Annotated in this window: 35 protein-coding genes (1 of these 35 only partly in view); 12 read left to right on the top strand and 23 right to left on the bottom strand. The window is 71.7% G+C overall.

Annotated features, from left to right (window positions below):
* Positions 1–129 precede the first annotated feature (129 nt).
* The 5 genes from WME96_RS29820 to WME96_RS29800 all read right to left on the bottom strand — a co-directional run bounded on the left by WME96_RS29820 (position 130) and on the right by WME96_RS29800 (position 7,065).
* Entirely contained in the window at positions 130–3,372 is a 3,243-nt protein-coding gene (locus tag WME96_RS29820; protein ID WP_437284985.1) for a CARDB domain-containing protein, read from the bottom strand.
* 218 nt (positions 3,373–3,590) lie between these two features.
* On the bottom strand, positions 3,591–3,986 hold the full coding sequence (locus WME96_RS29815) for a type II toxin-antitoxin system VapC family toxin (protein ID WP_437284984.1): 396 nt from the start codon (positions 3,984–3,986) through the stop codon (positions 3,591–3,593).
* On the bottom strand, positions 3,983–4,228 hold the full coding sequence (locus WME96_RS29810; RefSeq protein ID WP_437292377.1) for a type II toxin-antitoxin system prevent-host-death family antitoxin: 246 nt from the start codon (positions 4,226–4,228) through the stop codon (positions 3,983–3,985). Before WME96_RS29810 ends, WME96_RS29815 begins: the two co-directional genes overlap by 4 nt.
* A gap of 139 nt (positions 4,229–4,367) precedes the next feature.
* Positions 4,368–5,207: an ABC transporter ATP-binding protein gene (locus WME96_RS29805; RefSeq protein WP_437284983.1), complete on the bottom strand. Its 840-nt coding sequence runs from the start codon at positions 5,205–5,207 to the stop codon at positions 4,368–4,370.
* A gap of 79 nt (positions 5,208–5,286) precedes the next feature.
* Positions 5,287–7,065 (bottom strand): SUMF1/EgtB/PvdO family nonheme iron enzyme, encoded by a 1,779-nt coding sequence (locus WME96_RS29800; protein ID WP_437284982.1) that lies wholly within the window; start codon positions 7,063–7,065, stop codon positions 5,287–5,289.
* Positions 7,066–7,291: 226 nt separating this feature from the next.
* Between WME96_RS29800 and WME96_RS29795 the strand changes: the two genes are divergently transcribed.
* Both WME96_RS29795 and WME96_RS29790 read left to right on the top strand, forming a co-directional pair.
* The gene (locus tag WME96_RS29795) at positions 7,292–8,077 is read left to right on the top strand and encodes an aldo/keto reductase (protein ID WP_437284981.1); all 786 of its coding nucleotides are present in this window, start codon (positions 7,292–7,294) and stop codon (positions 8,075–8,077) included.
* 68 nt (positions 8,078–8,145) lie between these two features.
* Entirely contained in the window at positions 8,146–9,093 is a 948-nt protein-coding gene (locus tag WME96_RS29790) for an NAD(P)-dependent oxidoreductase (protein WP_437284980.1), read from the top strand.
* 135 nt (positions 9,094–9,228) lie between these two features.
* On the opposite strand, the gene WME96_RS29785 is transcribed toward WME96_RS29790, so the two are convergent.
* On the bottom strand, positions 9,229–9,774 hold the full coding sequence (locus tag WME96_RS29785) for a hypothetical protein (protein ID WP_437284979.1): 546 nt from the start codon (positions 9,772–9,774) through the stop codon (positions 9,229–9,231).
* A 17-nt stretch (positions 9,775–9,791) separates the two neighbouring features.
* Between WME96_RS29785 and WME96_RS29780 the strand changes: the two genes are divergently transcribed.
* The gene (locus WME96_RS29780) at positions 9,792–10,313 is read left to right on the top strand and encodes an FG-GAP repeat domain-containing protein (RefSeq protein ID WP_437284978.1); all 522 of its coding nucleotides are present in this window, start codon (positions 9,792–9,794) and stop codon (positions 10,311–10,313) included.
* Between the two features lie 268 nt (positions 10,314–10,581).
* On the top strand, positions 10,582–12,474 hold the full coding sequence (locus WME96_RS29775) for an FG-GAP-like repeat-containing protein (protein ID WP_437284977.1): 1,893 nt from the start codon (positions 10,582–10,584) through the stop codon (positions 12,472–12,474).
* Positions 12,475–12,671: 197 nt separating this feature from the next.
* Here WME96_RS29775 and WME96_RS29770 read toward each other — a convergent pair whose 3' ends face one another.
* From WME96_RS29770 to WME96_RS29730, 9 genes are all read right to left on the bottom strand, one after another.
* Positions 12,672–13,157, bottom strand: coding sequence for a hypothetical protein (locus WME96_RS29770; RefSeq protein WP_437284976.1), 486 nt, complete (start codon positions 13,155–13,157; stop codon positions 12,672–12,674).
* A gap of 184 nt (positions 13,158–13,341) precedes the next feature.
* Positions 13,342–13,542: a hypothetical protein gene (locus WME96_RS29765; protein WP_437284975.1), complete on the bottom strand. Its 201-nt coding sequence runs from the start codon at positions 13,540–13,542 to the stop codon at positions 13,342–13,344.
* Positions 13,543–13,927: 385 nt separating this feature from the next.
* Positions 13,928–15,244, bottom strand: a complete 1,317-nt coding sequence (locus tag WME96_RS29760) for an MFS transporter (RefSeq protein ID WP_437284974.1) — start codon at positions 15,242–15,244, stop codon at positions 13,928–13,930.
* A 336-nt stretch (positions 15,245–15,580) separates the two neighbouring features.
* Complete coding sequence (locus WME96_RS29755; RefSeq protein WP_437284973.1) at positions 15,581–16,357, bottom strand: hypothetical protein; 777 nt, start codon at positions 16,355–16,357, stop codon at positions 15,581–15,583.
* Positions 16,358–16,490: 133 nt separating this feature from the next.
* Positions 16,491–17,786, bottom strand: a complete 1,296-nt coding sequence (locus WME96_RS29750; RefSeq protein ID WP_437284972.1) for a hypothetical protein — start codon at positions 17,784–17,786, stop codon at positions 16,491–16,493.
* Between the two features lie 303 nt (positions 17,787–18,089).
* The gene (locus tag WME96_RS29745) at positions 18,090–20,063 is read right to left on the bottom strand and encodes a hypothetical protein (protein WP_437284971.1); all 1,974 of its coding nucleotides are present in this window, start codon (positions 20,061–20,063) and stop codon (positions 18,090–18,092) included.
* A gap of 185 nt (positions 20,064–20,248) precedes the next feature.
* Positions 20,249–23,068: a cation-translocating P-type ATPase gene (locus tag WME96_RS29740; protein ID WP_437284970.1), complete on the bottom strand. Its 2,820-nt coding sequence runs from the start codon at positions 23,066–23,068 to the stop codon at positions 20,249–20,251.
* Positions 23,069–23,081: 13 nt separating this feature from the next.
* A complete protein-coding gene (locus WME96_RS29735; protein ID WP_433927490.1) occupies positions 23,082–23,915 on the bottom strand; it encodes a PspA/IM30 family protein in 834 nt (277 codons plus the stop codon).
* 53 nt (positions 23,916–23,968) lie between these two features.
* Positions 23,969–24,358 carry a hypothetical protein gene (locus WME96_RS29730; protein WP_061607083.1) on the bottom strand — a complete coding sequence of 130 codons (390 nt, stop codon included), beginning with the start codon at positions 24,356–24,358 and terminating at the stop codon, positions 23,969–23,971.
* 274 nt (positions 24,359–24,632) lie between these two features.
* Here WME96_RS29730 and WME96_RS29725 point away from each other — a divergent pair, with 274 nt between their 5' ends.
* Together WME96_RS29725 and WME96_RS29720 are read left to right on the top strand one after the other, a co-directional pair.
* The gene (locus WME96_RS29725; RefSeq protein ID WP_437284969.1) at positions 24,633–26,087 is read left to right on the top strand and encodes a protein kinase domain-containing protein; all 1,455 of its coding nucleotides are present in this window, start codon (positions 24,633–24,635) and stop codon (positions 26,085–26,087) included.
* Between the two features lies 1 nt (position 26,088).
* Positions 26,089–27,486 carry a sigma 54-interacting transcriptional regulator gene (locus WME96_RS29720; protein WP_437284968.1) on the top strand — a complete coding sequence of 466 codons (1,398 nt, stop codon included), beginning with the start codon at positions 26,089–26,091 and terminating at the stop codon, positions 27,484–27,486.
* A gap of 217 nt (positions 27,487–27,703) precedes the next feature.
* Here WME96_RS29720 and WME96_RS29715 read toward each other — a convergent pair whose 3' ends face one another.
* On the bottom strand, positions 27,704–29,518 hold the full coding sequence (locus WME96_RS29715; RefSeq protein WP_437284967.1) for a monovalent cation:proton antiporter-2 (CPA2) family protein: 1,815 nt from the start codon (positions 29,516–29,518) through the stop codon (positions 27,704–27,706).
* Positions 29,519–29,652: 134 nt separating this feature from the next.
* Between WME96_RS29715 and WME96_RS29710 the strand changes: the two genes are divergently transcribed.
* The 3 genes from WME96_RS29710 (at position 29,653) to WME96_RS29700 (ending at position 34,964) form a co-directional block, all read left to right on the top strand.
* Positions 29,653–31,059: a B12-binding domain-containing radical SAM protein gene (locus WME96_RS29710; RefSeq protein ID WP_437284966.1), complete on the top strand. Its 1,407-nt coding sequence runs from the start codon at positions 29,653–29,655 to the stop codon at positions 31,057–31,059.
* A gap of 360 nt (positions 31,060–31,419) precedes the next feature.
* Positions 31,420–32,970, top strand: a complete 1,551-nt coding sequence (locus WME96_RS29705; protein ID WP_437284965.1) for a hypothetical protein — start codon at positions 31,420–31,422, stop codon at positions 32,968–32,970.
* 410 nt (positions 32,971–33,380) lie between these two features.
* Positions 33,381–34,964 carry a hypothetical protein gene (locus WME96_RS29700; RefSeq protein WP_437284964.1) on the top strand — a complete coding sequence of 528 codons (1,584 nt, stop codon included), beginning with the start codon at positions 33,381–33,383 and terminating at the stop codon, positions 34,962–34,964.
* A gap of 43 nt (positions 34,965–35,007) precedes the next feature.
* On the opposite strand, the gene WME96_RS29695 is transcribed toward WME96_RS29700, so the two are convergent.
* Entirely contained in the window at positions 35,008–35,541 is a 534-nt protein-coding gene (locus tag WME96_RS29695; RefSeq protein WP_437284963.1) for a hypothetical protein, read from the bottom strand.
* A gap of 490 nt (positions 35,542–36,031) precedes the next feature.
* Between WME96_RS29695 and WME96_RS29690 the strand changes: the two genes are divergently transcribed.
* Positions 36,032–40,894: a hypothetical protein gene (locus WME96_RS29690; RefSeq protein ID WP_437284962.1), complete on the top strand. Its 4,863-nt coding sequence runs from the start codon at positions 36,032–36,034 to the stop codon at positions 40,892–40,894.
* A gap of 577 nt (positions 40,895–41,471) precedes the next feature.
* Positions 41,472–42,545, top strand: a complete 1,074-nt coding sequence (locus tag WME96_RS29685) for a serine/threonine-protein kinase (RefSeq protein ID WP_437284961.1) — start codon at positions 41,472–41,474, stop codon at positions 42,543–42,545.
* Between the two features lie 357 nt (positions 42,546–42,902).
* Here the strand turns inward: WME96_RS29685 and WME96_RS29680 are convergent, their stop codons facing one another.
* The 3 genes from WME96_RS29680 to WME96_RS29670 form a co-directional block, all read right to left on the bottom strand.
* Positions 42,903–44,138: a glycosyltransferase gene (locus tag WME96_RS29680; protein WP_437284960.1), complete on the bottom strand. Its 1,236-nt coding sequence runs from the start codon at positions 44,136–44,138 to the stop codon at positions 42,903–42,905.
* A 917-nt stretch (positions 44,139–45,055) separates the two neighbouring features.
* Complete coding sequence (locus WME96_RS29675; RefSeq protein ID WP_437284959.1) at positions 45,056–48,166, bottom strand: collagen-like protein; 3,111 nt, start codon at positions 48,164–48,166, stop codon at positions 45,056–45,058.
* A 1,071-nt stretch (positions 48,167–49,237) separates the two neighbouring features.
* A complete protein-coding gene (locus WME96_RS29670; RefSeq protein WP_437284958.1) occupies positions 49,238–50,560 on the bottom strand; it encodes a ferritin-like domain-containing protein in 1,323 nt (440 codons plus the stop codon).
* Positions 50,561–50,780: 220 nt separating this feature from the next.
* Here WME96_RS29670 and WME96_RS29665 point away from each other — a divergent pair, with 220 nt between their 5' ends.
* Positions 50,781–51,338 carry a GNAT family N-acetyltransferase gene (locus tag WME96_RS29665; protein ID WP_437284957.1) on the top strand — a complete coding sequence of 186 codons (558 nt, stop codon included), beginning with the start codon at positions 50,781–50,783 and terminating at the stop codon, positions 51,336–51,338.
* Here the strand turns inward: WME96_RS29665 and WME96_RS29660 are convergent.
* The 3 genes from WME96_RS29660 to WME96_RS29650 all read right to left on the bottom strand — a co-directional run.
* Positions 51,320–52,996 carry a trypsin-like serine peptidase gene (locus WME96_RS29660; RefSeq protein ID WP_437284956.1) on the bottom strand — a complete coding sequence of 559 codons (1,677 nt, stop codon included), beginning with the start codon at positions 52,994–52,996 and terminating at the stop codon, positions 51,320–51,322. The two genes, WME96_RS29665 and WME96_RS29660, sit on opposite strands and share 19 nt — an antisense overlap.
* Before the next feature lie 147 nt (positions 52,997–53,143).
* Positions 53,144–54,433: a PQQ-dependent sugar dehydrogenase gene (locus WME96_RS29655; RefSeq protein ID WP_437284955.1), complete on the bottom strand. Its 1,290-nt coding sequence runs from the start codon at positions 54,431–54,433 to the stop codon at positions 53,144–53,146.
* A gap of 221 nt (positions 54,434–54,654) precedes the next feature.
* On the bottom strand, positions 54,655–57,671 hold the 3' portion of the coding sequence (locus WME96_RS29650) for an AAA family ATPase (protein WP_437284954.1). 2,944 nt of this gene lie beyond the right edge of the window; only the last 3,017 of its 5,961 coding nucleotides appear in the window; its start codon lies beyond the right edge, outside the window; its stop codon occupies positions 54,655–54,657.

Genomic DNA, 57,671 nt, shown 5'->3' with positions numbered 1-57,671 from the left:
GGCGCGGCGGCGGCCGGAGCGGCGCGGCGGCGACGGCGGCAGAGGCGGCGCGGCGGACAGACATAGCACCGGCGCTCGCGACGAGCGCCGGCCTTCGTGCGCGGCGGCGGCGTCAGGGCCGCCGGCGCGTCACTGGATGGGCTGGCACTGGACCTTGTCCGAGGCGGCGTCCCTGTTGTTCCCGTCGTTGCACTCGTCGATCGCGCCGTCCGGGTCGACGACGCCGTAGATCAGGATCGAGAGGTTCCACGGGAACTCGCCGATGGTGGGGGTGAGGTCCACGCTCTCTCCCGGCGCGATCGGCCCCGCGACGACCTCCTCGTGGAGCGCCGTCCCGCCCTGGCCCGGGTCGCCGGCGTAGTAGCGGACGCGCACGTCGCTGGCCGGCGCGGAGCCCGCGTTGAGGATCTTCGTCGGGACGTCGACCTGCTGCATCTGGCACTTCGCGTCGGTCACCCGGCCGATCTCGATCTGGAGATCGGGCAGCGCGCTGCCGGCGTCGAGCGGCAGCGTGAGCTCGTTGTTGCCCTCCTCGCACTCGCGCTCGATGCCGCTCTCGTCGACGACCGCGCGCACGCGGGCGGGGAGCGTCCCCTGCGGGTTGTTCGTGGCGCTGTAGCTCACCGTGAGGAGCAGCGAGCTGTGCGGCTCGATGCTGGTCTGGAGGACCGCCTGGAGCGGGGCGAGCTCCGCGTCGTAGAGCGGCTCGGCGACGGCCGGGGAGTCCCACTCGCCGTAGAAGCCGATGACGACGCCGGGGCCCACGCGGAGGTCGCCGAGGTTGTCGACGCGCACGGTGATGTCGACGTTCTCGGTGAGCTCGCCGCAGGCGGCGTCGGGCGACGAGACCTGGATGCCGCTGAGCGAGAGGTCCGGCGCGATCCCGTACGACCGCGGGTTCGAGCGGTAGGTGTTGTAGGCGCGGCCGCCGTACGTCTTCCAGCTCTCGGGCTCGCGCACGGGGATGCCGCCGCTCTCGAGCACGTTCGTCACGTGGTAGCTGTGCTGGTTCCAGATGCGGCGGGCGGAGACCCAGAGGTCGTTCTGCGCGCCCCAGACCTCGAGGCCGTTGTTGTAGTCGACGCCCGCCGAGCAGTTGGTGGACTCGTTCGAGGTGGCGAACACGATCTCCGCGTTGCCGTCGTTGTCGACGTCGGCGACGATCGGGTACTCGGACCGGGTGCGGCTCGGGGAGTGCTCCTTGAACAGGACGCCGGCGGTCACGCCGTCATAGATGCGGAAGTAGCACTCGTCGTTGTAGATGACCTCGGCGGCCCCGTCGCCGTTGAAGTCGAACACGCTCGATCCGGTGGCGCGGCTGGAGTCGTCCTCGGTCTCGCGCTGCCAGCCGTTGTGGTAGCAGACGCAGGTGCGCGCCTGCTGGTTGCACGTCACGGCGCCCGGGGCGCCGCAGTCCTCGTCGGTCTCGCACGGCTGCCCGTTCGGCGTGCGCGGGGGGTTGGGCAACCCCGTGCCGGCGTCGTTGATCGGGTTAGGCCACGCGGGGCACTCCGCGGTGGGCTCCTGGAGGTCGAGCATCACGTAGCGCAGGCCGAACGCCGTGCCGATCTCGGGGAAGCCGTCGCCGTCGAAGTCGTCCACGTTCGGCGCACCGCCGTCGCGCGTGGCGCCCAGGCCCATCACCGTGTGGCGCAGGATCGTGCCGTCCTGCCCGTCGAGCACGTAGAAGTACCCGTCGTTGAACAGGATCACCTCCGGCTCCTCGTCGAGCGGGTTGTTCGGGCCGGGCGGGGCGGCCTTGTTGCCCCCGAGGACGTCGGCCACCGCGCAGAACCCGTCGCGTCGGGCGTCCGGGATCGGCGTCGGGCCGGTCAGGTTGACGGCCTGCCCGTCCCAGGCCACGAGGAGCTCCCCGTTGCAGAACGCCGTCGCCTCCGGGTCGTCGTAGGGGGGCGCGCACTCGGCCCTCCTCGTCACGCCAGAGGGCGGGCGGGGGAGGGCGTACGCGGTGCTGCCCGCGACGATCTCCAGCCGGTGGTCGTCCCTGAGGTTCGCGATGCACGTGATGGGGCCGAGCCGGTTCGCCGGGTTATTGGGATTCCCCTGGATTCCCTGCGTCAGCTTGCCCTTGAACTGGTCGACGATCGAGAGCACGCGGGTCTCTGCGTCGACGTGGAGCGTGAACACGTTCGCCCCGACAACGATCTCCGGCAGCCCCTCGCCGTCGATGTTGGCGATCGACGGCGCCGGCTCGTTGTACCCGGTCCAGAGGTTGTTCGCGAGGAGCCGGGTCTCGCCCGTGTTGCTGAAGATCTGGAGCCCGGAGGTCTCGGTGATCGCGACGATCTCCGGCGCGCCGTCGTTGTCGAGATCGCCGACGGCCAGCGAGGCGGTCGGCAGGAGCGTCGCGTCGCCGCAGCGGTAGGCCACGTCGAGGGGGTCGCCCTCCTTCCAGAGCTGCGCGCCGAGCACCGCGAAGTAGTTGCGCCCCTTGTCGGGGCCGCCGCCGTGGATCGCGCGGAGGACGCCGCTGTTGCCGTACGTCGAGCCGCAGAAGGTCGTGAAGATGATCTCGGGGAAGTCGAGCTCGTTGATGCGCCCGTCGCCGTTGTCGTCGTCGAGGTTGGCGACGAGCGGCGTCATGACGTTCTGCGCCGAGGTCGGGAACGGGCTGTCGACGGCGCTCGAATTGGCGCGGTTCTGCCCGCCCCACCGGATCTCCATCTGCGGCAGGACGTTCGCGAACGGCTCCGGTTCCAGCAGGCACGTGGGCGCGTCGCCGGTGCCGGTGCAGGAGCCGACCTCGCACGAGGCGTAGGTGGGGCAGTCCCAGTCGTCCTCGCAGGGGCAGTTGGCGCTGCCCATGCCGTCGTCGGTGCACGTGCTCTCGTAGTAGGCCTCTCCGCCGCACGTGAAGAGCTCGCGCGTGGCGCTGCCGTTCGACAGGCACTGGAGGAGGCTGTCGCCGTCGCAGGTGCGCTCGCCGGCGGTGCAGGCGTCGGCGACGCAGATGGTGCCGTTGCAATACCTGTCGGTGGGACACTGGAGATCGCTGCGGCAGCCGATATCGACGCAGATGGCGCCCCCTTCTGCGGTCGTCTGGCACTCCTCGGTGGGGCCGCACGAGAGGTCGTCGCAGGTGTTGTCGACGCAGGTGGCCTGTCCGTCCTGCAGCTCACAGCGCTGGTCCGGCCGGCAGTCGACGCCCTCACAGCCGTTCTCGCCGCCCGCGCCGCCCGAGCCGACCGTCGTGCCGACGAACACCCCGGTGCTCTCGCTGGTGCTGCCGCCGCCCCCGCCGCCGCCGCCCTCGCCTGGGGGCGTCACGATCTCCGGGTTGCTGCAGGCCGCTGCAGCGAGCAGCAACGAAGGAAGCGCGAGGGGAAGCAACCGCCGGGGGCGCATGGGCATGAGGCGATTGTACGGGCGCGCTGTCGCCATGGAAGCGCGTTCGCGCGCGGCTTCGTGCGCGGAGTGGGAGCTCTGCGCACGATGGGCGTCGCGCGCGGCGGAGGTCAGCGGCGCGGGGGTGGGGGGGCTGCGCGGGACGGGCGCGGCGGGCAGGGGACGGGCTCAGCGGGCGCGCGGCAACGACGGCTCGATCTGCCTGCGATGGATTCGCGGCTCCATCACGACCCGGCCCAGAGCAATGTGGCGCCGTAGCGGGTGAGGAGCTCGTCCACCGTGACGAGCGCCGCGCCCTCGCACAGCGCCTGTGCCACCAGGAGACGATCGAACGGATCTCGGTGATGGTACGGCAACGCCGCGGACGAGATCGCGTGGCGGGCGGTCATCGGAAGCTCGAACGCACCGAGCGCGGCGATCGCCCGCGGGACGAGCAACTCGGGGCTCTCGGGCAGTGGAAGCTTCCCGATCGCGTGCTTGACCGAGATCTCCCAGGCGCTGGCAGCGGAGATCAGGATGATGTTGTGGGGATCCTCCACAGCTTGACGCGCCGCCGCTGCGAGGCGCTCAGGCGTGAGCACTGCCCAGAGCCACACGTGAGTGTCGAGGAGCAGCTTCACGTCTCCCCGTCTCCCTCGAAGGCGCGTAGCATGTCCTCGGGCAAGGGGGCGTCGAAGTCGTCGGGGACCTCGAACAGTCCTCGGAGCGCCCCGAGCTTGCGCGCCGGCGGTGTGGGCCCACGCGGGGCCGACTCCTCCTCGAGGATGATCACCTCGACGTTCTTGCCCACGAGGGCGGAGAGCTCCGGGATGTGGAGGGTCTCGGAGGTGACCTGCGTGTGAATCCGGATCGCGTTGGCCATGGTAGACACGCCGGGAGTCTAGCGCAGGTGAGGAATCCCGCGGCCACGGCGATCCAGGGGCGAGGAGGAGGTCTACCGGGAGGCTCCCTGCTGCGCCTCCCCCTCCGCGCCTCCCCCTCCGCGCCTCCCCCTCCGCGCCTCACGCCCCGCCGCTCTCCAGCGCCTCCTGCAGCGCGCGCACCTCGCGCGCGAACGCCGGCTCGGTGCGCAGCGCGGCGGTTCGCTCGTCCGGCAGCGCCAGCGTGCGGTCGGCGACGATGCGCGCCGGCCGCGGGGACAGCACGACGGCGCGCTCGGCGAGGTAGGCGGCCTCGGTGATCGAGTGGGTCACGAAGAGCACGGTCATGCCGAGCTCGGCCCACAGGGCGCGGAGCTGATCGTCGAGCCGGCTCCGGGTGAGCTCGTCGAGCGCGGCGAACGGCTCGTCGAGCAGGAGCAGCCGCGGGCGCGTGATCATCGCGCGGGCGAGCGACACGCGCATGCGCATGCCGCCGGAGAGCTCGGCCGGATAGCGCCCGCCCGCGTCGTCGAGGCCGACCTGGAGGAGCGCGGCCCGCGCCGCGGCGTGGCGCTCCTCGAGCGGCGCTCCGGCGAGCTCGAGCGGCAAGGCGGCGTTCTCGAGGACGCTCCGCCAGGGCAGGAGGTGCGCGTCCTGGAACACGTACGCAATCGGCGCGCGCGCGCGCGCGCGCTCGCCCGCGCCGCCCGGCCCCTCCTCGGCCTCGACGACCGCGGCGCCGGCGTCGGCGCGATCCAGCCCGGCGACGAGGCGCAGCAACGTCGATTTGCCGCACCCGGACGGCCCGAGCAGCGCGACGAACGCGCCCGGCGCGATGTCGAGGTCGATGCCGTCGAGCGCGACGACGCCGCCGGCGGCGCCGCCGCCCTGCGCGCGGCCCGCGTCGTCGAGCACGGGGAAGACGCGCCGGATGCCGTTCAGCCGCACGCGGACGCCGCCGCTCGCCGTGGCCTTCTTCATCTGCGCCGGCCGTTCTATCCGCGCCGCCCCGGGTTGGCCAGGCGTTCGTGAGCCGCGGGCGCCGCGCCGCCGGCGCCGGTCAGCTCGACGACGCCGTGCGCACGCAGCGGAAGCCGCCGTCGGCGAAGCGGTAGTGCGCCTCGAAGCTCGTGCGCGCCCAGGTGCGGAGCGACTGCGCGCCGTACATCCATGAGCCGCCGCGCATCACGAGCAGCGGCCGGTCCGGAGGCCGGGTGTTGCGCGGGTTGTGGGTCGGACCGTCCGCGTAGAAGTGCGGATCGTCGTAGTCCTCGCACCACTCCCAGACGTTCCCGGCGAGGTCCAGGATGCCGTAGGGCGACGCGCCCGCCGGCAGCGAGCCGACAGGCACCGTCCCGCCCTCGCGGTTGTCGTGGTTCGCGCGCGTCAGCCCCGGCTCGGCGCGCCCCCAGGGGTACTTGCGTCCGTCGGTGCCGCGCGCGGCCTTCTCCCACTCGGCCTCGGTCGGCAGGCGCTTGCCGGCCCAGTTGGCGTAGGCCCGCGCGTCGTCCCACGACACGTACACCACCGGGTGGTCCTCGAGGCCCGCGGGGATCTCGCCCCGCCTGAAATGGGAGAGGAACCGGCTCGCGTCGGCGTCGTCGGGGCGATACCCGGTCACGTCGACGAACGCCTTGAACTGCCGGTTCGTGACCGGCGTGCGATCCATGTAGAAGGCGTCGACATGGACCCTCCTGCGCTGCTGCCCGCTCAGGAACGGCCCGCCGGGGACGAGGATCATCTGCTCGCCGGTCTTCTCGCGGACCGTCGGCGCGAGCTCGCGCGCGTCGGACGTGGGCCGCGCCGGGGAGGGCGAGAACGCCGCGAGCGCCTCGTCGAGCCGCGCCCGGAACTCCGCGCACGAGGCCGGCCTCCCGGCCGGATCCTTCGCGAGCGCGTCCAGGATGAGCCGGTCGAGGGCAGGGGGGATGTCGGGGCGGAGCGACGAGGGGGGCGCCGGCGGATCGGCGACGTGGGCCATCATCACCGCGAAGTGGTTGGGGCTGTCGAACGGCACCTGCCCCGTCGACAGCTTGTAGAGCGTCACGCCGAGAGAGTAGATGTCCGAGCGCGGGTCCGCGGCGTGAGGGCTCTTCACCTGCTCGGGCGACATGTAACAGCACGTCCCGAGGAACGCGCCGCTCAGGGTGTAGGTCGTCCCCTCGAGGATCTTGGCGATGCCGAAGTCGACGATCTTGGGCATCAGCCCGTCCTTGCCGGTCGTGACGAGGATGTTGTCGGGCTTGAGATCGCGGTGGATGATGCCCATCCGGTGCCCCTCATCCATGGCGTCGAGGACCCCGCCGAACAGGGCGCGGATCTCCTGGAACGGGATGCGCCCGCGCCACCGCTCGAGGTGCCGCACCAGCGTCGACCCCTCGACGTACTCCATGACGATCGCGAGCAGGTGATCGCGCTCGACGAAGTCGTAGACGGAGACGACGTGCTCGTGGCTCCAGGAGCGGAGCACCCGGGCTTCCCGCGCGAACCGCCGCCGGATCTCCGGGTTGCCGCAGAGGTTCGAGTGCAGGCATTTGACGGCCACGACGCGCTCGCGCGCGCGGTCGTGGGCGCGGTAGACGACGCCCATGCCGCCCTCGCCCAGCGTCGACTCGATGCGGTAGACGCTGATCTCCGTGCCGGGCAAGAGCCGCACGGGCGGCAGCGGCAGCGAGGGCGGCGGCTGCCCCCCGGCGCCGAGCTGCGTCGCGGGGAACGCCGTCGGCGCGTAGCCGGGGCCAGGGTCGGTGACGAGCTGGCCGCACGAGGGGCAAAAGCGGGCGTTCTCCGGGAGCGGAGCGCTGCAGCCGGCGCACCGGGGAGAGGCGTCCTGGCCCATCGGTCGCCGGGGAGTCTCGCACAGGTCGGGGCGGCCGTGGGCGGCGAATGTGCGGCGCGCCCGCCGGCCGGCGAGCGCGCCGGCGTCGCGATCCTGCGCGGCGGGCGCGGCGCTCCTGGGCGGTGGGCGCGGCTCCTGCGCGGGCGCCGCGCGTCGCTCGATGTGCTCTCCCGGCGCGCTCTACCGCGAGTACGATGACATCGACCGAGGTGGTAGGATCCGGCGCATGGACGACTGGCTCCACCGCGCGCCGACCGCGCTCCGCGGCAAACGCGTCTTCCGGATGGGCCTCGCGGCGAACTACGGCATCGACGAGGACGGCGTGCGCGCGGCGATGGATCGCGGCGTCAACCTCTTCCTCTGGACGATGCGGGCCGGCGGGCTCGGCAACCCGCTGCGCGAGGCGCTGAAGCAGCGCCGCGATCGCGTGGCGGTGGTCGGCTTCGCGCAGGCCGGCTGGTTCGGCTGGGGCGTGCGCAGGGGGGCGGAGAAGCTCCTGAAGGAGCTCGGGACCGATCACCTCGACGTGTACCTGCTCGGCTGGCTCGGCGTCGGCTCCGCGTGGACGAGCGCGACGGAGCGCGAGCTGGTCCACCTGCGCGAGAGCGGCAAGGTGCGCGCGCTCGGCGTGAGCATCCACGACCGCGCGCGGGCGGGCGGCCTCGCGGCGTCCTCGCCGCTCGACCTGCTCATGATCCGCTACAACGCGGCGCACCCCGGGGCGGAGCGGGACATCTTTCCGCACGTGCAGGGCGGCAAGCCGAGCGTCCTCGCCTACACGGCGACGGCGTGGCGGCGCCTCCTGAAGAAGCCGAAGGGCTGGGACGGACCGGCGATGACGGCGGGCGACTGCTATCGATTCCAGCTCTCGAATCCGCACGTGGATCTCGCGCTCACGGGGCCGAAGAGCCGCGCCGAGGTGGAGGCGAACCTCGACGCGCTCGCGAAGGGGCCGCTCACCGCGGACGAGGAGGCGTGGATGCGCGATTTCGGGCGGGCGGTGCACGGATGAGCGATGCACAGAGGAGCGATGCACGGACGAGCGGGGCGTCGATGGGCCGGATGGTCGTCGCATGCACGATGACGTTCCCTGAGGAGGCCGAGCGCCTCCTCGCCGCGGGCGTCGCGCCGCACGAGCTCGCGCTGCCCGGCGCGCGCTCCGCGGAGAACCTCGCCGTGGTCGGGCGGGATCCGGTGGTGCGGGGCGCCGACGTGGTCTTCGGCCAGCCGCACCCGGACGACGTGTGCGCGGCCCCGCGCCTGCGCTGGGTGCACCTCAGCACCGCGGGCTACACCCGTTATGACGTGGAGGCCGTGCGCGCCGCGCTCGCCGCCCGCGGCGCCGCCCTCACGACGAGCAGCGCCGTCTACGCCGACCCCTGCGCGGAGCACGCCCTGGCGTTCCTGCTGGCAGCGTCGCGGCGTCTACCCGAGTGCCTGGAGAACCAGCTCGGCGCGCGCGGCTGGCCCGACGCGCCGGTGCGGTCGCGGAGCGCGCTGCTCCGCGGCCGGCGGGTGCTCCTCCTCGGCTTCGGCGCCATCGGCCGCCGGCTCGCCGAGCTGCTCGCCCCGTTCGAGGTGGAGCTCTGCATCCTGCGCGCCCGCCCCCGCGGCGACGAGCCCGGCCGCGTCGTCGCCCCGGAGGCGCTCGGCGACGCGTTCGCGTGGGCGGACCACGTGGTCTCGAGCCTGCCTGCGGCCGCGGGCACGCGCGGCCTCGTCTCGCGCGCGCTGCTCGCGCGGATGCGCCCGGACGCGTGGTTCTTCAACGTCGGCCGGGGCGCCACCGTCGACCAGGCGGCGCTGCTCGAGGCGCTGGAGGCGCGCCGGCTCGGGGGCGCGTACCTCGACGTGACGGACCCCGAGCCGCTGCCGCCGGAACACCCGCTGTGGCGCGCGCCGGGCTGCTACGTCACCCCGCACACGGCCGGCGGGCGGCGCGAGGAGCCGTTGGCGCAGGTGGAGCATTTTCTGGCGAACCTGCGGCGGTTCGAGCGGGGCGAGCCGCTTTTGGACCGCGTCATCTGAGGCCGCGGCGCGGACGCGCTCGCGAAGGTGCGGCGCACGGCGAACCGCAGAGAAACATGCTCTTTCAACCCAGGGCAGGTTCCGCGGTTGGCGCGTGACGTCTCCGACGTGTTCGGAGTTCCTTCCTCCGTGCGATCACTGGGTGAGCACGAGGCTGTCGACCAGGCCCGTGGTGTTGCTGACGGGCGTGCCGAGCAGGCACCCGACGACGCTGCCGAGATAGCTGATCCCGGATGTGACCTTGGTGGCAGAGTCTCCGGCGTGGCGACCGGCGGTGACCGTCCCGGAGAAGATGGCGGTCTGGCCGACGACGGTGGGGGCTGACCAGCCGATGGTGCTGGTGCCGCCGGTGGCGTCGTTCCAGGTGACCGTCTCGGTCTCCGGTGGTCCCGCGGTGACGGGCACGCAGCCGAGGGACAGCGAGAGGGAGGCGGCGCCGGTGGCGCTGGGGCCGATCGCGCAGGTGTCGTAGTCGAAGGCTTCGGTCACCGTGACAGTCTGCGGGGTGACGGTGACCGCCGGGCTGAAGGATCGGTCGAAGGATCCCAGGCATTGAACGTCGATGACCGCTGCGCGCGCGGGCGCGGCGAGGGTGAAGCACACCGCGGCTGCGGAGGCCATGAGGGTGGCGGCGGTGAGCTGGGCGATTCGCAGCGTGTTGATCTTCCGGTTGCGGAGCATGGGTCATCCCTCCTGTGGTGACGAGCCCCGGCACCGCACGCCTGTCGATCCTCATCAACCAGGGCAACGGCACGTTCGCCGCGCCGGTCGCCTACACCAACTCCGCCAGTGGCCAGACGGCGGGCATCGCCTTTGGCGACGCCGACGGCGACGGCAAGCTCGACATCCTCTCGAACGGCGCGGCCGGCCGGTTCCTCTTCTTCTTCAAAGGGAACGGCAACGGCACGGTCGCGAGCGGCGTCGCGTCCACCGCCTCGCCCACCGCGAGCGCCAACTCGGCGCTGGGGGTCGTCGCCAGCGACTTCAACGGCGACGGCAAGCTCGACGCCTACATCCTGGTCACCTCCTCCTCGGGCGGCGTCCGCCCGATGACCGGCAACGGCAACGGGACCTTCGTCTCGGGCCCGGTCGTCCCGACCGGCACCTCGCCCGGCGCCAACGCCATCGCCGCCGCGGACCTCGATGCCGATGGGTACGACGATCTCATCCTGACCAACTGGGGATCCGGCGCCCTCACCGTGATCCCCAACGGTCTCTGACCCCACTTCTCGCCCTTTTTCATTTACGTGGCTCGCCTGGTTGAAGCATCCTGCGTGAGCTGAAAGTTCTCCATCGACGGCGGATCGTACGCAGTCGTTCCGCACGATGAGGGGCGCGCTCTGCAGCTGAGGCATTCACGCAGCAGCAGCAGTAGCAGCGGAGCGCGCCTGGACCCGGGGGCTTGGACGACCTGACATTTCTCCAACCAGCGCAGGCTCGACATCGCGCGGCACCCCCCGGCTTCAACAAGAAAGCAGAGGACGACCCATGAGCCATCGCAAGAGCTCTCTTTTCAGCTGTCTGGCGATCCTGGCATTCTCCAGCCTGCTGTTCGTGAGCTGCACCAGCGCTGGCCCCTCCGTGGCCGACGGCGATGACGACGAGCACGCCTGCCAGAGCGGCACGTGCACTGATGTGAACGAGTGCGCCCTGGGCACCGACAACTGCGACGCGAACGCGGCGTGCACCAACACGCCGGGCGCCTTCACCTGCGCTTGCAACGCGGGGTACGAGGGCGACGGTGTGACGTGTACCGATGTCGACGAGTGCGCCCTGGGTACCGACGACTGCGACACGAACGCTACGTGCACCGATACGCCGGGCTCCTTCACCTGCGCTTGCAACGCGGGGTACGAGGGGGACGGTGTGACGTGTACCGATGTGAACGAGTGCGCCGGAAGCCCGTGCCAGAACGGCGGGGCCTGCGCCGACGGCATCAACAGCCACACCTGCGCGTGCCTGCCCGGCTACACCGGCACCAACTGCGAGACCGACATCGACGAGTGCGCCGGAAGCCCGTGCCAGAACGGCGGGGCCTGCACCGACGGCATCGACAGCTACACCTGCGCGTGCTTGCCCACCTACGAGGGGACCAATTGCGAGGCGTGCGAAGGCAGCCTCGCGGACTGCAACGGGCTCACGTCCGACGGCTGCGAGGTGAACCTCCAGAGCGACGCCTCCCACTGCAACACCTGCAACCTCGCGTGCGCGGCGGGGCAAATCTGCTCGAACGGCGGCTGCCAGGATCCGCCCTCCGGTCAGGTCCCCGGCACGCCGATCGATTCCTCCGTTCCCCACGGCCCGCTGGCCCCGGCGGTCGCCGATGTGAACGGCGACGGCAAGCTCGACATCCTGTTGGCCAACGCCGAATCCGGTTCGTCGACGACCCCATCCGGGTCGCTCTCCGTGTTTCACGGCAACGGCGACGCGACCGTCCAGCCGGAGCTCTACACAACGGGCGCCCCGCTCTCCAGCAACGCGGTCGTGGCGGTGGACGTGGACGGCGACGGATGGCTCGACGCCGTCACCGTCGACGGCCAGACCGACCTGCCCACCAGCGACGGGAGCATCAGCGTCTACAGAAATCGGGGCCCGAGCGCGCCCGGAACCTTCGACACGCCGACGAGCTTCACCACCGGCACCCCGGGCTCCATCCACCTCTGCGCCGGGGACTTCGACAACGATGGGGCGGCTGACATCGCCACCACCAGCGTGGCCCTGAACCAGGTCAGCGTGATCATGGGCACCGCCGGGGGCAGCTTCGGCGCGCCCACCCTCATCTCCATCGCGAGCACCGGCGGCGTGCAGTCGAGCATCGCCTGCCGCGATCTGAACGGCGACGGCTTCTCCGATCTCGTGGTGACGAGCCCCGCTTCCGCGCGTCTCTCGATCCTCATCAACCAGGGCAACGGCTCGTTCGCCGCGCCGGTCGCCTACACCAACGCCGTCAACGGCCAGACGGCGGGCATCGCCTTCGGCGACGCCGACGGCGATGGCACGCTCGACATCCTCTCGAACGGCGCGGCCGGCCGGTACCTCTTCTTCTTCAAAGGGAACGGCGACGGCACGGTCGCGATCGGCCTTCAGTCCGCCGCCGGGTCCAGCGCGATCGCCAACTCGGCGCTGGGGGTCGTGGCCAGCGACTTCAACGGCGACGGCAAGCTCGACGCCTACATCCTGGTCACCACCTCCTCGGGCGGCGTCCGCCCGATGACCGGCAACGGCAACGGGACCTTCGCCTCGGGCCCGGTCGTCCCGACCGGCACCTCGCCCGGCCCCAACGCCATCGCCGTCGCGGACCTGGATGGCGACGGGTATGACGATCTCGTCCTGACCAACAGGGAATCCGGCACCCTCACCGTGATCCCCAACGGACTCTGACCTGCCTTTTCGCCCTCGCGCTGCGTGTCGTCCGGGAAGTCCACGGACGAGACCGGTCGGACTGGCACGCAGCGCTCCCCGAAGCTCGACGGAGCGACTCCCGATCTCCCCCCTCCCGCGGGCACGTAGCAGGCTGTCTGTGAGGTGAGGGGAGAAGGGAGGGGCTCACTTCCTGGGCACCGCCCGCGCGGGGGCCGTCAGGGGCTCGCCTTCGCGCGCCGGCCGGTGAAGGTGTCGGAGGCGATGGGATCGCCGGTGTCGCTCGAAGGGTCGAGCGGATCTTCCCCGTCCTCGAAGGTGCGCACGACGAGGGAGCCGGCGATCTCGTCGCAGCCCTGACCGACCGTGTCGAGGACGATGTCGATCCGGGCCGTCGTCAACAGGGTATTGTCCTCGTCGTACACGAACGCGAACAGCGCGCCTCGAGCGCCGTCGTTCCCGACCTTCTCCCAGCTCCCCTGCTGGTTGGAGAAATTGTAGAGAGGCTGCGTCGAGGTGGTCCCGAAGAAGGACCCGTCGGCCGCGAACGTCCAGAAATCCCTGGCCCCGCCGGCTTCCGAGATCAGGTAGGTCCCGGCGCAGCTGGAAGGGAAGCCGCCGGCCAGGGTGGGCGCCGGCCGGAGCGCGAGCCCGAGGGCCGCGAGCGGGAGCAGCGAGAGAGCGAGCAGGAGCCTTTTGCGCATACGGTTGTCGATCCTTTCCACGGACCAGGTCGCGCGCCCTCGGCGCGTACTCGCGCCGGGGCCGCGACAGGTCCGTTCCAACGAGCGTGGAGAAGCCATCTCTTATCTCACGGCGGCGGCGTGCCGGAGGCTCTCTTCGGTGCGACGAGCTACGGCGCGGGCGAGCGATGGTAGGGATGCCCATTCAGGTATCACAATCGAACACCGTGACCGGCGTGGCGGCGGGATCGAGCGGGTCGACGCCCGTGGCGAAGATCTTGCCCTGGCAGCTCGCCGTGAGCGTGTCCTTGCCCGGAGCGAACACAAGGACGTAGTCGACCACGGCGATCCCGGAGAACGCGGGCGCGGCGCCGGTCAGATCGAAGTTGAGGTTGAGCATGCGCACGGAGATCGTGTGGTTCCCCGCGCGCCGCCAGGAGCCCAGGCTGTCGCTGAACGTGAACCCGCCGGCGCCGAGTCCGGCGGGGTGGTGTCGGCCGCGCAGGCAGCGAGTACCAGGGCCACGAGGGACAGGACGGGCACGCTGGTGAGGGAGCGCAGGGGTCTCATGATGGACAAGTCCTCTTTGGCGGCGGCCCGCGCGGGGACGCCGCCCTCTGTTCGTTGATCGCAGGGCCCGCGGCCGCCTGCCTCGGAGGGGCATGTGCCGTGACCGCGGACGCTACGTCCCGCAGCCGGGCGCGCGATAGCGTAGTTCACAATGATTCGCTGTGAATCACACCACCGCGCGCCCACGTCGTCGGCTCTCCGGGGAATGCTCGGGTGCGAGCTCATTGCAGCACCGCCGCGCCCGCGTGGCGCCGGGCTCCATCATGCTGTCCGCCCAGCGCAAAGGCCAGCGCGGCCGCGAGCGCGACCAGCGGCGCGACCTGCAGGGCGCCGAGGAGGCCGAACCGGTCGGCGAGGACGCCGGTCACGAGCGGCGCCAGGGCCATGCCGAGCAGGTTGTTGGCCAGCCCCAGCGTCGCGAACGCGGTCGCGCGGATCGACGCCCGGATCATGCTGGCGACCATGGCGCTGGCCGGGCCGGCCGTGCCTCCGGCGAACAGCGTCCCGGCCCCGATGAGCACGAGCTGCATGGGGCCTGCTTCGAGCCGGAAAGCCACGCCGAGCAAGGTGCAGCAGGTCAGGCTGTAGGCGAGCGCCATCCGCCACGGGCGAGCCGGCTGGCCGCGACTCAGCCGATCGGTCAACACACCGCAGGCGATCATGCCGGCGCCGCCGATCAGGACGAAGACGGCCGCCGCGGCGCCCGCCCGATCGACCGTCATCCCGTAGTAACGGTTCAGGTAGCTGGGCATCCAGGTCAGCACGGCCCCCATGACGAACAGGTGCAGACCGCTGCCCACATAGACACAGACGATCGAGAGCGTCGGAAACAGCGCCTTCAGCACGGAGCGGAGCGTCATCGGCTGGCGCGCAGGGGGCCGCGCGACGGCGGCGTGCTGGCCCTCCTCCAGCGCTGGTCGCAACCGCTGTTCGGTGATGGCGAAGCGGTAGATCGCAGCGAGGACGAGGCCGAACAGGGCCATGACGCCGAACGACCAGCGCCAGCCCAGCCTCGCCGCCACGTGGCCGCCGAGCGCCATGCCCAGCACGGCGCCGAAGGCGCCGCCGGCCGCGAAGGCGCCGCTCAGGCTGGCCCACTGGTGGCGCGGGAACACCGACAGCACCACGGCGATACCGACGCTGCCATACGCGGCTTCCCCGACGCCGACGACAAAACGGGCGACGAGCATCTCGCCGAAGTCGGCCGACAGCGCGCAGCCCAGCGTCGCCACGCTCCACAGCGTCGCCATGAGGGTCAGGCTCCGGACGCGGCCCAGGCGATCGGCCAGCAACGACAGCGGAATGGCGAGCAGACCGACCGTCAGCGCCACGGCGCCGCTCAGGGCACCGAGCTCGGTATCGGACAGGCCCCACTCCAGCTTCAGCGACGGGAAGACCGCGTTCAGGACCTGCCGCGACATGTAATCGGACAGCAGCAGGCCGAAGCTCAAGGCAAAGACCAGCCAGGCGTAGGCGCGCGGCACGGCGGGGGTCTCGGGGAGATGGTCCACCTTGGATTCGTGGGAATGCGGTGCCAAGAGGGGCTCCTTTCGTGTCCAGGCGCAGCGGTCCCCTGACGCGCGGAGCGTAGGCGGGGAGGCGATCCGAGGGGGATGAATCCGCCGCGGCCCGGGCCGGGATCGCCTTCTCTGGCGCGCAGTCACCCGCTTCAAGGCTTGAGGCGGCCGACCTGGCCGCCCAGCCGGCGATTTCAAGCTTTGAAACGGCACTTCCGGCCGCCCAGCTGGCGATCTCGAGGCTTGATCCGCCCCGCTGGCCCGTCGGGTCGGCGGTCTCAAGCCTTGAAACGGCCGACGCGGCGGCCGAGCAGCCCGCTGCAAGGCTTGATGCAAGCCTTGCAGCGGGCCGCGGGCTCACGCGTCCGGCGGGGCGGCCGGCTGGGCAGGCGCGGCGGCCGGCTGGGCAGGCGCGGCCGGCTGGGCAGGCGCCGCCGGCGCGGCAGGCGCCGCCGGCTGCCCCGGCGGCAGCGCGTCGCTCACGCCGCTCGCGCGGTGCACCTCGGCCAGGTCGTCGAAGATCAGCGGCAGGAGCTCGGGCTTGCCGAGGTGGGCGAGCAGCCCGCGCACGAGGCTCTTGTTGGCGTTGTACACCGCGAGCCACGCCTCGCGCGCCGTCGACACCTCGGGGCCGAGCTCGAGCCGCTCGACGCGCGTGGCGCGCTGCTGCCGCTCGACGATCCCGAGCTTCTCGTGCACCTCTCTGAGCTCGGCCAGCCACAGCTCCGCGCCCCGGATCTTCTCGCGCTGCCTCTCGAGCTCGTCGGCGATGTGCCCGACCGCGGCCGTGAGCTTCGTGATCCGCCGGCGCGCCAGCACGCTCGGCGCCTCGCCGCGGAAGAACACCTTGGGATCGACCGGCCTGCCCTTCAGCGAGTCGAGGTACGAGGCGAACCGCACGATGACGTCCCGCGCCTCCTCGAGCACCGCGTTGCTGTCGAGCTCCGGCGCGGGCTTGGGCTGGCGATCCAGGACATCGGACATCGCCTGATCGGCCAAGAGCTGCTTGCCGAGCGCGAACTCCACCATGCCGTCGAGCGGCGGGAGCTTGCCCATCAGGACCGCGGCCATCTGCTCGCGCGCGAACTTGCCGTAAATCTTCGTCTCGAAAGGATCGATGTAGGGGTCTGCCACTGGCTCCTCCTTGGGGTGAGCAAAACGGGCCGATGGTGGCAGGGTACGAGCGGGCATGGCAATGCCCGGCGACCGCATCGCGGCCCGAGGGCACGAATCGGGCGCCGCGATCGGCACGAATCGGGCGCCGTGATCAATCGCGTCGCGCCTCCGCCCGGAGCCGCCGCAGGAGCTCCTCGCGATCTCCTGCGTAGGTGCCTTGCGGGAAGTCGCGCCTGTGTCGCTCGAGCAGGAGCCGCGCGGCGTTGCCTCGACCGGCGGCGAGCGTCGCGATGGCCCGCCGGATCAGCCGGCGCTCGCCCATCGCCCGAGCTTCGTCGTCCCGAGCGCGGACCGGCGGACGGCGCGGCCTCGCCGGGTCCGTGTCTTGACGCGCGATCTCGAGGGCGCCGCCCGCGGCCCTGGCCGCCATCTCCGCCGAGGGCACCTCGACGGTCCGACACCCGAGGCGACGCTGGACCGCACGGCCGCGGAGGAGCCGCGCTGTCCCGCTCCGCGCTAGAGCGGGCGGCCGATCCGGGCGCGGATCTGCGCCTGCACATCCTCTGGAAGGGACCGCAGATAATCGTCGCGGCAGCCGCAATGCCTCGTCCGGCGCGAGGAGGACCCGCTGCTCGGGCGGCAGCCCGGCGAGCCGCTGCTCGGGCGGCAGCCCGGCGAGCCGCTGCTCGGGCGGCAGTGCCGCGAGCAGCTGCTCGGGCGGCAGCGCCGCGAGCAGCTGCTCGGGCGGCAGCGCCGCGAGCAGCTTCTCCACCGGCAGCCCTGGCAGCAGCGCCTCGATCGGCAGCTTCGTCAGCAGCGTCCGCATCACCTCGTCAAAGCCTTCCAGCTCGCGCATCGCCATCGCGATCTCCTCTGCACCGATCTGCTCGGCCAGCCACCGGCGGGCCTCGGCCGTCCGCGCCTCGCCGTGACCGAGCAAGTGTAGCAGATCGTCGCCCTCGTCCTCGGCCACCGTGGCGAGCTCGACCACGTACAGCGCGAACGCTCCTCCCTGGAGCTGCCAGTAGCCGCCGGCGAGGTCGAGCCAACCCAGCCCGAGCGCCGCGGCATCGGCGTCGAGCGAGCGGGTGCGCGACGGCAGCAGGACCACGCCGGCCAGGTCGGCGCGCGGGCCGAGCCGCCTCGCAGCGCCCGCATAGTGCAGCGATATGTAGCCCCAGAGCCGATCGAGATCGCGTCTGCGGTAGGTGCGCCGGACGCTCTTGAACTCGACGATCGTCTCTCTCGGCAAGAGAGGCCAGAGCCTCCGCAAGGTGCCGGCCGGCTCGCGGGCATCACCCGGCGCGTCGTTGCGCAGCAGGAGGTGATCGGCGCGGGGCGGCTCGGCGGAGAGGGGCACCTCGCTCTGGATCCGGAAGTGGCGCGGGCGGCGCTGGCGCAGCAGCGCGGTGAGCAGCACGTGCCAGGCGGTCCGGGTGGAGCCCATGGCGCCCCAGTACTCGATAGCTCCGGCGCAGGACAAGAGAACATGAGCCTGCGATGAGCCTCCCATGGTCCCTGTCTCATCGCATTACGATGATAGGTAATCTTTCGTCACGCCTTTTTGAGGAGCAGGCGCGCCGCGTCGACACCAGGGCGCGCGCGGCCCCGAGGCGGCGGGGTTGGCGCGGACCGCCGCCAGCGCCCCTCAGGGCGCCTTCCTGCCGATGAGGATGTCCTCGGACGACAGCACTCCATGGCGGGCGGCGAGCTCTGGACCGACGATCGCCGGAGGCGGGATCGCCCAACGCTAGCGGGCGAAGGTCGACCCGTTCCAGACGTACCGCACCGGCTGCGCTCCCCCCCACGGCAGGAGCAGCGGCTCGAAGCCGCCGACTGGCCCCTTGTCCTGGTTGAACGGATACGTCTGCTCCGTCCATTCGGTGGCCCGCCCCGGGGCGAGCTCGATCCCCACCTTGTCGCCCACGCGCACGAACCTGAGCTCGCCGGCGACCTTCTTGTCGCCGATGCTGCGCGCGACCTCGGCCGCGAAGACGCGCTGGATGCTCTCGCCCTCGATCCGGAAGATCTGCACCACGTCGCGGTCCACCGTCCCGCCGCCCGCCTCCTTGGGCGCGGCCGCGCGGACGGTGCCGTGGACGATGATGTCCGCCTTGCCGTCGCCGGTGAGATCGCGCGCGCTCACCGAGCGGATGTCGGCCGGGGACGAGAACTGGGCGAGCGTCATGAACGCGTACCCCGCGCCGCCCCGGAAGCCCTTGCCGAACACCACGATGTCGCGGTCGTGCAGGAGCACTCGCTCGGGCTCGCGGCCCCCGGCCACGTCGGCGCCCAGATCGAACCGCGGCTTGCTCGACGACGCGCTGCGGTCGCGCCGGTACAGCGCGTACACCTTGTCGAGCATCTCGGCCGGCGAGAGCGCGGGCTTCGCCGCGGCCCGCGGCTCCTCGGCCCTCGCCGGTCGCGGGCCGTCCGCGCGCGCCACCGCGACCGCCGCCTGCCGCTCCTCGCTGGCCTTCGTGAACGCGCCGCCGTTGAGCTTGTAGAGCTGCGACTTGATCGGCCCCCACGGCAGAAGCAGCGGGTCGTACGTCGTCTCCACCCCCTCCCCGTAGTTGCTCGCGTCGTACCGGGTCGCCTTGCCCGGCTGCACGCGGATCGCCATCTTGCCGCCGTCGGGCACGAAGTCGACCTCGTTGACGACCGAGCCCTTGTCGGTCGCGATCGCGACCTCGTGCTGGAAGATCGGCCGCGGCGTGTCGCCGGCGCCGAACTGGAGCACGTGCAGCACCTCGCGGTATTTCGCGCCGGTGCCGGAGCGCTTCCTCAGGATGAGCTCGGCCTGGCCGTCGCCCGTCAGGTCGCGCGCCGTGAGCGACGGGAGCATCCCCTCGCTGGCGTCGACCCCGAGGTCCTCGAAGTAGTACTGCGCGCCCTTCCGGAACCCGGGGCCGAGGACGACCAGGTACCGCTCGTAAACGGTCACCCGCTCCCGCATCGCGTCGCCGGCGACGTCGGCGACGAGGTCGTACTTCGGGGCGCTGCGGATGCCCTTGCTCCTCAGCAGGCCGTCGATGACCGCGAGCTCGGGCTCGGTCGCGAGCGGCGACAGCGACGCGTACGCCTCCGATGCGGCGCTGCCGACGACCGCGTCGACCCCGCCGCCACCGTCGGCGTCGTGGACGAAGAGCCCCGCCCGCAGCCCGACCCGGGTCGTCGCCGCCTCGGGGAACGCCGCCCACGGGATGCTCGCCTCCAGCGTGTACCCGCCGCCCCGGGGCGCCTCGACCACCCTGGCCCCGGCCACCGCCTTGCCGCCCGGGACCTTGGCGCTCCCCGCGGTCTTGCCCGGCTCGCCCGGGTACAGCGCGACCTCCTGGACCTTGCCGCCCGGGAAGCCGAGGACGAGCTTCACGTGATCCGCCCCGCCGCGCAGGGCGTCGTCGGTCACGTCGGCCGCCACGTAGACCCGCGCGTCGTCGTAGGCGATGGCCACCTGCGCGGACAGGTCGGCCTTGCCCGGCTTGCCCTTCACCCGGGTGCCGAGGGCGGTGAGCGCCACCGGCCACTCCTTCGGGACCCCGTCGAGCTTGAGCCACTTCGACTCGACCAGCGGCGCCGCGAGCGGCGTCCCGGCGGCGAGGGCGGGGGAGGGCGCGGCGGCCGTCGTCAGCGCGGCCAGCGCGACCGGCGCGAGCGCGGCGAAGCGGGGACCGAGGGCAGGAGCCCCCGGCGCACGGAGGGTGGGTGTTCGGCGTCTCATGAGCTCGGGTTTGGACGCCTCTCCGCGCCCGCTTGTTCTTACCACGAGCACTTTGTTTCCGGATCGTCCGGCGTGAGCGCGCTCGGGGCCGCGACGGCGGGCCGGGACGACGCCCCACGGCGGCCGGAGCGCCTACCCCGGCGCGGCGGAGGAGGGGGCCGGCGACGCCGGCCCACCTCGGCGGGTCAGCGGGGCTCGGCGGAGGTGGCGAGGCGGGCAGGGCCGCCGTCGGAGCGGATCCGGCGGTACACGAACTTCGCGATCTCGACGGCCGGCACGATCAGCGCCGAGAGGACGAGCAGGAGCATCCACTCGTTCGACGACATCTCGTAGGTGCGGAAGACCGGGCGCAGCGCGGGCACGAGCAGCGCGATCAGGTGGATCGCCGCGCTCGCCGCGACCGCCAGGAGGAGCGGCAGGCTCACGAGCGGCTTCGACCCGAAGAGCGAGACCACCGGGCTCCGGCAGCTCCAGGCGTGGAAGAGCGGCGACAGCGCGAGCAGCGAGAAGGCGACGGCGCGCGTGCGGAGCAGCGCGTCCTCGGTCTGCTCGGACGTCGCGTAGAGCGCCACGGCCGCGAGCCCCATGAACGCGCCGACGTACAGGATGCCCAGGTAGTCGCGCCGCACGAGCAGGCCCTCGTCGCGCGGGCGCGGCGCCTCCTCCATGAGCTTCGGATCCGGCGGATCGATGCCGAGCGCGAGCGCCGGCAGGCCGTTCGTCACGAGGTTGATCCAGAGGATCATGAGCGGCGTCAGCGGGGGCCACTTGCCGAAGAACGAGACGACGAACACCGCCACGAGCAGGCCCATGTTCGACGAGAGCAAGAAGAAGATGAACTTCTGGATGTTGCGGTAGATGGCGCGCCCCTCGCGCACCGCCTCGACGATGGTCGCGAAGTTGTCGTCCGCCAGCACGAGGTCGGCCGCCTGCCGCGCCACGTCGGTGCCGCCGCGCCCCATCGCCACGCCGATGTGCGCCTCGCGGAGCGCGGGCGCGTCGTTCACGCCGTCGCCCGTCATCGCCACGATGTGGCCGTGCGCCTTGAAGGCCCGCACCAGCCGGAGCTTCTGCTCCGCCGTCGTCCGGGCGAAGACGCGCAGGTGCATGATCCGCCGCGCGAGCTCCTCGTCGCTCATCGCCGCGAGCTCCGCGCCGCTGAGCGCCTCGTCGCCCTCGTCCCAGAGCCCGATCTCCTTCGCGATCGCCGTCGCCGTGAGCCGGTGGTCGCCGGTGATCATGACCGCGCGGATACCGGCGCGGCGGCACTCGGCCACCGCCTCCTTCACCCCCTGCCGCGGCGGGTCCATCATCCCGACCAGGCCGAGGAACGTGAGCTCGCGCTCGACGTCGGCCTCGTCGCGGCTGACCCGCACGCGGCGGCAGATCGCGAGCACGCGCAGCGCGGACGCGCTCATGCGATCGGCCTCGGCGATGATGGCCTGCCGGTCCTCCTCGGTCAGCGCCCGCACGCCGCTGTCGGCGGCGAACTTCACGCAGAGCGGCAGGAGCACGTCGACGCTCCCCTTCACGTGCGCGATCTCGCGGCCGCGCTCGTCCCGCGTGATCACCGTCATCCGCTTGCGATCGCTGTCGAACGGCAGCTCGTGCACGAACGCGTGCGACGGCGCCACCGACTCGCGCGAGTGCCCGCCCTTGGCCGCGAGCGTCAGCAGCGCCCCCTCGGTCGGGTCGCCGACGATGTTCCAGCGGCTCGTGGCCTGGTCCTCGTTGAGCTGCGCGTTGTTGCAGAGCGCCACCGTCGCGAGCAGGTAGGTGAGCGGCGCCGACCCATCGACGACCTCCGCGCCGGTGTCGTCGCGCAGCGCGCCGGCCGGGTTGTACCCCTCGCCGCTCACGGTGAAGTGGCGGCCGCCCGCGTAGACGTTCCGGACGGTCATCTCGTTCTGGGTGAGCGTGCCCGTCTTGTCCGACGCGATGATCGTCGCGGCGCCCAGCGTCTCGACCGCGGGCAGCTTGCGCACGATCGCCCCGCGCTTCGCCATGCGCTGCATCCCGAGCGCGAGCGTGATCGTCGTGATCGCCGGCAGCCCCTCGGGGATGGCGGCCACCGCGAGGCTCACGCCCTCGAGCAGCAGCTCGTGCCACGGCCGCCCGCCCCGGATGAACCCCCAGCCGAGCAGCACCGCGGACAGCGCGAGGCACACCCGCAGGATGATCGAGCCGAAGCGGTCGAGGCGCTCCTCGAGCGGCGTCTTCTGCTCGCCGACCGAGCGGATCATCTCGCCGATGCGGCCGAGCTCGGTGTGCACGCCGGTCGCGGTCACCACCGCGCGCCCCTTGCCGCGCACGACGCTCGTGCCGGTGAAGACCATCGTGACCCGGTCCCCGAGCGGCGCGTCCTGCGCGACCGGGGCGAGGGCGTCCTTGACCGCGGCCGCGCTCTCGCCGGTCAGCGCCGCCTCCTCGGTGGCGAAGCTGATCGTCTGCACGAGCCGCGCGTCGGCCGGGATCGCGTCGCCCGCCTCGAGCTCGAGGATGTCGCCGGGCGTGACGTCCTCGGCCGCGATGACCACGGTCTTGCCGCCGCGGCGCACGCGCGCGTTCGGCGCGCTGAGCTTCTGGAGGGCCTCCAGGGCCGCCTCGGCGCGCCGCTCCTGGTAGTACCCGAGGAACGCGTTCAGGATCACGATCAGCAGGATCGCGATCGCGTCGCCGAACCGGTGGAGGAAGCTCTCCGACTTGTCCGCGGTGAAGCCCACGACCACGGCGATCGTCGCCGCGGCGAGGAGCGTCAGCACGAGCGGGTTCGCGAACTGCTCGAGGATCCGGACGAGCGCGCTCTTCTTCTTCGACTCGGGCAGGCGGTTCTTCCCGTGCTCCGCGAGGCGCTTCTGCGCCTCGGCCTCGGTGAGCCCGCCGGACGAGCTCACCCCGACGCGCTCGAGGAACGCGCCGACCTCTTCGGCATGCACGGGGATGGGGGCGGAGGGGGGAGCGGCGGTCGACTCGGTCCGGCGGAGCGCCGTGGCGGCTTGGCTCATGGGCGGGCGTGCTCTAGCGCTTCATCCTGGCTTGTTCACGTTGTTCTTCGGCCTCGAGCTCCGCGATGGCCGCCGCGAGCTCGTCCTGCTCGGCCTGGGGCATGCCGGTCGGCGCGCCGCCGGTCCCGGCCACGCGCACCTGCTGCGGCGCCGGCGCCGGCGGCGGCTCGGGCGGCAGCACGCCCATCTTCCGCTTCAGCGCGAGCAGCTCGTCGTCCGCGCCCGCGGTCGCCTCGAGCTGCCCGAAGCGGTGCGCAAGGGTGTCGCCCGTGTACTGCTCGGCGATCTCCCCCGCGGCCTCGGCCTCGGCCTCGATCTGGTCGATCTTGTTCGCCATCCGGTCGAACGTCTCGAAGGCGGAGGCGTTGTTGAGACCGCTCATGGTCTCCTGGATCGCCTTCTGCGCCTCGGCCCGCTTCTTCCGGGCGATGAGCACGTTCTTCTTGCGCTTCGCCTCCTCGATCTTGTTGTTCAGGAGGCGCAGCGCCGTCTTGAGCTGGTCGACCGCCTGCTTCTGCTTCTGCCACTGGTCCTTGTAGGTGGCGGCGAGCTGGTCGTGCTCCTTCTTGCGGTTCAGCGCCTCCTTGGCGAGCGCGTCGTCCCCGGCCTTGATCGCGAGCATGGCCCTGCGCTCCCACTCCGCGGCGTTGGCGGCCTCCTGCTCGGCCTGCTTGGCCAGCCGCTTCTCGTCGGCGATCGAGACGGCGACCTGCTTCTTCGCCTCGATCAGCTGGTTCGACATGTCGATGACGACCTGGTTCAGCATCTTCTCGGGGTCCTCCGAGCGGCTGATGAGGTCGTTCAGGTTCGACTTGATGAGGGTCGCAAGGCGCGCGAAAATTCCCATAGATCAGCTCCAACTCTCGGGTAGCGCAGGGGTCGAAGGCGCGGCGGGTCTACTCAGCTCAGCGCGAGATCGTGCAGCACCGGGACGTGGCGGGCGAGCGCGAGATCGATGTCGCTCAAGATCGCCTCGAGCTCGTTCATGTCGAGGTTCTCGAGCTCCAGCGCCGCCGACAGGACCACGGTGCCCGCCTCGATCCCGTACGACGCGTGCATCAGATCCGTCGCGTTGTACTCCAGCAAGCGGCGGAAGAGCTTGGTCTGGTGGGCGTCGTCCCCGGGCACGGGGCCGATCGTGACGCGCACCGCCACGATCGGCGGATCGATGCGGATCGCGATCGGCGGCGCGTCGGGCCCCCCCGAGACGAGGTAGGTACCGGCGTCGTTGTCGAACCGGCGATCGAGCTGCAGGAGGTAGGTTTCGACGTCCTCGGCTGTACGCGGCATGGCGCGGCGAGCCTACAGAATGATGCCGCCTCGGGCTAGTGCCGCGGCCCCCCAAGTTCCTCCCGGCATTCCGCGTCGTGACGCGGGCCACGGCCGCGCGCCCCGCTGCGCGCGCTGCAGCTCCCTCCACGCCCCCGGCACGGCGCGACCGCGACGCTCCGCGCGGCCCGCGAAGGCGCGCATGCGCGCCGCGGAGATCTCGGCTTTTGCCAGCGCTCTCGCTTTTTTCTCACCCGTTTGAGAATGACGGTGGTACGGTCCCGATCCAGGTTACGTGGCGATCCACCCGGGCGACATTGTTGCTGGCTACCGTGTCACCCGCCTGCTCGGGCGGGGCGGGATGGGCGAAGTCTGGGCCGCGACACGGGAATCGGACATGCAGCCGGTGGCCATCAAGGTCCTGCTCGCGCGCGCCGCGATGAAGCCGGACCTCGTGCGGCGCTTCGACCGGGAGGCGAAGATCGCCTCGGCCATCAAGAGCCCGTACGTCTGCCAGCTCCTCGAGGTCAACGAGACGGACGACGGCGCGCACCTCCTCGTGTTCGAGCAGCTCGACGGCGAGTCGCTGGCGGACCGGCTGAAGCGCGAGCAGTACCTGCCGTTCAGCGAGGTGGGGCCGATCATCGACGACGTGCTCCAGGGGCTCGTGGCCGCGCACGCCGCGGGCGTCGTCCACCGCGACCTCAAGCCGGGCAACATCTACCTGGAGCACCTCGGCCTGCCGGACCGGCGCGAGCGCGCGAAGATCCTCGACTTCGGCATCTCCAAGATCACGCGGCGCGAGAAGGAGGAGCCGACGCTCACCGCCTTCGACGCGACGCTCGGCTCGTTCGCGTACATGGCGCCGGAGCAGGTGCGGGGCGCGGCGCGGGCCGACGAGCGGGCCGACCTCTACGCGGTCGGCGCGGTGGCCTTCCGGGCCCTGTCCGGGCGGCTGCCGTTCGAGGGCGCGACGGCCGCGGTGCTCGTCGCGATGAAGCTCGACCGCCCGGCGCCGTCGCTCGCCGAGGCGACCGGCGAGAAGTGGCCGGTGGGCATCGAGCGCTTCCTCGAGCGGGCGCTCGATCGCCGGCGCGAGCGGCGCTTCAGCTCCGCGGAGGAGGCGCTCACGAGCTGGCGCGCCATCCAGCCGGCGAACATCACGCGCGCGGTGCGCCGCTCGCAGCGGAGCCGGCTCCCCTCCGAGCTGCCCGAGGCGCTCCTGGAGGACAACCCCACGGTCGTCGACGGCCCCCCGACGATGACCGAGAACGGCGGCTTCCCCGACGCCGGCCAGAGCGCGCCGCCCCCGCCGCCGCCGAGCAGGACGAGCGGCCCGACCCCGACGCCGCTCAGCAGGACGAGCGCGCCGCCGCCGCCGCCGCTCAGCAGGACGAGCGTGCCGCCGCCGCCGCCGAGCAGGACGAGCGCCACGCCGCCGCCGCCGAGCAGGACGGGCGTCACGCCGCCGCCGCCGAGCAGGGCGGGCGCCGCGCCGCCGCCACCGCCGAGCAGGGCGGGCGTCGCGCCGCCGCCGCCGCCGAGCAGGGCGGGCGTCGCGCCGCCGCCGCCGCCGAGCAGGGCGGGCGTCGCGCCACCGCCGCCGCCGCCGAGCAGGGCGGGCGTCGCGCCGCCGCCGCCGCCGAGCAGGGCGGGCGTCGCGCCACCGCCGCCGCCGCCGAGCAGGGCGGGCGCAGAGATCCCCCGGCCGGAGGGCCCTCCTTCGCGCCGCAAGACAGAGAGGCAGTGAGTTGCTCGACGCAACGGTAGGCACGAAGAACAGGGTCGAGGTGCGCGGCGGGCGCATCCGCCCGACGAAGTCGTCGGCCGCGCGGGGCGGCGGATGGCTCGAGATCGGCACCGACCCCGTGATCGTCGGCCGCAACGCGGCCTGCCAGCTCGTCCTCGACGACGCCAAGGTGAGCGCGGTGCACGCCGAGTTCGTCGCCACCGAGCAGGGCGTGCGCGTGCGCGATCTCGACAGCAGGAACGGCACCTTCGTCGGCGGCGTGCGGGTCGGCGACATCTACCTGCTCACCACCACGAAGCTCCGGCTCGGCGAGACGGAGATCCAGTTCGAGCCGCTGCGCCCCGAGCGCATCACGGTCTCGGCGATCCCGTCGTTCGGCCCGCTCGTGGCGAGCAGCGCCGGGATGCGCGCCATCTTCGAGCGCCTCTCCAAGATGGCGCCGACCGACCTCACGGTGCTCATCACGGGCGAGACCGGCACGGGCAAGGAGCTCGTCGCCCAGGCGCTGCACCTCGCGAGCGCCCGCTCGAAGAAGCCGTTCGTCGTCGTCGACTGCGGCTCGATCCCGCCGACCCTGGCCGAGGCGACGCTGTTCGGCCACGAGCGCGGCGCGTTCACGGGCGCGGTCGACAAGCGCCTCTCGCCGTTCCTCGAGGCGGACGGCGGGACGATCTTCCTCGACGAGCTCGGCGAGCTGCCGCTCGAGGTCCAGCCGAAGCTCCTCCGCGCGCTCGCCGAGCGCCGCATCAAGAGCGTCGGCGGATCGAGCTACCGCGAGGTCGACGTGCGCGTGCTGGCGGCGACGCGCCGCGACCTCGTGCGGGCGGTCAACGCCGGCAACTTCCGGAGCGACCTCTACTTCCGCGTCGCGCAGATCAAGATCGAGCTGCCGGCGCTCCGGCAGCGCGTCGAGGACATCCCGGTGCTCGTCCGCCGGATGCTGAAGGATCTCGGCGACGAGAGCGCGTACGAGCGCGTCTCGAACAGCACGCTCGAGCGGCTGATGCGGCACGACTGGCCCGGCAACGTCCGCGAGCTCCGGAACGCGGTCGCCGTCGCGTTCGCGCTGGCGGCCGAGGGCGAGGAGATCGACATCGCGGCGCACCTCGGCGCGCTCACCGAGACGCCGGTGCACGGCAACTCGTCGCCGTCGATCCACCCGGCCGGCGGCGGCGGCGGCGGCAGCTTCAACGGGTCGTTCGCGTCGCTGAAGGGCCGGCAGTTCCAGGAGGCGAAGCGCGACGTGCTCGCGCGGTTCGAGCGCGACTACTTCGCCGCCCTCTCCGAGGACGCGAAGGGCAACGTGAGCGAGATGGCGCGGCGCGCGGGCATGGAGCGGGCGCACGTGCGGGCTTACCTCCGCCGCCACGGCATCGGCGCGAAGCAAGAACCGGAGTGACCGGCGCGCGCTCGCGCCGCGCCCGCGCGGCGGGCTCGGCCGCGGCGCGGGCCTCGCGTGGGCGGTGGAGCTCGGCGCGGCCGGGCGCCTCGCCGGCGGCGCCCGCCACGCCTCCTGCGCTCGCGGCGACGGCCTCTGCATGGAACTTCGTAAACAGTACTAACTTCTCGCCGTGTGCGTTAGTAAATAGTGCTGACTTAGTCCTCGCTCCGCCTGATCACACGGCCGCGGCCTTGTCGTCGCCGGACGGCGCGCTCGCGTCCGTCTCGAACAGGCTCTCCAGCTCCTGCGCCGTCTGCTTCGCGGTCTGGATGAGCTTGGCCTCGTCGTTGTGGACGGCGTGCCCGCGGAGGAGCGCCTGCTCGTCGTGGGCCCTGAACCGCTCGACGGTCGCGCGGGCGTCGGGCGCCCGCATCCCGAGCCCCTCGAGCACGCGCTCCGCCACCTCGAGCGACGACAGGAACGTCTCCCGCGCCAGCACCTTCACGCCGATGTCCATGAGCTGGTACGCGTGCTGGCGGTTCCGGGCGCGCGCGTAGATCTCGAGGTCCGGGAAGTGCCGCTTCACCACCTCCGCCGTCTTCACGGAGGACGCGACGTCGTCGATCGCCAGCACGAAGATCTTCGCCTTGTCGGCGCGCGCCGCGCGGAGCAGGTCGAGCCGGGAGGCGTCGCCGTAGTAGATCTTGTTGCCGTACTGGCGGACGAAGTCGACCTGGGCCGCGCTCGCCTCGAGCGCGGTGAACGGGATCTTCCTCGTGCGGAGGACGCGGGAGACGATCTGCCCGAAGCGGCCGTAGCCGGCGATGATGACCCTGGGATCGCTGTCCTCGATCGCGTCGAACTCCCGGGTCGGGCCGGTCCGCTGCCACCGCCGGACGAGCGCGTCGCCGACCGCGATGACCAGCGGCGTGAGCGCCATCGACAGGGTGACCACCACGACCAGGAGCTCGGAGAGGGGCCGGTCCAGGATGCCCTGCGCGGCGGCGAGCCCGAAGAGGACGAACGCGAACTCGCCCCCCTGCGGGAGCGCGAGCGCGAGGTCGCGCGCGGAGGCCGCGCCGTGCCCGCTCGCCCTGCCCAGGCCGAACAGGACGGCGGCCTTGAGCGCCATCATGCCGACGACGAGCCCGAGGACGAGCGCCGTCCGGTCGGCGAGGAGGCCGATGTTCGCCGACATGCCGACCGCGATGAAGAAGAGCCCCATGAGCAGGCCCTTGAACGGCTCGATGTCCGCCTCGAGCTCGTGGCGGTACTCCGAGTCGGCGAGCAGCACGCCCGCCATGAAGGCGCCGAGCGACATGGAGAGGCCCACGTGGACCATGAGCAGCGCGGAGCCGAGGACGACGAGCAGCGCCGCGGCGGTGAAGATCTCGTGGGCGTGCGCGGCGGCGATGGCCCGGAAGGCGGGCCGCACGAGGTAACGGCCGCCGGCGACGACGGCGAGCACCACGGCGACCGCCGTGAGCGACGAGGCGAGGGAGCCTCCTTCGGCCGGAGCCCCGCCCCCCTTGGCCGCGGCCCCCGACCCGAGCAGCGGCAGCACCGCGAGCAGCGGGATGACGGCGAGGTCCTGGAACAGCAGGATGGCGAACGCGGAGCGGCCGTGCTGCGCCTGCATCTGGCCCTTCTCGGCCAGGATCTGCAGCACGAACGCCGTGGACGAGAGCGAGAGCCCGACGCCGGCGATGGCCGCCGCGTCGACGCGCAGGCCGAGCGCGACCCCGATCCCCGTGATCAGCGCGCCCGTGACCGCGACCTGCGCGCCGCCGAGGCCGAACACGGCGCGGCGCAGCACCCACAGCCGGGACGGCTGGAGCTCCAGGCCGATGAGGAAGAGGAGCAGCACGACGCCGAGCTCCGAGAAGTGGAGGATCGCCTCGACGTTGGTGATGAGCCGCAGCCCCCACGGCCCGATGAGCCCGCCCGCGACCAGGTAGCCGAGCACCGCGCCGAGCCCGATCCGCTTGAAGAGCGGCACGGCGACGACGGCTGCGCCGAGGAAGATGGCGGCGTCAGACAGCAAGCTCATGCGTCGTGGGACTCCTTCGGGCTCCGCTCCGGGAGCGCGGGGCAACGTGCGCTGGCCGTCCGAGGCCGGAGCGCCCCGCGCGGCGCGCCTGGGCAGTAGGGGCCGGCGCGGGGCCGTGATAAGCACGATCTGCCATGCAGATCGAGCTCATCGCCACGGCAAGCGAAGATTCCGCCTACCTGCCCCGGGTGGGGCTCGGCACGCTCGCGGCGCTCACGCCCCCGGAGGACGAGGTCATCTACACCGATGACGTCGTGCAGCCCTTCGATCTCCAGCGTGACGTGAAGGACGTCGACCTCGTCGGCATCAGCGTCGACAGCAAGACCGCGCGCCGGAGCTACGATATCGCCGCCGCGTACCGCAGGCGCGGCGTGAAGGTCGTCCTCGGGGGCATCCACCCCACCGCGTGTCCGGAGGAGGCGATGCAGCACGCGGACGCCGTCGTTGTCGGCGAGGCCGAGGACGCGTGGCCCGCCCTGCTCGCGGACGCGAAGCGCGGCGAGCTCAAGCCGATCTACCGCCCCGAGCTGCCGAACCTCGCGGGCAGGCCCGCCCCGCGGCGCGATCTGTTCACGTCGAAGAAATACATCCCGTTCCAGGTCGTGCAGACCATGCGCGGCTGCCCCTATCCGTGCGAGTTCTGCAGCGTATCGACGGCCAACGGCACCACGATGCGGTTCCGCCCGACCGAGGAGGTGCTGAGCGAGCTTCGGTCGCTCGGCAAGCTCATCATGTTCGCGGACGACAACGTGATGATCCACCGGGCGTACTCGAAGGAGCTGTTCACCCGGATGATCCCGCTCAAGAAGCACTGGATAGGCCAGTGCTCGCTCGCCGCGGTCAAGCGCCTCGAGAACGTGAAGCTCATGGCCGAGAGCGGGTGCAAGGCGCTCTTCATCGGCTTCGAGAGCATCGACGACGAGACGGTCAAGTTCACCGGCAAGCGGCAGAACCGGCCCTCCCAGTACAAGGAGACGATGGCGATGCTCCACGATCACGGCATCTCCGTGTGGGGGAGCTTCGTCTTCGGCTTCGACACGGACGACCCCGAGGTGTTCGATCGCACCGTGGAGTTCGGCATCGACATGAAGCTGACGATGGCGCTGTACGCCATCCTGACCCCGTATCCGGCGACGCAGCTCTACCGCCGCCTCAAGGCCGAGGGGCGCCTCACCGACGAGCGCTGGTGGCTGCGCCGCGACCACGACGCCGGCTCACCCTACTTCGTGCCCAAGCAGATGTCCCGGGAGCGCCTCCGGGAGGGGTGGGTATCCGCGTGGACGAAATTCTACTCGCCCACGTCGATATGGCGCAGGTTCACCCTGACACGGCAATCGAGCTGGATTCAGCTCGCCGGGTTCTTCCCGCTCAACTTCATGCAGCACACGCTCGCGCACCGCAAGATCGCGGGCGGCGAGCAGCGCTTCCGGTCCGGCGTGCACATCGAGGAGACGGCCTCTCCGCCCGCGGCGCAGCCGCAGGCAGAGCAGCCCCAGCCGGTGAAGGCCGGCGGCGGAAGGCACCTGCCGATCATCGGTTGACGCGCCCGCCTCCGGGGCGCGCGGCGGCCCTGCGCAGATGCCGCCCTTCGCGCCGCGGCCCGGCGCGCTGGTGCCCTGCCGGCCCGCCGTGACGCGGTGTCCTGCCGCGCCGCTCCTCACCCCTCGGCGCCGCGCGTCGTTGGCTCCACGAGGCGACGCGCAGCGGCGCGGGCCCGTCGATCGCGCCCGGATCCAGGGCAGCGCCCCGACGCGGGAGGCGCGATCTCCCGCCGCTACAGCAACGCTGTCGCTGGGTGATTTTGGTACACTCGCATGAGCTCCTGGAACACCGGGGGTGTGTCGGGCGGGGGGTGAGCCCGTTCTGTCCCCGCATCGAGGGTCCCTCGACATGGAGGTCTCATGGGTCGACTGCGTTTCTCCTCCTCGCTCCTCCTCTTCGCGGGCGTCGCGGCGTCCAGCGCCGGCGTCGCCGCGAGCTGCAGCGCGACGGGCGGCTTCAATCCCAGCGGAGGCGGCGAGCACGGGGCCGGGGAGGGGGGCGACGTCGGCCGCGGCGGGGCGGGCGCCATGGCCGGCGAGGGCGGCGCCCCGGGCGGGCTGGGCGGTCTCCTCGACATCGACGGCGGGCAGGAGCCGGCGGACGACGTGACGGTGAACCCGTGCGGGACCGCGTGCGGCGACGAGGAGCTGTGCACCGGCGCGCACCTCGGCCTCGACGACAACTGCAACGGCATGATCGACGAGACCTGCGCGTGCATCGCCGGCCAGGCGCACGCCTGCTTCCGCGGCGACCCGTCGTTCCGGAACAGCGAGGGTTGCTTCCCAGGCACCCAGCTCTGCGACGAGACGGGCACCTGGGGCCCCTGCGTCGGCGGCGTGCACGCCGACGAGGCCTGTTACGTGAACAGCTACGTCGCCTGCCACCCCATCCAGGCGCCGCCCTTCGCCGACGTCGACCTCAAGGAGGGCACCGGCATCTTCAGCGACGATGCGGTCGAGGGCTCCGAGCGGTGGACCGTGGCGTGCCCCGAGGGCATCGACCCGTGCCCCGCCGTGAGCGGGGCGGACCCCGCGGACGATTTCAAGCCGCTGCAGTCGGGCGAGTACACCGTCACGTACACGAAGCGCGTCGCGAGCGGCGCGACCCAGCGCTGTCAGTACCCGCTGTTCGTCGGCGCCGGCGGCCTGCGCGTCGAGCTGGAGTGGGAGCACGACTTCGGCCGGGTCGATCTCGACCTGCACCTGCACAAGCCGAACAACACGCAGCCCTGGGCCACTGCGGGCTCTGCGTTCGACTGCGGCTGGCGCAACTGCACCATCAAGCAGTTCGCGTCCGGCCCGGACGGTTCGCCGCCCACATCGAACCTCCGCTGGTTCAGCGATAGCGCGACGCCGCCCGATCCGGTGAACTGGTTCCTCGATCCGGTGGACAGCAACAACACCTGCTTCTTCGCCCCCCGGGGCATGGGGGAGCTCTGGCGAGACAACGGCATGGGCTGCCACAACCCGCGGCTCGACCTCGACAACGCGAACTGCGACCCCACCCAGACCAGCCCCGACCACGAATTCTTCTGCGCGCCCGAGAACATCAACGTGGACTTCCCCCCGAAGGCCCAGTGGATGCGGGTCGGCGTGCACTACTATGGTCACGGCGGGGTGCCCCACGACATCCACCCGCGCATCAAGATCTTCTGCAACAGCGCCCTGGGCGCCGACCTCGGGCCCACGGGCTTCTACAGCCCCGAGCGGCCCGTCGCCTTCGCGCCCGGCGACTTCCGCGACCTGTTCTGGCTCGTCGCCGACGTCATCTTCCCCGAGCCCGACGAGTGCGGCCGCCAGACCTGCGTCGTCCAGCCTCTCTACGAGAGCGCAGACACGAAGACGCCGCTGCTCACCACGAAGGACCACGTCGAGGCGAACTTCGGTCCAGCCTACCCGCCGCGCCCCTGACCGCGGGCGCGCCGCGCCGCCCGCGTGACCGCGGGCGCGGCGCCCCCCCGAGCCGCCGCCGCGAATGAGTCTGTAGTGAATTGCCTGATGGTGATTCGCCTGACTCCGCGCCTCCGGAGAGCGCGGTTCGCGGGCCCGCGGCTGTTCGTTATCGGCGGCGCCGGCCGTCAGCCGTGCTACGGAGTTATGCGTAGCACCCTGTTGAACCTGTAAATTCGTTTTGCCTCTTACCCGACGAAGGTGGAGGCGTGGTGTTCTGCCATCCCCGGCCGCGCGATCTCGCGCGAAAGCGCGCGTCGCGGGGCCGCGGCGTGTCGCCGCTTTGCTAGGCTATGGATCGCTTCGCCGTGGCGCTGAGCGGAGGTGAGCCCGCTGCGACCCTGCGGCGGGTCCCCTCACGTGGAGGTATCATGTTTCGTCTTCGTGTCCTGTCCGTGCTCCCCGTCGTGATCGCAGCCGCGGCGTCGAGCGCCGTCGTCGCGGCCGGCTGCAGCGCCGAGGGCCAGCGGTTTGATTTCGGCGATGTGACGGAGGGGAGCGGCGCCGGCGTGGGCGGCTCGGGAGGGCCCCGCGGCGGCTCGGGCGGCGCGAGCGTGGCGGGCGCCGCGCCCGAGGGGGGCGGCTCGGACTCGGACGGCTTCGGCGGCAACCTCATCATCGATGGAGGGGCGCCCGAGGAGACGCCCGACGTCGCGGTCAACCCGTGCGGGAGCGCCTGCGGCCCGGTGGAGCTGTGCGGCGTGGATGAGCTCGGCATCGACCACGACGGGCTGGACGACGACTGCAACGGCATGATCGACGAGACCTGCGCGTGCATCGCCGGCCAGGCGCACTCCTGCTTTCGCGGGGACCCGTCGTTCCGGCAGAGCCCCGGGTGCTTCCCCGGCACCCAGCTCTGCGACGAGACCGGCACGTGGGGGCCCTGCGTCGGCGGCGTTCACGCGGACCAGAACTGCCACCTGAACGACGCGGCGGGCTGCCATCCGATCCAGGCGGCGCCCTTCGCCACCGTCGATCTCAAGGAGGGGACCGGCACGTTCAGCGCGGATGCCGTCGAGGGCTCCGAGGAATGGACGGTGACCTGCCCCGCGGGCGTGGACCCGTGCCCCTCGGTGGGCGGGACGGAACCGAAGGACGATTTCAAGCCGCTGCAGTCGGGCGAGTACACGGTCACGTACACGAAACGGGGGGCGGACGGTAAGAGCGCGACCTGCGCCTATCCGCTGTTCGTCGGCGCGCGCGGCCTCCGCGTCGAGCTCGAATGGGAGCACGAGCCGTACAGCGTCGACCTGGATCTCTACCTCCACAAGCCGAACAACACGCAGCCCTGGAAGGTCGGCGGCTCGAACGTCGCGTGCGGCTACGGCAACTGCACGATCGACACCCTCGCGGACGACGACCCGGGCATCACCTGGTTCAGCGATATGGCGACGCCGCCCGATCCGGTGAACTGGTACCTGGATCCGGAGGAGACGAACAACACCTGCTTCTACGCGCCCCGCGGGGTGGGGGAGGAATGGCGCCGCGACGGCAGAGGCTGCCATAACCCGCGGCTCGACCTCGACAACATCTCCTGCGCTCAGGACACGACAGATCCCGACGACCCGACGTTCTGCGCGCCGGAGAACATCAACGTCGATTTTCCGCCCAAGTCCGGGTGGATGCGGGTCGCCGTCCACTACTTCGGCGGCGAGGTGTCGTTCAACGTGCACCCGCGGATCAAGATCTTCTGCAACGGCGAGCTCGGGGCCGACCTCGGGCCGACCGGCTTCCACGACCCCGAGGAGCCGGTCACGTTCCTCCCGGAGGACTCGGGCGAGCGGTTCTGGCTCGTCGCCGACGTGGTGTTCCCCGACCCGGGCGAGTGCGGCAGCAACACGTGCATCGTCAGGCCGCTCTACGAGGACGAGACGACGAAGACGCCCGTCCTCGTGAACACCCGGACGGCCATCACGAGCTTCGGCCCGCCCTACCCCAGGCTGCCCTCGCCCTGAGGGGCGGTGCAGGCCGGCGACGTGACGGGCGGAAGAGCGCCCGTCACGCCTCGACGCCGGCTCGCTTGAGGAAGGCGAGCGCCGGCCCGAGCGCGTAGGCGGGCGCCTTGCCGAGGCGCAGTTGCTCCCCGGTCGAGAGGTGGAGGAGCAGCCACCGCGGCGCGAGGCCCGGCTCGTCGACCTCGACGTCCAGCGCCGGCGGGGTCGAGACGCGGGCGATCGCCTCCACTGGAAAAATCCGCCGGAAGCCGCGGCCTTCCTGGACGATCTCGGCGCGCTCGAAGTCGAGGCGGAAGCGCCCGTGGAAGCGGCGGCGACGGCGGACGAACAGCAGCGCGGCGGTGGCTCCCGCGGTCCAGGTCGCGGCGATGAAGACGATGGGGAAGGGGGCTGCCCTGGCGGCCACGATGCCCACGATGATGAGCGAGGCGGTCAGGGCGAAGGCGGCGACGCGGCGCACGGCGAGGTCGAGGGTGTCGCCGGGGCAGTCGCAGACGAGCACGGTGGGGCCGTGCGCCAGGATGGCGCCGTCGGCGTTCGAGAGCAGGACGTCTCCTTCAGGTTCGGCTTCAGGCACTGCGTTCCTCCCGATGGGGTGAGGGGGTCGATACCGCAATCCGGGGGGAGCGGCCGCTCCTCTCGTCGCAGGCGGAGCGGAGCTCGGGACGGAGCGAACGGAACGCGAGGGGAGGGAGAAGGGCTTGCCGGGGGCCGACCGTGGCTCGTGTGGTAAAGCGGTCCTCGAGCACGGCGACTGCCGATGTCGACGGGGGCGCGCGGGGGCGCCACGACCTGGGCAAATGGGGGTGGGGCGTCAGTCTGCTAACGCTTCGTGGCGCGGCGCGGTCGACCGGTGAAGCGGGGGCAGGACGCAAGAGACCGCAAGCGCAGCGGATCTGGCGGGGGAAATAGCGAGTTGCGGCGGTGGCATGCGATGTGCCGCTGTCACGGGGGCGAGCTGATAGGCCGTTCGCACGGGGGACGGTCTTCACGGGAGATCGCATGGGGACGCCGAGGTTCTCATGCGGGCATGCGCGCTCGTGACCGCGTCAGGGGAGGACTCTGCGATGGGGTGGATTGTGAGACATGCAGGGCTCGCGGTGGCCGTCTGCCTGGCCGCGGGCTGCGCCGAGGAGCGGGCGGAGCTCAACCAGGTCCAGGCGAACGCGCTGGCGAAATCGTTCTTCGTCGGCGCCGATCTGCAGAGCAAGGAGGATGACCCGGAGTTCTGGGCGCGGACCACCGTTGTCGACGTGGGGTACGGGGCGTCTCAGGACGGGCTCTTCTCGTCCTCGTACGCGCAGGCGGACGTCGCGCGGATCAAGTGGGTCGTCCAGGAAGATCTCCTGATCGGACGGCTCACCTACGAGCGCGTGAACGACACCGACGGGAAAGGGACCGGCGCCGCCACGGACGATGGAGTCGTGGCCGTGGCATACAAGATCCTGTCCCACTTCGACATACGGCGCGACTACAACCCGGCGACGGGGGAGGAGAGCAACGTCATCGTCGAAAACACGACCGACCGCCCCTGGTACGAGCGGGAGTACATGCGGGTCGACTGGTCGAAGAACCTGAACGTCGACTCCTACGACTTCGACACGCTGTCGCTCCTCGGCGTCTACGGCGGCGTGCAGTACGAGCCGCTCTCCTACACGATCAACGACCCGGGCCACCCGGACGCGCCGCATTTCGACCCCGAGGAGGGATATTTCGACGTCACCAACAAGGCCTTCGCGGTGCCCCAGCTCATCGATCTGAGCCACCTCGGGTGGGGCGTGGACCGCTTCCCGGCCTGCATGCTCGACGCGGATTTCTCGGGCGGCACGGCGCCGGTCGGGTCCTGTAACCCGGTCGAGATCACGCTGAGGCAGTCGTTCCGCCGCGTCGTCGACCGGGACTACGAGCCGGCCGAGTGGGACGGATACCGGTTCCGTGCCTACGGGCCCTTCGTGCGCGAGCGCCTCGGCTACGCCCGCAACTACGGCATGAGCGACGCCAAATGGCACCGCATGATCAGCCGCTACAACCTGTGGGAGCGCAGCCACTACTACGCCGATCCGGAGCGCATGACGGGCGAGATCCCGTGCTTCACGCCGGAGACCACGCCGTTCGGCGCGGATCCGCACCGCGACGAGGACGGGAACGGGACCGAGGACGAATGCGAGGCGGTCACCGAGGCGACGATCGACGCAGACGGCGGCGAGGTGAAGGTGGGGCCGGGCTCGCGGTGCGACACCTTCAAACAGCGATGCACCTTGCCCTACCAGCGCAGGAATGCCGTGCCGCAGCCGTGGTACGTGACGTCGAACAGCAACCCGGACTATTTCGACGCCACCGACTGGGCAGCCCACGAGTGGGACGTCGCCCTGCGCAGCGCCGTCGTCACGGCCAGGTACGTCGAGTGCGCCCGGACGACGGGCGACGCGGCGGGCTGCCGCGCGGCGTTCCCGGTCCACGACGGGCAGATGGACGACAACGCGGACGCCGTCGCGCTCGCGCGCGAGGTCGACGCGTGCCGGCGCGGCGAGGCGCGCGAGGGGCAGGACTGCGGCGCCGTCGCCGACGAGATCGGGGCGCGGCGCGGGTACGCGCCGGGCGTGGTGGCGCTCGCGAGGATGCCCGAGATGATCGTGGTCTGTCACAGCCCGGTCGAGGCGGCCGACCCGGAGGCGTGCGGCGGCCCGCGGCTCCCCGCGGGCGTGACGGCCAGGATGTGCAGCGAGGAGCGCGGCAAGGAGGCGGGGCGCGACGAGGCGCTGATGAGGGCGTGCGGCGAGGCGCTGACCGCGCGGATCGGCGACCTGCGCTATCACCAGATCAACAACTTCGAGGCGCCGCAGTCGCCCTCGGCCTGGGGCATCTACAGCGACGCGGAAGACCCGCTCACGGGCGAGAAGGTCGCGGCGAGCATCAATGTCTGGACGCACGTCAACGACATCTGGAGCCAGGGCGTCATCGACACGGCCCGCTACATCAAGGGAGAGCTCAAGACCGAGGACGTGACCGACGGCGACCACGTCCGGGACTGGGCCCAGGCGAGCGAGGGCGCGTCGAAGGGCGGCGCGCTGCCGCGGCTCACGCGGGAGGAGCTCACCCGGCGGATCACCCGGGCGGCCGGGGTGGACGGCGACGCGCCCGTGGGCGCCGGCCAGCTCGCGCGCGACCCGGGCCTGCGCGAGAGCCTGCGGCGGCTCGCGAAGGAGGTGCGCGGGATCGCCGCGGACGCGACGGCGCCGGACAGCACGCGCGCGATCTACGAGGCGCGCCGTCGGGCCGCGGCGGGCACCGAGCTCGAGGCCGAGCTCACGACGAAGCGGATGCAGGAGCTCACCGGCGTCGAGGGGCTGCCGCTCACGGACGAGGTGATGCGCTTCGCCTCGCCGCTCCGCGGGGCGAACCCGAGCGTGCAGCGCGACCTCAGGAACCTGAGGGAGGTCGCGCTGGCCGATCGCGGGGCGTGCGTGATGCACGAGGCGCCGGCGCCGCTCGCGACGGCCAACCTGGCGGACATCCTCGAGGAGAAGTTCGCGGCCCAGCACGGGCGGTTCGGCGAGGGGGACGCCGGGCAGAAGGCGCGGCGCGCCGAGGCCATGCGGCGGTACCTCGCGCAGCGGGCCCACTACGCGGTGGTGCTCCACGAGATGGGCCACTCCGTCGGCCTGCGCCACAACTTCGTGAGCTCGTCGGACGCCTGGGGGTACCGGCCGCAGTACTGGCAGCTCCGCACGAACAACGGGCGGGTCAAGACGCTGTGCGAGACGCTCTCGGAGGACGGCGAGGCGTGCGTCGGGCCCCGCTATTTCGACCCGATGACCGAGAACGAGCGGAAGAACCTGCTCTCGATGTTCATGCACTCGTCGACCATGGATTACGCCGGCGAGCCCACGCAGGATCTCATCGGGCTCGGCGCCTACGACTTCGCCGCGGCCCGCATGTTCTACGGCGACGCGGTCGCCGTGCACGCGGACCCGAGCTACAAGGCGACCACCCCGCGCGGCAAGGGCATGCTCGCCAAGGTCGACGACTTCGGCGGCGTCCTCGGCTTCCAGCCGGAGCACGGCGACGACGACATCCATTATTCCGATCTGCAGAACAAATACGACCTGATCCTGCCGGACAGCTGCGTCGAGGTCGACCCGGGCGCGTACAGGCCCTCGGACTGGAACGACGAGCGGGACGGCGTCTGGCACCCTGTCCTCGACGGCCAGATCGTGCCGATCGACGGCAAGTACACGCGGTGCCGGCAGCAGAAGGTCGACTACGTGGCGTGGCGCTCGCTGAAGACGGCGAAGGGCGCGAAGGGGCCCGCGGTGGACCCGGCGGGGCGCACCCGCGTTCCGTACGGCTTCGCGACGGATCGGTGGGCGGACCTCGGCAACCTGAGCGTGTACCGGCACGACAACGGCGCGGACGCCTACGAGCTGTTCAACTTCTTCATCACGCAGCAGGAGGTGAACCACATCTTCGACAACTACCGGCGCGGCCGGCAGGCCTTCAGCGTGCGCGTGGCCTCGGAGCGGACGCTGAACCGCTACAACGCGAAGATGCGCGACGGCGCGAAGGGCCTCGGGCTGCTCTCGAACGTCTACCGCGAGTTCGCGCTGGAGCGCGGCTACGACTTCGACACCCTCTGGGCCCAGGCCGCCGGCGACCTCTTCAAGGAGAACATCCTCGCGGCCGGGATCGCGTTCGATCACTTCGCGCTCCAGATGGCGCGCCCGGAGCCGGGGGCGCACTACCTGCCCAAGGGGGACACCGTCCTCCGGTCGGCGGTCGACGTCTTCGGCGGCGCCGGAGACACGCTGGTGATCGTGCCGAACGGCGCGACAGGGTACTTCGGCGACATCGCCCTCGGCGGCAAGCCGCTCGAGAACGCGCTCGCGGAGGACAAGGGCGAGTTCGACTCGTCCTACACGATGAACGCCGGCTCCTATTACGACAAGGCGTGGGTGGCGATGCTCATGACCGAGTCGGTCGACAACTTCATCAGCGACTCGCGCCACGACTTCCTCGACGCGCGCTACCGGGCGGTCTCGCTCGCCGACGTCTTCCCGGAAGGATACCGCCGCTGGCTGGCCAACAACCTCACGGGCGACGACGCCATCAAGGGCGTGCGCATCGAGGCGGACCAGAGCGGCAATCCGATCAAGGACCCGAGCGGCTACCCGGCCAGGGCGCTGGGCTGGACGTCGTGGTGGAGCAAGCGCGGACCGGAGAGCTGCTTCCCCGGCGAGGGCAGCACCGTTTGCAGCGCCTACGGCGCGGTCGACAGCGCGCCGTGGAACCCGCGGGCGCCGGACAAGGTCGCCATCCTCGATCCGCAGATCGGCTGGGAGCAGCAGAAATTCCTCATCGCCTGGACCCTGCTCTACCTTCCCGAGAACCAGAAGCAAAAATGGCTTGATATGATGCACGTCTGGGAAACCGGCGCAGACACCGATCCCGGGTTCACGGACCGGATCGAGCTCCACCACCCGTCCGGCAAGGTGTTCGTCGCCAAGACGTACGGGACAGAGACGATCTTCGGAAAGGTCGTGCAGAAGGGCATCGGCGCGCGCGTCCTGGAATACGGAAATGAGCTCCTGGCCAGGGCCTATGTCACGGAGCCGGGGCCGGACCTCGACGGCGACGGCAACGCGGACTGGCACACGGTGAAGCTGAGCCCGGAGAACCGGCAGCCGATCGTGCGGTGGGATCCGTCCATCGCCGCCATCGCGTCGGACGGCGAGGTCGATCGGGACGGCGTGCCCGGCTGCAAGGCCGACTCCGACGCCGATGACGACGATTACAGCGATTTCTACCAGTGCACGTGCTCGTCGAACCGCGCCTGCGTGGCGCTCGAGGGCTACGTCTCGGTGCCGGTGTTCATCCGGCAGGCGCTGTCGGCGTTCAAGCTGGGGGACCCGAGCATGCGGGGCGTCCACTGAGCGCGAGATGGCGCGAGGCGGCGCGGCGCGGAGGACAGAGCCCGTCGCTCATCGGTACACCCTGAGGTGCGAAGCGTCTTTCGCCGCACCGGAGATCACGAGAGCACCGGGCTCATCCGAGCCGGAGCTGACGCCGTGTTGTCGTTCCGGTGGCAACGTCGGGAGTGCGCCGACAATGGCACGGCGGCGCGATGGTCGGGGCATTCTGCCGCACGGAGGCAATTCGCCCCATGCGCTCGCCCCATCTCCCCGCGGGGGTCGAAGCGGGCCGGCGTGGCGCAGGTCTTGCTGAACTTTTCCATGAAATGACGTGCTGTTGGAGTTCGCCCGCCCCAGGCGTCAGCCGCGTCGGCGACGCGGGACGGGGGGCAGGTCGCGGTTCTGACGAGTTGCACCCTCAGCTTGCCATCGTGGAGCGCCGAGCCGGCCGCAGCGCCGATACCGGGACACCGGGAACGTAAAGAAGAAGAGCGCCTTCTCGCGTCGCGAGCGCTGGAAGGTCGGTCGCCCGAGGGCATGGAAAGAGCCAGCAATGGACTTCGAGAATGGTACGCACGTCCAGAGAGCGAAGGCACGCGTGGGAACGGTGCTCAACGGCGCGTGGAGGCTGGATGCGCTGATCGGCCTCGGGGGGATGGCGGCCGTCTACGCGGCGACGCACCGCGCTGGGTCGCGGGTGGCGATCAAGCTGCTGCACCCCGAGCGGGCGCGGGACAAGGTCGATCGGGCGCGGTTCCTCCGCGAGAAGGCGATCGCGAACACCGTGAACCACCCCGGGATCGCCGCGGTGCTCGCGGACGACGTGACCGAGGACGGCGCGCCGTTCCTGGTGATGGATCTGCTCGAGGGGGAGACGCTCCTCCAGCGATGGAAGGCCCAGAGGGGCCCGCTCCCGCCCGCCGAGGTGCTCTCGCTGAGCGGTCAGATCCTGGACGTGCTCGCGGCCGCGCACGAGAAGGGGGTGGTCCACCGGGATCTGAAGCCCGACAACATCTTCCTGACGCGCGATCGCGGGGTGAAGCTCCTCGATTTCGGCATCGCGCGCCTGCGGGCCCCCTCGGGGCAGACGTCGCTCGTGGGGCTGCGCGCGATGGGGACGCCGGCGTACATGCCGCCCGAGCAGGCGCGCGCGCGCTGGGACCTCGTCGATGCGCGGACGGACATCTGGGCGCTCGGCGCGACGATGTTCTCGCTGCTCACGAACCGGTACGTGCAGGAGGCGCCGACGGTCAACGAGCTCTTCTTCCTGAGGATGACCTGCCCGATCGCGTCGCTCGCGCGGGTCGAGCCGTCGATGCACCCGGCCGTGGTGCGGGTGGTGGACCGCGCGCTCGAGTTCGCGCAGGCGGATCGCTGGCCGGACGCGCGGTCGATGCAGGCGGCGGTGCGCGAGGCGCTGGCCCTGGTGGCGATCGCGCCGCCTCCGCCGCCGCCGCGGAGCACGCTGACGCCGCCGCCGCGGAGCACGCTGGCGCCGCCGCCGCGGAGCACGGTGGCGCCGGCGAAGGAGCTGCGAGAGCTCGGCGCGCTCGATGGTCGGCCGTCGTCGGGTCGCCCTCAGGCGCGGCCCTCCCGGACGCCGGGGCTCGCGGCGCCTACCTCGCTCGCCACGATCCCGCGCGCGATCTCGACGATCCCCCGCGCGCCGTGAGGCGAGCGCCGGCGGCGACGGGCCGCGCCCGGGCGCCGCCGCGCGCCGGCCGCGATCATGGACGGGAGCGCCGATCGGCTTGAAACACCCAGGAATGAAGAGATTTGAACCACAGAGGCACAGAGGGCACAGAGGAGAGAGAAGATAGAAGTTTCTTTGATTCTTCTCTCCCCTCTGTGCCCTCTGTGCCTCTGTGGTTCGTCTTCTTTTTCTCGGACTTCACCTGTTCGGCGTCCTGGCCTGGAGCGCCTGAAGCCACAAGAGCGCGGAGGGCGCAGAGAACGGGTGCGTTCTCTGCGTCTTCCGCGCCCTCGCGGCTGCAGGTCGTCCGGGGCGCGCCGGGCGCGCTCGCGCGGGTTACGCGTTCAGGCCGGCGAGCAGCTCGCTCGGCCGCAGGACGGCGCGTCGATCCGACTCGCGCCGGGCAAGGAGCGCCTCGTAGATATCCATGTAGCTCGCCATCATGCGCTCGGCCGAGTAGCGCCCCAGCGCGAGCTTCCGCCCTCGCTTGCCCATCGCCGTCGCGCGCCCGGGATCCGCCTTGACGGTGGCGAGCTTCGCGGCGAGCGCGTCGACGTCGCCCGAGGGGACGAGGAAGCCCGTCTCGCCGTCGGCCACCAGGGCAGGGATGCCGCCCACGGCGGTCGAGATCACGGGCAGGCCGGTCGCCATCGCCTCGACCAGGGAGAGCGGCAGACCCTCGGAGTTCGACGACAGGACGAAGACGTCGCTCGCAGAGAGGAGCTCCGGCACGTCGTGCCGCTCGCCGGCGAACACGACGCGATCGCCGATGCCGAGCTCCTCGGCGAGGGCCCGCAGCGGGGCGGCCTCCGGCCCGTCCCCGACGAGGAGGAGGCGCCCGTCGTCGCCCGACAGGACCCCTGCCGCCGCGGCCGCGCGGAGCAGGAGCGCGTGGTTCTTGACCTGCGACAGGCGGCCGACCGCCCCGGCGACCCACGCGCCCTGAGGAATGCCGAGCTCGGACCGGATGCGCGCCCGAGCCATGGAGTCGGGCCTGAACCGGGAGAGGTCGATTCCGTTCTGCACCACGTGCAGCTTCGAGCTCGGGACCTCCTTGTGCTTCAGCATGAAGTCGGCCGTCGACTGCGACACGGCCACGTGCGCGTCGGCGAGCCTGGCCGCCACGTGCCGCAGCCACGCCCTGCGGCCCTGATCGAACATCGCGCCATGCAGCGTGTGGCACACGGGCACGCGATGGAGCCGGCCCGCGGCCGTCGCATAGATGAGCGGTAGCTGGTTGTGCGAGTGCACGATGGAGACACCATGCTTGGCGAAGAACGCCGCCAGCTTGCCGGGGAGCTTGAAGTCGAACCCAGGGCGCTTCGGGAGCATGTGGACCGCGACGCCGCGCGCCCGGAGCTGCTCCGCGCGCGGGCCGTCGGGGTTCATGTGGATGCCCACGACCATCACCTCATGCCCCGCCTCGCGCTGCAGCCCGGCCAGGTCCACGACGACTTGCTCGGCGCCTCCCACCTGAAAGGAGTTCAGCACGTGCGCGATCACCAGACGGTTCTGGCGCGCTCGGGTCGTCGGTGCGTGTTCGCTGGTCTTCATAGCGTAATCGATCGTCATGGTTCCCCTCTAGGGTGCGCTGGGAGGCATGTGGTCTGACCTGAGAGAAACCCCTCCTTCGTGTTCTCGTCCCGAGGGGGAATTTACCACAGAGGTCCGGGGGCAAGGAGATTTCTCTGGGGCTCTCCTCGATATGCCTCTTACCTCTGGGTTGAAGTGAGGGGGTGCCTTCATTGGCCGGTCCGTTGACCACGTGGAGTGACGCCTGTGGCACATCGCGACAGATGTGACAAAGAGCGACCACCAATGCTGAACGCGCTGCGTCGTCTCGCGCGGAACAATCGTCACGTCGGCGTGATGTTCCGGTGAAAGCAGCGCTGGTCGCGCAATCTTTTCGGCATCGTGGAAGGGCCCAGTGTTCACGAGGTCACCGCCCGGGCTCCTTGCGAGAATCGTGCGAGCCGTGCCGCGGCCGGGGGCGGCGCCTGCTTCGCCGTGTGCTCCAGGTGTGAAGGGTCATGCTTTGTGGGTGGAGGTGCTGATGAGACGCACGTTTCGGGGTGAGCGTGGTCACCCGCGGCGTCCGTCGGGAGCTTGTTCGTACGGTGTACGGAATGGAGGGGGGAGCCCGCCGTCCCCGGCGGGACCTGGCGCAGCGAAGGGGTCGGTCGGATGGGCCGAGGGCATCGCGCTGGCGGGAGCCTGGTGCGTTGTGTCGTACGCGGCCCGCGCGAAGGGTGACGTCGCTGGATGCGATGGCGCTCCTCGACGGCGTGATCCTGCCGGACTGGGCGGTGGGGCGCGCCGGGCGCGGCGGCGACGCGCTTCGTGCCGTGCGGGCGTGCGGTGTGCGGGGAGCAAGGGTGAGGCGTTGAGTCCGCGGTCCCCTGTCCTCGGTGCCAGGGTGGAGGTACAGGGGACCGCTGGTGGGGAGAGGGGCTCACGACGTCACGTGAGCCTGGCGCTGCCCATCGGGCTCAGCGCTCGGGCACCTCGGCGCAGACGGCGTAGGTGGTCAGCGTGATGGACTGGCCCTTCTTGCCGTAGCCGCTCTCGAACACGGCGGTCGACGTCCAGCCGGCGCGGCCCTCGTCGGTCGCGTCGTACGGCGAGTTCTCGACAACCCTGCTGGTCGACTGCGCGGCGCCGGAGACCGCGAATCCGCCGCTGATCACGACCTCACCCGCCTTGCAGAGCGCCTTCACGTTGATGAACGCGCTGGTGGGGTCTGCCTGGCGCGTCACCGAGATGACGCGGATCTTGGCGAGTCCGGGCGACCCGGTCGGTCCCTGGGGGCCGATCCCGCCCCTGGGGCCGGCAGGACCCTGGAGGCCGCGCTCGCCCTTCGGGCCCGTGGGACCCTGGGGGCCGATCTCGCCCTTGGGGCCGGCAGGACCCTGAGGACCCCGCGCGCCGTCGACGCCCTTCAGGCCCTGCAGACCGCGCGTGCCGTCGGCGCCCTTGAGGCCTTGCGGACCGATCTCGCCCTTGAGGCCGGCGGGACCTTGAGGACCCCGCGCGCCGTCAACGCCCTTGAGGCCCTGGGGGCCGATCTCGCCCTTGGGGCCGGCAGGACCCTGGGGTCCACGCTCGCCCTGCGGGCCGCGCTCGCCCCTGGGGCCCACGGGGCCCTGAGGCCCGCGCGCGCCGTCGGCGCCCTTGAGGCCTTGCGGACCGATCTCGCCCTTGTGCCCGACCGGTCCCTGGGGACCCATTTCGCCCCTGGGGCCCACGGGGCCCTGAGGCCCGCGCGCGCCGTCGGCGCCCTTGAGGCCTTGCGGACCGATCTCGCCCTTGAGCCCCTGGGCACCCTGAGGCCCGTGCGCGCCGTCGGCGCCCTTGAGGCCCTGGGGTCCGATCTCACCCTTGGGTCCAGCCGGCCCCTGGAGACCACGCTCGCCCTGGGGACCGCGCTCGCCCTGGGGACCACGCTCGCCCTTGGGCCCTGCCGGCCCTTGCAGGCCCTGGGGACCCATCTCGCCCTTGGGTCCAGCCGGCCCCTGGAGACCACGCTCGCCCTGGGGGCCGCGCTCGCCCTTGGGCCCCGCCGGCCCTTGGAGCCCCTGCGGACCGATCTCGCCCTTGGGGCCCTGAGGACCGCGCGCGCCGTCAACGCCCTTGAGGCCCTGAGGGCCGATGGGGCCGATGAGGCCCTGAGGACCGCGCGCGCCGTCGACGCCCTTGAGGCCCTGCGGACCGATCTCGCCCTTGGGGCCCTGAGGACCGCGCGTGCCGTCGACGCCCTTGAGGCCCTGGGGGCCGATGGGGCCGATGGGGCCGATGGGGCCCTGAGGACCGCGCGCGCCGTCGACGCCCTTGAGGCCCTGCGGACCGATCTCGCCCTTGGGGCCCTGAGGACCGCGCGCGCCGTCGACGCCCTTGAAGCCCTGCGGACCGATCTCGCCCTTGGGGCCCTGAGGACCGCGCGCGCCGTCGACGCCCTTGAGGCCCTGGGGACCCATCTCGCCCTTGAGGCCCTGGAGGCCCTTTGCGCCGTCAACGCCCTTGAGACCCTGAGGGCCGACGAGCCCCGCCGGCCCCTGCGGGCCCGGCTCGCCGCGCTCGCCCTTGGGCCCCTGCGGACCCTGAGGACCGCGCGCGCCGTCGACGCCCTTGAGGCCCTGGGGACCGATCTCGCCCTTGAGGCCCTGGGGACCCATCGCGCCCTGGAGGCCCTTTGCGCCGTCAGTGCCCTTGAGACCCTGAGCTCCGACGAGCCCTGCCGGTCCCTGCGGGCCCGGCTCGCCGCGCTCGCCCTTGGGCCCCTGCGGACCGGGCTCGCCCTTGGGCCCCTGAGGACCGCGCGCGCCGTCGGCGCCCTTGAGGCCCTGGGGACCGATCTCGCCCTTGAGGCCCTGGGGACCTATCGCGCCCTGGAGGCCCTTTGCGCCGTCAGTGCCCTTGAGACCCTGAGCTCCGACGAGCCCCGCGGGTCCCTGCGCGCCCGGCTCGCCGCGCTCGCCCTTGGGGCCCTGCGGACCACGCTCGCCCTTGGGCCCCTGGGGTCCCATGGGGCCCGCGGGGCCCTGAGGACCGCGCGCGCCATCAGCGCCCTTGAGGCCCTGGGGACCGATCTCGCCCTTGAGGCCCTGGGGACCCATCGCGCCCTGGAGGCCCTTTGCGCCGTCAGCGCCCTTGAGGCCCTGAGCTCCGACGAACCCAGCCGGTCCCTGCGCGCCCGGCTCGCCGCGTTCGCCCTTCGGCCCCTGCGGGCCCGGCTCGCCCTTGGGCCCCTGGGGACCCTGAGGACCACGCGCGCCGTCAGCGCCCTTGAGGCCTTGCGGACCGATCTCGCCCTTGAGGCCCTGGGGACCCATCGAGCCCTGGAGTCCCTTTGCGCCGTCAGTGCCCTTGAGGCCCTGGGGTCCGACGAACCCCGCCGGTCCCTGCGCGCCCGGCTCGCCGCGCTCGCCCTTGGGACCCTGGGGCCCCTGCGGACCCGGCTCGCCCTTGGGCCCCTGAGGACCGCGCGCGCCGTCAGTGCCCTTGAGGCCTTGCGGACCGATCTCGCCCTTGAGGCCCTGGAGGCCCTTCGCGCCGTCAGTGCCCTTGAGACCCTGAGGTCCGACGAACCCCGCCGGTCCCTGCGCGCCCGGCTCGCCGCGCTCGCCCTTGGGACCCTGGGGCCCCTGCGGGCCCGGCTCGCCCTTGGGCCCCTGGGGACCCTGAGGACCGCGCGCGCCGTCAGTGCCCTTGAGGCCTTGCGGACCGATCTCGCCCTTGAGGCCCTGGAGGCCCTTTGCGCCGTCAGTGCCCTTGAGACCCTGAGGTCCGACGAACCCCGCCGGTCCCTGCGCGCCCGGCTCGCCGCGCTCGCCCTTGGGACCCTGGGGCCCCTGCGGCCCCTGGGGACCGGGCTCGCCCTTGGGACCCTGCGGGCCCTGAGGACCGCGCTCGCCCTTCATGAACTGCTGACCCACGAACCCCTTGCCGGGCTGGTAGACCAGATCCTCGGAGGCCTGGCACTGGTCCGGCCTCTCCACGGCCCGGAGCTGTCCTCCCTGCCGCTGCTTGCAGGCATAGGTCATGTTGGCGTCCGCGTTGGCCTGCTCTGCATCGCCGGCCCAGCCCACGCCTGCGCTGGCCATCACGCCCGCAAACCCGGCGAGGATTCCAGCAGAAACCGCGCTTGCTCGATACTTCCGCATGTGACTCCACCTTTCTCCCGATTCCGAGCTTCGATGAGCCCGATCCCGCAGGCAGTCGTGTTCAGATGAGGTGGAGCCCAGGAGGCGAATCAGCCGGGCGAAGGGCGACTTCGGGACAGAGATCCCCCCGCGCCCAGTCCCGCCTTGCTCGACGAGAGTCCCACCAGATACCGGCACGAAAAGTCAGGCCGATGCGTCGATGCGACACCCGAGTGGCCACGCCACGACGCGGGCGCAGCCAGATGCAGCCAGAGCGAGAAGGCTCCTGCCGCCGATACGCTCTGTCTTGAGCGATCCTAGGTTGATGGGGGCGGTTTACCAAGCCCCCCTGTTGAGGGGTTGACGGCCGCGATGATCAACGACGCTCCGCCGTCCATCCGTAGAGCGCTGTAGCCGCCGCGCCGCCCGCGACGAGAGATCGACGCCCCGCGTCCAGCGCGCGTCGCCCGGGCTCGTCGCAGGCTTCACGAGAGAAGAGAGGGAACCACAGAGGCACAGAGGGCACAGAGGAGAGAGGAGAGAGGAGAGACGAGAATGAAGGCTCTGGCCTTCGTGGTTCCTCGTCGCGGGACCTGCGCGAGGACAAAAGGAGCCACGGCGGCGCAGGGGGGCACAGAGGAGAGTGAGAGCTCTGTCCTCCGTGGTTCCGCTTCGTGGACTCGAGAGAGAAGAAAATGGACCACAGACGAGAGAGAATGAAAGCTCCGCGTGCTCCGTGGTTCCGCTTCTTCCCCGTGGACCAGGAGCGGAGGCGCGCGCCGAGAGCTCTCTGTCCTCTGTGCCCGCTGTGGTTCCTCTCCTTCCCCCTCAGGGAGCCAGGACAGGAACGGGGCGACGCGGCGCTCGCCGCGCGCGGCAGCGCGATCGGATCAAGAAAGCCGCCAGGACGCCAGGGACGCCAGGAAGACCCGCTGGTCCGAGCTCCTGGCGTCCCCGGCGCCCTGGCGGCTCGTCCCGATCTCGTCCGAGCGCCGCGCCGGAGCTGCGCTTTTCAGGACCACACGGAACAGGTCAAATTCCAACCTGGTGGCCCGACGCGGCGAGCGCCTCGGCGAAGTTCCGCGAGAGCGCGCGCGAGGCCTGCTCGTCGGGCACCCCGGCGTGGGCGACGAGCGCCGGATCGACGCCGCGCCGCGCCTCCTCCTCGAGCCCGGCGAGGGCGGCGCGCCGCGCCTCCTCAACGCGCCGACGCTCGGCGGGCGAGAGCCTCGGGCGCAGCCACGCGTCGAGCGCCCACGAGAGCTTCGCGTGCCGCACCTCGTCCCGGGCAATGCGCGTCATCACCCGCCGGACCAGGGGATCCCGCGCACAGCGGCCCTGCCACGTGCCGACCAGCGCGCCGTACGTCTCCCGCACGCACCCCTCCGCCGCGTTGTCGATCGCGAGGTCCTCCAGCGAGCGGACGGGCCTCGGCTCCACCCGCGGCGGCTCCCAGCGGCCGCCGTAGCGCGCCGAGAGGCGCCGCATCAGCCGCGCGTGCCGCACCTCGTCCCGACCGGCGAGGCGCGCCCGCTCCACGAGCGGACGCGGCGCCCGGTGCTGGACGAGCTCGCGCGCGAGCGCCTCGAACGCCCAGACGCTCGCCGCCTCGAGCTGCGCCACGTTCGCGAAATACGCGCCGACGCGCGTGGCGCCGCGGCCCGCCGTCCGCTGCAGCCCCGCCGGCCTGCGGCCGATGCAGACGCCGGACTCCGACGCGATCACCTCGGACTCCAGCTCCTGCACGCCGCCCTCGCCGACCGCGAGGACATAGAGCGTGCGCTCGACGGGATCACAGATCTTCGTGTGCCTCGTCGCGAGCACCTCGTACGCATCGCCGGCAGGCCGGACGCCGCCCTCGTCGGGGTGATCGCACCGGACGCTGTAATCCTCGAGCGACGCGGCGAGCACCGCGTCCGCAGGCGTGTTCACGGGGCCGAGCCACGCCCTCACCTCATCCTTCGCGTCGAGGACGAGCACCTCGTCGCCCGTGCTCACGATGAGGACGTGCGAAGGGCAGCTCCCGATGCACTCCCCCAGCGAGAACCCGCGGCTCGACGTGGCCGCCGCGATCTTCTCCTCGCACGCCGGCCTGTCCGTCGCCCCGGCGCACTTCACCCCCACGGAATCGAGCGTGCGCGTCCCCGTACCCGTCGGAGCGAGGAGCTCCCGCAGCTCGATGTAGTCGGCCGGATCCCCGGGCTCGATCCCCGCCAGGTACGGGGGGGCACCCGTGCTCCCGCACGCGACGCTGGTGAAGCCGTCGGTGTCGATGCCGCAAGCACCGACGAGCGGCGCCAGCGAGAGCGACAGGACATGATGCAGGATTTTGTCGATCGGGTTGGAAGAGGGCATATGCGCCCGCACAAAACAAGTTCTGTGCCGCTTCGAACAGCGCGCGGTTGTGGCGCGCTCGGCGCGAAAGCGGGCGCGTCCTGCCTGACGCCGGCGTCGCACCCGTGAACCGCGCGGCACAGCCCGACGAGGGCGGACGCCGGCGTGAACGCGCCGCGCGCGCCGCCGCGCGACACCGCGCGCGCGTGTCGCGCGGCGGCGGATACGCTAGAATCGAAGGATGCTTGGCCCTGAAACGAAACAGATCGACGAAGAGGCCGCCGTCCTCTCGACAGAACGCCTGAGCCTCCGCCCCCATCGGCCCTCCGACGTCCCGTTCATGATGGATCTGAACTCGGATCCGGAGGTGGTCCGCTACACGGGGGATACCGCGTTCGCGAGCGAGGGAGAGGCGCGCGCGGTGGTCGAGCGGCTGGCCCACCAGTTCCAGGCCTTCCGGATGGGGCGGTTCGTCGTCACGAGCCGGCAGACAGGGGAGAAGCTCGGATGGTGCGGGTTGAGGTGGCACGAGGACATCGCGTGCGCCGATCTGGGATACCGCTTCTTCCGGAAGCACTGGGGCCACGGGTACGCGAGCGAGGCCGGCGCGGCGTGCGTCCGCTACGCCTTCGAGGCGCTCGGCCTCCCGGGCCTCGTCGCGCACGCGATGCGCGAGAACGCGGCGTCGGTCAGGGTGCTGGAGAAGCTCGGATTCCGCCGGACGGGGCCGACCGTGTTCAAGGGCCTCGCGGCCGAGGGGTTCGAGCTGCCGAGAGAGGCTCACCCGGGCAGCAGGTAATCGAACGGCTCGCCCACGTTGCCGGCCCAGTCCGTCGGTCGCACGCAGAACCGGGCCGGCAGCTCGCTGGGATCGAGGAAGATGGGGAACCGCCTGTACCTTTGCCACTCGGCGGCCGGATCGTCGCAGTCGGTCGTCTCCGGCGGGCCGAAGCGGTAATCGAAGCCGGCGTGCTCCGGGTTGGAGAAGATCGGCTCGACGTGCATGCCCTCCACCGCGTCGCCGCCGCGCGAGAGCTCCGGCCGGCGCGTGGGCGGGGTCGTGTCGATCGTGGTGAGGACGACCGTGGGGAACGAGAGCGGCTGCCACGCGGCGTCGGGCGTCGCCGTCGAGCCGGCGACGACGCAGAGCAGGTGGACGCCCTCGCCCTCGGGTAACGACAGGCCCGACAGGTCCTGAGCGACCACCTTGATCGGCGCCGAGTAGCCCTCTTGACGGCGGCAGTCGACCTCGCCGGCGCGCCCGAGCTTGTAACGGAAGAAGCCGAGCGCGTCCCGCTCGCCCAGCGTGACAGCCCAGGTGTTCGTCGCGCCGGTGGTCGGATCGCTCGGCCGCTGGCGGGGCACGGGGTAGGTGAGCACGTCGAGCGCGCGGCCCGCGTCGAGCGGGCAGCCCTCGAGATCGAGCGCGAAGCGCCCGTCGACCCCGAAGCAGGCGCTCAGGCCGGTCACGTCGACAGCGTAGCTCGCGCCCTCGGCCGACACGCCGGGGGGCGCGTCGATCTCGCACGGCCTGCCGAGGAAGCAGTCGCCGTCGGGCGGGCTCCCCAGGGTCGTGGTGTTGACGATCGCATAGACCCGCTGCGCGTCGTCGAGCACCGGCGAGCCCGAGCTGCCGTTCGCGATGTCGGCGCAGCGATTCCGGTGCGCGCCGAACCAGTGCCAGCGGAACTCGACGATATCGAAGGTGCCCTCCTCGCTGCAGCGGGCGCGCCGAAGGAACTCCACGTCGAGCTGCGGGGCGCCGACGACCGACACGGGCGCTCCGGGAGGCGGCGCCGCGGCGGAGAGGCCGAGCGCGACGACGCCGCGCTCCGCGAGCGCGCCGACCGTGGCGTCGAGCTCGACCACCGCGAGGTCGGTGCCCTTCATCGTCGCATAGCGGATGGTCTTCGCCGGGACCGCCACCTGCGCGTCCGCGGTGTCGCTGAAGTAATTGAAGATCATCTGCAGCTCCGGGGTCGCCGCGGTGTCCACGTGCACCGCGTTGGCCGCGGCCTCCACGGCCCAGTCGTGGGTGCAGTGGGCGTTCGTCAGCACGTGCGCCGGCGCGTCGGGGCGCCCCGCAGGGTCGATGAGGAACGCCGTGCAGGCCCCGGAGCCGAGACCGCCGTTCAGCCGGCCCACCGCCCTGAGCGGCGCGTTGGCCTCGTCGAGCCCGCGGAGGAGCTCGGACCCTCCCGGCTGCGGCTCGCCGCCGCCGGCGCCGCCTCCGCCGGCGCTGGCGCCGCCTCCGCCGGCGCTGGCGCCGCCTCCGCCGGTCGCCGCGCCGCCCGCGCCGCCCGCGTCGCCTCCGCCGGCCCCCGCGCCGCCGGCGCCGCCGGCGCCGCCCGCTCCGCCCGCGCCGCCTGCGCCCCCCGGGGGCGACGAGGTTCCGCAGGACGAGGTGGCGCAGGAGAGGAGCCCTGCGGTGAGCAACGAGAGAAAACGCGGCGTCATGGATCGATCTCCTTGGATGGCGAGGCCCCTCCTCAGCTTACCCGCTGCGCGCGCGGCTCGCCCGGCACGATCCTGCGTCGCGCGTCCCGGGCCCCTGCGCGACGGCCGGCCGAGCGGCTCCTCCGCGGGGGGCCAGCCATCCGATCATCACTGGCCAGCGTACGCGACGCGGTAGATGACACCGCTCGTGTCGTCGCTCACGAGGAGCGACCCGTCCGGCAGCTGCAGGAGGCCGGCGGGGCGGCCGAAGACGGCTTGGCCGTCCTCGATGAGCCATCCGGTGATGAAATCCTCGAAGCCCTTCGGCTCGCGGGTCTCCTTGTCGAACAGGACGCGCACCACCTTGTAGCCGACCGCCGGATAACGATTCCAGGAGCCGCGCAGCGCGACGAACGCGTCGTTCCTGTACTCGTCAGGGAACTGATCGCCCGTGTAGAAGCGAAAATCGATGGGCGCGCTGTGCGCGTCATAGATGAGCTCCGCGGGCTCGGTGGTTTCGGCATATGCCTCCTTCGTCGTGTCGGGCGGATCATCCATGATCGGGTCGATCCCCCGTTCGCCAGGGCCGCTCGAGTAGACGTAGGGCCAGCCGTAGTCGTTGCCCCCGACGAGCCGGTTGAGCTCCTCGGGCGGCACCACGTTGCCGCGCTGATCGCTGCCGTGATCCATGCCCCAGAGCTCGTCGGTGCCCGGGTACCAGTCGAAGCCGATGGTGTTGCGGAGGCCCCTGGCGAACACGGAGCGTTCCTTCTGCGTCTGCGGCCCCAGCGACGGGTCGATGAGCAGGATGGCGGCGTGCTCGGGGTTCGTCTCCGTGCACGCATTGCAGCTGCTGCCGACCGAGAACAGGAGCGACGCCCCGTCCGGGGTGAAGCGCATCGTGCGCTTGCCGTGCTGACCGCCGTCGGGAAGATCGGTGATGAGCGCCGACGGGTCGCCGAGGCTGCCGTCCGCGTTGACGGGGGCGGCGTAAAGGGCCGTCGCCGTCGCCAGGTACATGGTCTCGCCGTCGGCGCTCGGCGCGATGCCGTGCAGCGTCGCGAAGCCCTCGCCCCCGGCGAACGCCGTCGTCGCCTCGTCTGCCACCCCGTCGTCGTCGGTGTCGCGTAACAGCTGCACGTCCCCGGGCGTCGGCCGCGTGACGTACACGCCGCCGCCGGGGGCGAGCTCCATCATGCGCGCATTGCCGACGTTCCTCGCGAACACGCTGATCGTGAACCCAGGCTTTACCTCGAGGTGCTCGAGGAGCTCGTCGGAGAACGGCAGCTCCTCCGGCCTGAAGGTGTTGTCATTCTCCGGGGTATAGCCGCCTTCCCCGGTGCCGCTCGCGCCGCCGGCGCCAGCGCCCTGGCCGCCGCCGCCCGATTGCGTGGTCTGTTCGTCCGGGGGCGCGCCGCCGCCGCCACCGGAGCCGGCCGTCGATCCGGCGGGCTGCACGCCGCTTTCATCGGAGCACGAGGGCGCGAGAACGAGAAGGAACAAGGCCGCAAGATGTCGTCTCATGCGTGCGCTCAAGGCACACCGCATACCCGCGCGCAGCGCATTGAAGGCAATGCCTGCCGTTGCGCCCAGGACGCGCCGCCCGCTGTGGCACAATGCGACTGGTAGCCTCGGCTGCGTGGCAGAACGGCGCGCGGGGATGGGAGATGAGCCCGCCGCTACTCGGCCTCGGCCGGGCGCAGCGGGAGCTCCACGATGAACGTGGCGCCGGCGCCAGGCTTGCTCTCGACGCGGATCGATCCGCCGTGCGCGGCCACGATCCAGCGCACGATGTAGAGCCCGAGGCCGAGACCGCCGAAGTTCCTGACCGACACCGCACGCTCGAAGCGCTCGAAGATCCTGGCCTGGTCGGCCTCCGCGATGCCGATGCCGTGATCGCGGACCACGAGCACCGCGCGATCGGCCTCCCTGCGCACGCCGACATGGATCAGGCTCCCCGCGCCGTACTTGGCCGCGTTCGACACGAGGTTGATGAGGATCTGCTCCACGCGGAACGGGTCCCAGTGCCCGATCACGGGCTCGTCGAGCTCGAGCTCGGTCGGGCAGCCGGCGCCCGCGAGCTGCTGGCTCATCCGCTCGATGACCTCGCGCGCCAGGGCCGCCAGGTCGACCGGCGCGCGCGCGAGCGTCAGCCGCCCGGCGCTCATCCGGGTCACGTCGAGCAGCTCGTCGATGAGGCGCCCGAGCCGCGCGAGCTGGCGGTTCAGGATCTGGATCGTCCCCTCGAGCCGCTCCGGGGAGAGCTCCGCGCGCTCGCGGCGGCGGAGCTGCCGCTCGACGAGCTGCGCCTGCATCAGCAGCGAGGTCAGCGGCGTCTTGAGCTCGTGGGACGCGACGAGGAGGAACTCGTCCCGCCGCGCGATGGCCGCCTGCGCCTCGGCGTACAGGCGGGCGTTGTCGAGCGCGAACGCCGCGCGGCGGCCGAGCTCCTCGGCCTGCTGCAGCTCGGCGGGGCCGTAGCGGCGCAGGGGCGCGGTCGCGAGCAGGGTCATGACCCCGAAGTACCTGTCGCGCGCGAGGAGGGGGACGCGGAGGAACGCGTGGACGCCGAGCTGCTGCAAGGCGGGCGCGGCGCCGCCGTCGCCCACCTCGGGCCGGGCCGGCGACGCCGCCGCGAGCGAGTGCAGCGCGCTCTTCAGCGCCTCGACCCGATCGGCAGGCACCCCCGCGACGGCGGCGTCGCCCGGCGCGCCCTCGTCGAGGGACGCCTCGACGACGCACTGATCGGCCAGCTCCGGCACGGCGAGCTGCGCCACGCTCTCGAAGGTGGCGCTGTAGCCCAGCGTCATCAGCTTGCGGCTCGCGTCGGCCAGGAAGCGCTCGGCCTGCTCGGCCCGCTTGCGCTCGGTGATGTCGGTGGAGATGCCGCAGAGCACGCCGGGCCTGACGGCCTCGCCGAGCGGGAACTTGAACGACAGGAAGGTGTGCAGCCCGTCCTCCAGCAAGATCTCCTCCTCGCACTCCAGCGCCTCGCCCGCGTCGAACACCCGCCGGTCGTTGCCCCGGAGGGTCTCGGCGGCCGCAGCAGGAAAGCACTCGGCGTCGGTCTTTCCGAGGATCTCGTGGATCGACACGCCCAGGATGCGGCCCGCTTGACGGTTGGCGAGCAGATACCGGCCCTCGCGGTCCTTGAGGTAGATGGCCGCCGCCGACTTGTCGACGATCGCCTGGAGCGTGGCCTGGTTGGCCCGGAGCTCCCGCTCGGCGCGCCGCCGCTCGGCGTTCTCCTGCTCGATCTCGGCGTAGAGCATGGCGTTCTCCAGCGAGATGGCCGACTGCGAGGCGATGAGCTCGAGCACGCTGAGCCGCGCGGGGGTGAAGGCGCCGGTGACGAGCTTGTTCTCGAGGTAGAGCAGGCCGAGCAGCCGGTCCTGCCGCACGATGGGGAGGCACAGCACCGACCTCGGCCTGCTCTGCGTGAAATAGGCGTCCTCCTGGAACGGGTGCCTGACCGAGGCGTCGTCGAGGAGCACGCGGTCGTGGCTGCGGCGGACGTAGTTGAGGATGGATCGGGGCAGCGCGGCCGCCGAGGCCTGCTCCGCGCCGAGCAGCCGCGCCACCCCGCCGTGCGCCGTGACGGCGGCCGCGGTCGACAGGCGGTCGTCCCGGGCGAGGAGCACATAGCCCTCCTCGGCGCCGGCGTGCTCGATCACGATGCGCAGGAGCATCTCGAGCAGGCGTGCGAGCTTGAGCTCGCCGGAGATGCTCTGCGAGGCCTTGACCACGGACAGGACGTCGAACTGCTCGGCGCGCACGGCGAAGGTGACGGTGGGGGCCATGGGCCTGCGCTCGACGAGGTGGGGATAGCGCTGATCGAGCTGCTCGACCTTGGCGTGAGCGCCCCAGCGGAAGTAGCCGGCGCGGGCCTTCTGCAGGTAGGCGTCGGCGGGCGTGGTGAGGTCGCGCGCTCGATAGAACGCCGCGGCGAGCTCGCAGGCGATGGCCTCGTGCTGGACGAAGCCGCCCTCCCGCGCCGACGAGATGGCGTGTTCGTAACACCGGCTGGCCTCGGGCTCCTGCCCCGTGAGCCGGGCGATCTCGGCGCGGACCAGGGCGTGCTTGTGGAGGAAGTTGTCGGGGCAGCTCTCCGCCCATTCGCCGAGCTGCCGCTCGCAGTCGAGGAGTCCGGCGGGGAGCTCCCGCTCCGGCGAGGACGGCGCCTCGTCGCAGAGGGCGGCGAGCGCGAGCGCGCGATAATAGACGCTCTCGGCCGTCAGCGCGTTCGCGTCGAACTTCCATCGGTCATCGACGAGCACCCGGGCCGTCGCCGCGAGCGCCTCCCGGGGCGACCCGAGCACGAACAGGCCCTGCGCCTTCATGCCGTGGTACAGGCCGTGAATGCTGTCCTTGTCCCCCGGCGGGAGGCGGGCCTCGAACTCCGCCTGATCCAGCTCGGAGCCGTCCAGCATCGAGAAATGGACCGGCCGCCCGCGCAGCGTCTGCACGAGGTGCCGGAGGCCGAGGAGGATGTCGTGCGCGAACGCGTAACCGGCCTTGCGCACGAAGCCGAGGCGGTCCTCGGTCTGGTGGAGGACATCCTCCAGCGGCTCCCCGCAGAGCAGCGGGAACAGCGGCGACCAGATGCAGTTGTAACAGGCGTTGTTCCAGTCACCGCCCTCCACCGCGGCGCTGAAGCCGAGGCGAGCATAGCTAAAGGTCTCCCTGTAGTGGCGCG

The sequence above is a fragment of the Sorangium sp. So ce406 genome, assembly GCF_051474675.1.
Lineage (GTDB): Bacteria > Myxococcota_A > Polyangia > Polyangiales > Polyangiaceae > Sorangium > Sorangium cellulosum_G.
Note: the sequence above shows the minus strand (reverse complement) of the source record. Positions and strands in the feature narration are given on the sequence as shown.

Excerpts from the sequence above, each read along its gene's own strand:
- WME96_RS29770 (WP_437284976.1), bottom strand. The coding sequence starts at position 13,157 with ATGCGCAAAAGGCTCCTGCTCGCTCTCTCGCTGCTCCCGCTCGCGGCC.
- WME96_RS29690 (WP_437284962.1), top strand. The coding sequence starts at position 36,032 with ATGGGGTGGATTGTGAGACATGCAGGGCTCGCGGTGGCCGTCTGCCTG.
- WME96_RS29735 (WP_433927490.1), bottom strand. The coding sequence starts at position 23,915 with ATGGGAATTTTCGCGCGCCTTGCGACCCTCATCAAGTCGAACCTGAAC.
- WME96_RS29810 (WP_437292377.1), bottom strand. The coding sequence starts at position 4,228 with ATGGCCAACGCGATCCGGATTCACACGCAGGTCACCTCCGAGACCCTC.
- WME96_RS29675 (WP_437284959.1), bottom strand. The coding sequence starts at position 48,166 with ATGGCCAGCGCAGGCGTGGGCTGGGCCGGCGATGCAGAGCAGGCCAAC.
- WME96_RS29665 (WP_437284957.1), top strand. The coding sequence starts at position 50,781 with ATGCTTGGCCCTGAAACGAAACAGATCGACGAAGAGGCCGCCGTCCTC.
- WME96_RS29805 (WP_437284983.1), bottom strand. The coding sequence starts at position 5,207 with ATGAAGAAGGCCACGGCGAGCGGCGGCGTCCGCGTGCGGCTGAACGGC.
- WME96_RS29775 (WP_437284977.1), top strand. The coding sequence starts at position 10,582 with ATGAGCCATCGCAAGAGCTCTCTTTTCAGCTGTCTGGCGATCCTGGCA.
- WME96_RS29790 (WP_437284980.1), top strand. The coding sequence starts at position 8,146 with ATGACGTTCCCTGAGGAGGCCGAGCGCCTCCTCGCCGCGGGCGTCGCG.
- WME96_RS29710 (WP_437284966.1), top strand. The coding sequence starts at position 29,653 with ATGCAGATCGAGCTCATCGCCACGGCAAGCGAAGATTCCGCCTACCTG.
- WME96_RS29795 (WP_437284981.1), top strand. The coding sequence starts at position 7,292 with ATGGACGACTGGCTCCACCGCGCGCCGACCGCGCTCCGCGGCAAACGC.
- WME96_RS29705 (WP_437284965.1), top strand. The coding sequence starts at position 31,420 with ATGGGTCGACTGCGTTTCTCCTCCTCGCTCCTCCTCTTCGCGGGCGTC.
- WME96_RS29715 (WP_437284967.1), bottom strand. The coding sequence starts at position 29,518 with ATGAGCTTGCTGTCTGACGCCGCCATCTTCCTCGGCGCAGCCGTCGTC.
- WME96_RS29820 (WP_437284985.1), bottom strand. The coding sequence starts at position 3,372 with ATGCCCATGCGCCCCCGGCGGTTGCTTCCCCTCGCGCTTCCTTCGTTG.
- WME96_RS29740 (WP_437284970.1), bottom strand. The coding sequence starts at position 23,068 with ATGAGCCAAGCCGCCACGGCGCTCCGCCGGACCGAGTCGACCGCCGCT.
- WME96_RS29745 (WP_437284971.1), bottom strand. The coding sequence starts at position 20,063 with ATGAGACGCCGAACACCCACCCTCCGTGCGCCGGGGGCTCCTGCCCTC.
- WME96_RS29750 (WP_437284972.1), bottom strand. The coding sequence starts at position 17,786 with ATGGGCTCCACCCGGACCGCCTGGCACGTGCTGCTCACCGCGCTGCTG.
- WME96_RS29785 (WP_437284979.1), bottom strand. The coding sequence starts at position 9,774 with ATGCTCCGCAACCGGAAGATCAACACGCTGCGAATCGCCCAGCTCACC.
- WME96_RS29700 (WP_437284964.1), top strand. The coding sequence starts at position 33,381 with ATGTTTCGTCTTCGTGTCCTGTCCGTGCTCCCCGTCGTGATCGCAGCC.
- WME96_RS29800 (WP_437284982.1), bottom strand. The coding sequence starts at position 7,065 with ATGGGCCAGGACGCCTCTCCCCGGTGCGCCGGCTGCAGCGCTCCGCTC.
- WME96_RS29670 (WP_437284958.1), bottom strand. The coding sequence starts at position 50,560 with ATGCCCTCTTCCAACCCGATCGACAAAATCCTGCATCATGTCCTGTCG.
- WME96_RS29730 (WP_061607083.1), bottom strand. The coding sequence starts at position 24,358 with ATGCCGCGTACAGCCGAGGACGTCGAAACCTACCTCCTGCAGCTCGAT.
- WME96_RS29660 (WP_437284956.1), bottom strand. The coding sequence starts at position 52,996 with ATGACGCCGCGTTTTCTCTCGTTGCTCACCGCAGGGCTCCTCTCCTGC.
- WME96_RS29680 (WP_437284960.1), bottom strand. The coding sequence starts at position 44,138 with ATGACGATCGATTACGCTATGAAGACCAGCGAACACGCACCGACGACC.